The 40684-nt window shown below is 71.0% G+C and carries 36 protein-coding genes and 1 riboswitch; of the genes, 15 read left to right on the forward strand and 21 right to left on the reverse strand.

Annotated features, from left to right (window positions below):
- Positions 1 to 89 precede the first annotated feature (89 nt).
- The 3 genes from AB0A61_RS20665 to AB0A61_RS20675 form a co-directional block, all read right to left on the reverse strand.
- Positions 90 to 707: a GNAT family N-acetyltransferase gene (locus AB0A61_RS20665; protein WP_361293838.1), complete on the reverse strand. Its 618-nt coding sequence runs from the start codon at positions 705 to 707 to the stop codon at positions 90 to 92.
- Between the two features lie 214 nt (positions 708 to 921).
- Positions 922 to 2091 carry a family 2 encapsulin nanocompartment cargo protein polyprenyl transferase gene (locus AB0A61_RS20670; RefSeq protein ID WP_361293841.1) on the reverse strand — a complete coding sequence of 390 codons (1170 nt, stop codon included), beginning with the start codon at positions 2089 to 2091 and terminating at the stop codon, positions 922 to 924.
- 115 nt (positions 2092 to 2206) lie between these two features.
- Entirely contained in the window at positions 2207 to 3613 is a 1407-nt protein-coding gene (locus AB0A61_RS20675) for a family 2B encapsulin nanocompartment shell protein (RefSeq protein WP_361293844.1), read from the reverse strand.
- Positions 3614 to 3823: 210 nt separating this feature from the next.
- Between AB0A61_RS20675 and AB0A61_RS20680 the strand changes: the two genes are divergently transcribed.
- Positions 3824 to 4756 (forward strand): pyridoxal-phosphate dependent enzyme, encoded by a 933-nt coding sequence (locus AB0A61_RS20680; RefSeq protein ID WP_361294360.1) that lies wholly within the window; start codon positions 3824 to 3826, stop codon positions 4754 to 4756.
- On the opposite strand, the gene AB0A61_RS20685 is transcribed toward AB0A61_RS20680, so the two are convergent.
- Positions 4738 to 6333 (reverse strand): Na+/H+ antiporter, encoded by a 1596-nt coding sequence (locus tag AB0A61_RS20685; protein WP_361293847.1) that lies wholly within the window; start codon positions 6331 to 6333, stop codon positions 4738 to 4740. The two genes, AB0A61_RS20680 and AB0A61_RS20685, sit on opposite strands and share 19 nt — an antisense overlap.
- A gap of 62 nt (positions 6334 to 6395) precedes the next feature.
- Between AB0A61_RS20685 and AB0A61_RS20690 the strand changes: the two genes are divergently transcribed.
- The 3 genes from AB0A61_RS20690 (at position 6396) to AB0A61_RS20700 (ending at position 8510) form a co-directional block, all read left to right on the forward strand.
- The gene (locus AB0A61_RS20690) at positions 6396 to 6656 is read left to right on the forward strand and encodes a UBP-type zinc finger domain-containing protein (RefSeq protein WP_361293850.1); all 261 of its coding nucleotides are present in this window, start codon (positions 6396 to 6398) and stop codon (positions 6654 to 6656) included.
- 247 nt (positions 6657 to 6903) lie between these two features.
- Positions 6904 to 7317 (forward strand): anti-sigma regulatory factor, encoded by a 414-nt coding sequence (locus AB0A61_RS20695; RefSeq protein WP_361293853.1) that lies wholly within the window; start codon positions 6904 to 6906, stop codon positions 7315 to 7317.
- 17 nt (positions 7318 to 7334) lie between these two features.
- Complete coding sequence (locus tag AB0A61_RS20700) at positions 7335 to 8510, forward strand: SigB/SigF/SigG family RNA polymerase sigma factor (RefSeq protein WP_361293856.1); 1176 nt, start codon at positions 7335 to 7337, stop codon at positions 8508 to 8510.
- 142 nt (positions 8511 to 8652) lie between these two features.
- Here AB0A61_RS20700 and AB0A61_RS20705 read toward each other — a convergent pair whose 3' ends face one another.
- A complete protein-coding gene (locus AB0A61_RS20705; RefSeq protein ID WP_361293859.1) occupies positions 8653 to 9117 on the reverse strand; it encodes a hypothetical protein in 465 nt (154 codons plus the stop codon).
- A gap of 115 nt (positions 9118 to 9232) precedes the next feature.
- On the opposite strand from AB0A61_RS20705, the gene AB0A61_RS20710 reads away from it, so the two are divergent.
- Positions 9233 to 10201, forward strand: a complete 969-nt coding sequence (locus AB0A61_RS20710; RefSeq protein ID WP_361293862.1) for a diacylglycerol kinase family protein — start codon at positions 9233 to 9235, stop codon at positions 10199 to 10201.
- Positions 10202 to 10522: 321 nt separating this feature from the next.
- The gene (locus AB0A61_RS20715) at positions 10523 to 10780 is read left to right on the forward strand and encodes a WhiB family transcriptional regulator (protein ID WP_003992873.1); all 258 of its coding nucleotides are present in this window, start codon (positions 10523 to 10525) and stop codon (positions 10778 to 10780) included.
- Between the two features lie 300 nt (positions 10781 to 11080).
- On the opposite strand, the gene AB0A61_RS20720 is transcribed toward AB0A61_RS20715, so the two are convergent.
- Together AB0A61_RS20720 and AB0A61_RS20725 are read right to left on the reverse strand one after the other, a co-directional pair.
- Entirely contained in the window at positions 11081 to 12547 is a 1467-nt protein-coding gene (locus AB0A61_RS20720; RefSeq protein ID WP_361293865.1) for a PAS domain-containing sensor histidine kinase, read from the reverse strand.
- A 527-nt stretch (positions 12548 to 13074) separates the two neighbouring features.
- Positions 13075 to 13725 (reverse strand): TetR/AcrR family transcriptional regulator, encoded by a 651-nt coding sequence (locus AB0A61_RS20725; protein WP_361293868.1) that lies wholly within the window; start codon positions 13723 to 13725, stop codon positions 13075 to 13077.
- A 265-nt stretch (positions 13726 to 13990) separates the two neighbouring features.
- On the opposite strand from AB0A61_RS20725, the gene nagB reads away from it, so the two are divergent.
- On the forward strand, positions 13991 to 14776 hold the full coding sequence (gene nagB / locus AB0A61_RS20730; protein ID WP_361293871.1) for a glucosamine-6-phosphate deaminase: 786 nt from the start codon (positions 13991 to 13993) through the stop codon (positions 14774 to 14776).
- A gap of 400 nt (positions 14777 to 15176) precedes the next feature.
- Here the strand turns inward: nagB and AB0A61_RS20735 are convergent, their stop codons facing one another.
- The 4 genes from AB0A61_RS20735 to AB0A61_RS20750 all read right to left on the reverse strand — a co-directional run bounded on the left by AB0A61_RS20735 (position 15177) and on the right by AB0A61_RS20750 (position 19896).
- Positions 15177 to 16658 (reverse strand): glycoside hydrolase family 3 protein, encoded by a 1482-nt coding sequence (locus tag AB0A61_RS20735; RefSeq protein WP_361293874.1) that lies wholly within the window; start codon positions 16656 to 16658, stop codon positions 15177 to 15179.
- A 9-nt stretch (positions 16659 to 16667) separates the two neighbouring features.
- Entirely contained in the window at positions 16668 to 17537 is an 870-nt protein-coding gene (locus AB0A61_RS20740; protein WP_361293877.1) for a carbohydrate ABC transporter permease, read from the reverse strand.
- Complete coding sequence (locus AB0A61_RS20745) at positions 17534 to 18520, reverse strand: sugar ABC transporter permease (protein ID WP_361293880.1); 987 nt, start codon at positions 18518 to 18520, stop codon at positions 17534 to 17536. Before AB0A61_RS20745 ends, AB0A61_RS20740 begins: the two co-directional genes overlap by 4 nt.
- Before the next feature lie 92 nt (positions 18521 to 18612).
- Entirely contained in the window at positions 18613 to 19896 is a 1284-nt protein-coding gene (locus AB0A61_RS20750) for an extracellular solute-binding protein (RefSeq protein WP_361293883.1), read from the reverse strand.
- Positions 19897 to 20348: 452 nt separating this feature from the next.
- Between AB0A61_RS20750 and AB0A61_RS20755 the strand changes: the two genes are divergently transcribed.
- From AB0A61_RS20755 to AB0A61_RS20775, 5 genes are all read left to right on the forward strand, one after another.
- Complete coding sequence (locus AB0A61_RS20755) at positions 20349 to 21113, forward strand: GntR family transcriptional regulator (RefSeq protein WP_361293886.1); 765 nt, start codon at positions 20349 to 20351, stop codon at positions 21111 to 21113.
- Between the two features lie 116 nt (positions 21114 to 21229).
- Positions 21230 to 21499 carry a DUF3311 domain-containing protein gene (locus tag AB0A61_RS20760; RefSeq protein WP_361293889.1) on the forward strand — a complete coding sequence of 90 codons (270 nt, stop codon included), beginning with the start codon at positions 21230 to 21232 and terminating at the stop codon, positions 21497 to 21499.
- Complete coding sequence (mctP, locus tag AB0A61_RS20765) at positions 21496 to 23124, forward strand: monocarboxylate uptake permease MctP (RefSeq protein ID WP_361293892.1); 1629 nt, start codon at positions 21496 to 21498, stop codon at positions 23122 to 23124. Before AB0A61_RS20760 ends, mctP begins: the two co-directional genes overlap by 4 nt.
- 239 nt (positions 23125 to 23363) lie before the next feature.
- A riboswitch (cobalamin riboswitch) is annotated at positions 23364 to 23456 on the forward strand.
- Between the two features lie 145 nt (positions 23457 to 23601).
- Positions 23602 to 25977: a ribonucleoside-diphosphate reductase subunit alpha gene (locus AB0A61_RS20770; protein WP_361293895.1), complete on the forward strand. Its 2376-nt coding sequence runs from the start codon at positions 23602 to 23604 to the stop codon at positions 25975 to 25977.
- Positions 25977 to 26990 carry a ribonucleotide-diphosphate reductase subunit beta gene (locus AB0A61_RS20775; protein WP_361293898.1) on the forward strand — a complete coding sequence of 338 codons (1014 nt, stop codon included), beginning with the start codon at positions 25977 to 25979 and terminating at the stop codon, positions 26988 to 26990. The genes AB0A61_RS20770 and AB0A61_RS20775 overlap by 1 nt, the downstream gene beginning before the upstream one ends.
- A 100-nt stretch (positions 26991 to 27090) precedes the next feature.
- On the opposite strand, the gene AB0A61_RS20780 is transcribed toward AB0A61_RS20775, so the two are convergent.
- The 10 genes from AB0A61_RS20780 to AB0A61_RS20825 form a co-directional block, all read right to left on the reverse strand.
- On the reverse strand, positions 27091 to 28467 hold the full coding sequence (locus AB0A61_RS20780) for a cytochrome P450 (RefSeq protein ID WP_361293901.1): 1377 nt from the start codon (positions 28465 to 28467) through the stop codon (positions 27091 to 27093).
- The gene (gene cyc1 / locus AB0A61_RS20785; protein ID WP_361293904.1) at positions 28464 to 29549 is read right to left on the reverse strand and encodes an epi-isozizaene synthase; all 1086 of its coding nucleotides are present in this window, start codon (positions 29547 to 29549) and stop codon (positions 28464 to 28466) included. The genes AB0A61_RS20780 and cyc1 overlap by 4 nt, the downstream gene beginning before the upstream one ends.
- A 292-nt stretch (positions 29550 to 29841) precedes the next feature.
- Positions 29842 to 30492, reverse strand: a complete 651-nt coding sequence (gene def, locus AB0A61_RS20790) for a peptide deformylase (RefSeq protein ID WP_361293907.1) — start codon at positions 30490 to 30492, stop codon at positions 29842 to 29844.
- Between the two features lie 156 nt (positions 30493 to 30648).
- Positions 30649 to 31629 carry a hypothetical protein gene (locus AB0A61_RS20795; RefSeq protein ID WP_361293910.1) on the reverse strand — a complete coding sequence of 327 codons (981 nt, stop codon included), beginning with the start codon at positions 31627 to 31629 and terminating at the stop codon, positions 30649 to 30651.
- A gap of 105 nt (positions 31630 to 31734) precedes the next feature.
- Positions 31735 to 32976, reverse strand: a complete 1242-nt coding sequence (locus tag AB0A61_RS20800; RefSeq protein ID WP_361293913.1) for an HD domain-containing protein — start codon at positions 32974 to 32976, stop codon at positions 31735 to 31737.
- Positions 32973 to 34271, reverse strand: coding sequence for an HD-GYP domain-containing protein (locus AB0A61_RS20805; protein WP_361294363.1), 1299 nt, complete (start codon positions 34269 to 34271; stop codon positions 32973 to 32975). Before AB0A61_RS20805 ends, AB0A61_RS20800 begins: the two co-directional genes overlap by 4 nt.
- 197 nt (positions 34272 to 34468) lie before the next feature.
- Entirely contained in the window at positions 34469 to 34783 is a 315-nt protein-coding gene (gene rsrA / locus AB0A61_RS20810; protein ID WP_361293916.1) for a mycothiol system anti-sigma-R factor, read from the reverse strand.
- Positions 34780 to 35475, reverse strand: a complete 696-nt coding sequence (gene sigR, locus AB0A61_RS20815) for an RNA polymerase sigma factor SigR (RefSeq protein WP_361293919.1) — start codon at positions 35473 to 35475, stop codon at positions 34780 to 34782. Before sigR ends, rsrA begins: the two co-directional genes overlap by 4 nt.
- 284 nt (positions 35476 to 35759) lie before the next feature.
- Positions 35760 to 36374 carry an alpha/beta family hydrolase gene (locus AB0A61_RS20820; RefSeq protein ID WP_361294366.1) on the reverse strand — a complete coding sequence of 205 codons (615 nt, stop codon included), beginning with the start codon at positions 36372 to 36374 and terminating at the stop codon, positions 35760 to 35762.
- Positions 36375 to 36566: 192 nt separating this feature from the next.
- Positions 36567 to 37382, reverse strand: a complete 816-nt coding sequence (locus AB0A61_RS20825) for an SOS response-associated peptidase (protein WP_361293922.1) — start codon at positions 37380 to 37382, stop codon at positions 36567 to 36569.
- A gap of 51 nt (positions 37383 to 37433) precedes the next feature.
- On the opposite strand from AB0A61_RS20825, the gene AB0A61_RS20830 reads away from it, so the two are divergent.
- The 3 genes from AB0A61_RS20830 (at position 37434) to rsgA (ending at position 40626) form a co-directional block, all read left to right on the forward strand.
- On the forward strand, positions 37434 to 38156 hold the full coding sequence (locus AB0A61_RS20830; RefSeq protein ID WP_361293925.1) for a M50 family metallopeptidase: 723 nt from the start codon (positions 37434 to 37436) through the stop codon (positions 38154 to 38156).
- Positions 38157 to 38276: 120 nt separating this feature from the next.
- A complete protein-coding gene (gene aroA, locus AB0A61_RS20835) occupies positions 38277 to 39602 on the forward strand; it encodes a 3-phosphoshikimate 1-carboxyvinyltransferase (RefSeq protein ID WP_361293928.1) in 1326 nt (441 codons plus the stop codon).
- A 13-nt stretch (positions 39603 to 39615) separates the two neighbouring features.
- A complete protein-coding gene (gene rsgA / locus AB0A61_RS20840; protein WP_361293931.1) occupies positions 39616 to 40626 on the forward strand; it encodes a ribosome small subunit-dependent GTPase A in 1011 nt (336 codons plus the stop codon).
- Positions 40627 to 40684: the final 58 nt, after the last annotated feature.

A 40684-nucleotide genomic window follows, 5' to 3' on the forward strand; every position in this document is an offset into this window, starting at 1 on the left:
TCATCGGACAGCACAACTTCGATGGCACGAGGACCCCGAGACATGAAAACAGGCTACAGACTTAACCGTGCAATTTCTGGCGCATCACACTAGCGGGTGCGGGGCTCGCGCCACATCGGCCACATGTGGGGGCCGTCGGGCAGATCGAGGGTGCGGCCGGTGAACGTGAAACCGAGGCGCTCGTACAGCTTGCCGCTGCGGGCGCTGCTGGCCTCCAGATAGGCGTGCAGGCCCTCGCGGTCGCAGCGGTCCAGCACGTGCTGGACGAGCGCGGCACCCAGGCCCTCCCCCTGACGGGCCGGCCTCACGCCGATCATCCACAGGTACTCGTGCGCACGGTCCGCGGGATGCGACTGGGCCATCAGGCGGGCGATCTGCTCCACGCGCTCGTTCGCCGGGTCGACCCTCTCGCGCAGTCGCGTGGCGTCGTCGGCCTCACCGGCTCCGCCCTCGCCCCCCGCGTGACCGTCTCCGGCGGGCACGGACAGCCACAGCGCGCACGCCGCGCCGTCCTCGGTGACATCGATCCGGCCCTCGGCGAGCACGATGTCCGTGAACGCGGCCATCAGCCGGTGGTGGGTCGCACGGCGGTACTCCTCGCCCGGGAAGACCCAGCCGCTGACCGGGTCGTCCTGGAAGGCCTCGTCCAGCAGCCGCACGACCGGCTCGCGGTCGCCCTCGCCCGCCGCCCGGATCCCCACGCCCATCTTCCGCCCCTCCGCTCTCAACCAGCCCATTCCATATGGGAGTTGAGACTACTGGGTGCGGGACGCAGGGGAGGGCGGGCCCCGCACACCGTGGGGCAGTGCGGGACCCGCCGGACCGGGGCCACCAGGGCCGTACGGGGTCAGGAGCCGTACGAACGCGGTCGCCCCGGCGTCTTCTACCTCTGTGCCGTTGCCGGACTGGGCCGGGCCGGGCTCAACTGGTCCGCCTGGTCACGAACTCGGACAGGGCGAGCAGACCGCCCGCGGCCGCCGGGTCCGGGACGGCACGGGCCAGTTCGTCCAGGGCCCGGGCCATCCGGTCGGCCGCCTGGGCCTGGGCCCAGTCCCGGCCGCCGGCCCGTTCCACGGCGAGCACGGTGCGGTCCGCCTCTCCTTCCTCGTACGGCTTGGCGTACAGCTCGGCCAGTTCGGCGGCGGCCGATGTGCCGGAGGTGAGCGCGGCGACCACCGGCAGGGACTTCTTGCGGACCGCCAGATCGGCGCCGGCCGGCTTGCCGGTGCGGTCCGGGTCGCCCCATATGCCGATGACGTCGTCGATGAGCTGGAAGGCGAGCCCCGCCTGGCGGCCGAACGCGTCCAGCGCCGCCACGTCCTCCTCGGCCGCTCCCGCGTACAGCGCGCCGACGGCGCAGGCACAGCCGAGCAGCGCGCCGGTCTTGGCCTCGGCCATGGCGAGGACCTCCTCCAGCGTGACCTCGGTGGGGGCACGCCGCTCCAGCGCCGTGTCCGCCTGCTGGCCGGCGCACAGTTCGACCACGCAGGCGGCGAGCCGGGCGGCGGCCGCCCCGGAGGCCGGGTGCGGGTCCTCGGCGAGGAGCCGCAGGGCCAGTGCCTGCAGCGCGTCCCCGGCGAGGATCGCGTCGGCGTCGCCGAAGACCGTCCACGCGGTGGGCCGGTGGCGGCGGGTGGCGTCCCGGTCCATCACGTCGTCGTGCAGCAACGTGAAGTTGTGGACCAGCTCCACCGCCGCGGCGGCCCGCGCCGACGCCTGCCGTGCCCTCGTCCCGCCGAGCGCGGCGGCCGCGACGAGGACGAGCGCGGGACGTATCGCCTTGCCCGCGTGCCCGGTCGCCAAAGTGCCGTCGGCGTGCTCCCAGCCGAAGTGGTAGCGCGCGATCCGGCGCATCGAGGCGGGCAACGAGGCGACCGCCGCCCGCAGTTCGGGTTCGAACGAGGCCCGGGCGCCCTCCAGGATCACCGCCGCGTCGTGCCAGTCGGGCGTGCCCGCCGGGTACTCCGCGCGGCCGCCGACCGGCCGCCGCGGGAGCGGCTCGGCGGGCGGTGCCGCCTCGCGGCCCGGCCGCGAGGCGGCGGGCTGCGTCCCGGCCGGGCGCTGCGTCGCCTTCGTCATGAACTCGGCCATGGGGTCCCCCTCGGAGAGTCCGCGGACGCCGGCACTTCGACTGTTGGAACTACGCGCGTACCCCCGGGGTGTACCCGCCCGGGCGGGCGGGGACACCGGGCTCCGGTGGCGGGTGTCAGCGCCAACGGCCGACCTCGACGTTCTCCAGGACGCCGAGCGCGTCCGGCACCAGGACCGCCGCCGAGTAGTAGGCGGTCACCAGGTATTTGATGATCGCCTGCTCGTTGATGCCCATGAACCGCACGGACAGGCTCGGCTCGATCTCGTCCGGGATGCCCTTCGCGCGCAGCCCGATCACCCCCTGGTCCTCCTCGCCGGTCCGCAGGGCGATGATCGAGCTGGTGCGGGCCTCGGTGACCGGGATCTTGTTGCACGGGTAGATCGGCACACCGCGCCAGGTGGGGATGCGGTTGCCGCCGATGTCGATGGTCTCCGGCACCAGGCCCCGCTTGTTCAGCTCCCGGCCGAACGCGGCGATCGCGCGCGGGTGGGCGAGGAACAGCTTGGTGCTGCGCCGCCGGCTGAGCAGTTCGTCCATGTCGTCCGGGCTCGGCACGCCGTCGTGCGGTTGGAGCCGTTGTTCGTACTCGCAGTTGTGGAGCAGGCCGAACTCCCGGTTGTTGATGAGCTCGTGCTCCTGACACTCCTTCAGTGCCTCGACGGTCAGCCGGAGTTGCTGCTCCGTCTGGTTCATCGGCTGGTTGTAGAGGTCGGCCACACGCGTGTGCATGCGCAGGACGGTCTGGGCGATGCTCAGTTCGTACTCGCGGGGCCTGGGTTCGTAGTCGACGAAGGTGTGCGGGATGTCCGGCTCACCGCTGTGGCCGGCCGCGAGGTCGACCGCCTTCTCGCCGAACTTGTTGGTGCGCTGCTCGGGGATCGAGCGCTGCCGCTGGAGGTGGTCGCGCAGGGACTCGGCGCGCTCGGCGACCTGCTCGAAGTCGTGCCGGGACAGGATGAGGACCGTGCACGCGGTGTCCGCGCGGGCCGTGTACTCCCAGATGGCGTCGGGGTCGAGCAGCGCCGCCTCGCCGAAGTGGGCCCCGTCCGCGAGGACACCGAGGACCTGGTCGTCGCCGTAGGGGCCGGTGCCGATCTTCTCGATCCTGCCGTGCGCCAGCAGGTGGACCTCGTCCGCCGGGTTGCCGAACGAGGCGATCACCTGGCCGGCGCCGATCTCCCGCTGGCGGCAGCGCTGCGCGAGCTCGGAGAGAACCTCCTCGTCGTCGTACCCCCGCAGGGCGGGCAGCTCGCCCAGTTCCGCAGGAATGACCTCCACGCGGTCGCCGGTCTTCACGAAGGTGATGCGGCCGTCGCCGACGGTGTAGGTAAGCCGTCGGTTCACCCGGTACGTACCGCCCTGCACCTCGACCCAGGGCAGCGTGCGCAGCAGCCAGCGCGAGCTGATCTCCTGCATCTGGGGAACGGACTTGGTGGTGGTGGCCAGGTTCCGCGCGGCCGCGGTGCCGAGACTCTGCTGCGGCCGGTCCTGCTCCGTGCGAACCTCTTCGCCTACCGACATAGAGAATTGCCCTCCCGATCATGCCCGGCGCCATCGGCACGGGGCATCGATTTGCGTGGACCAGCCTTCCATCACGGAGCGTGTCGGTGCTATTACACGAAAGAGCGGGAATGGATCACCGTCCCGCAGGGCACACACGGGGATCCCGTCCGCGCGTCGCGCGCCCCGCCGCCGGTCGCGGCCCCGGGTGACAATGGCCGCGTGTCCAGCGTGTACGCCCACGAGCTCGCCGCACTGCGCCCGCGGCTCCCCTCGCCCCTGCAGGAGCTCACCGACGACCGGTTCACCCGGCACGGTCTGCGTCTCCTGCTCAAGCGGGACGACCTGATCCACCCGGAGCTGATCGGCAACAAGTGGCGCAAACTCGCGCCCAACCTGCAGGTCGCGGCCGGGCGGACGATCGTCACGTTCGGTGGCGCGTACTCCAACCATCTGCGCGCCACCGCAGCCGCGGGCCGGCTCCTCGGCCTGCCCACGGTCGGTGTCGTCCGCGGTCAGGAGCTGGCCGACCGCCCGCTCAACCCCTCGCTGGCCCGATGCGCCGCCGACGGGATGCGCCTGCACTTCGTCGACAGGTCCGCGTACCGGCGCAAGGGCGAGCCGGAGATCATCGCCGCGGTGCTGGACGCGGTCGGCGCGCGGGACGCCCATGTCGTCCCGGAGGGCGGCAGCAACTCCCTGGCGGTGCGCGGCTGCCGCGCCCTCGGCGCGGAACTCCGGGATCACGCGGACGTCGTGGCGCTGCCCTGCGGCACCGGCGGCACCCTGGCCGGACTGGCGGCCGGCCTCGCACCCGGCGGGCGTGCCCTGGGGATACCGGTCCTCAAGGGCGGTTTTCTGGGCGCCGAGATACGGGCCCTGCAGCAGGAGGCGTTCGGCGCGTGCCGGGGCACCTGGTCACTGGACGACCGCTTCCACTTCGGCGGCTACGCCCGCACCACCCCCGAGCTGGACGCCTTCGCCGAGGACTTCACCCACCGCCACGGCGTCCCGGTCGAGCGCCTGTATGTCGCCAAGATGCTGTACGCGCTGCTGGCCCTGGCCGACGAGGGCGCCTTCCCGCGCGGAACAACCGTCGCAGCGGTCATCACGGGCCGCCCCTTCCCCACGGGTTCACCGCTCCCTCACGCCGCCTCCCGGTAGGCCGCCGCCTCCTCCAGGTCCAGCCTGCGCAGCAGGGTGCGCAGCATCTCGTCGTCGATGTAGCGGCCGTCCCGCAACCGTACGAAGACGTCGCGCTCGGCGCTGATCATCTCCCGGGACAGGCGGCGGTACGTGTCGTCGACCGACTCGCCGGTGGTGGGGTTGACCTGGCCGAGGCGCTCCCAGACGGCGTTGCGGCGGCGTTCCAGGGCCGAGCGGAGCCGGTCGGCGAGCGGCGGTGGCAGGGCGTTGCGGTCGTCGGCGAGGAGTTCCTCCAGGCGCCGCTCGGCGGCCCGGGACGCCTGTGCCTGGGCGTTCGCCTCCGCGAGCGTCGCGGCCTGCGGGTCACGGCGGGGGAACCTGAGCAACCGGATCAGCGGCGGCAGGGTCAGCCCCTGCACGACCAGCGTCCCGATGACCGTCGTGAAGGTCAGGAAGAGGAGCAGGTTGCGCTGCGGGAAGGGCCGGCCGCCGTGCACCGTGACGGGGATCGAGAAGGCGATGGCGAGCGACACCACGCCCCGCATCCCGGCCCACGCGGTGACCATCGCACCCTTCCAGGTGGGGTTCTCCTCCCGCTCCCGGATGCGTCTGGACAGCAGGCGGGGCACGAAGGCCGCGGGATACACCCACACGAACCGGGTCGCGACCACCACCAGGAAGACGGCGACCGCGTACCAGGCGGCCGCCGACCCCTCGTACTGGCCAAGCCCTCTCAGGACGATCTGCAGTTGCAGCCCGATCAACGCGAAGACCGCCGACTCCAGGACGAAGGCGACCATCTTCCACACCGCTTCCTCCTGGAGCCGGGTGGCGAAGTCGACCTCCCAGGCGCGGTGCCCGAGGTAGAGCGCGACCGTGACGACGGCCAGGACGCCGGAGGCGTGGACCTGCTCGGCGACCCCGTAGGCGACGAACGGGATCAGCAGGGACAGCGTGTTCTGCAGCAGCGGCTCTCTGAGACGTGTGCGCAGCCAGTGGATCGGTGCCATCAGCACCAGCCCCACGCCGACGCCGCCGACCGCCGCGAACAGGAACTCCCGCACTCCCCCGGCCCAGGTCGCGGCCTCCCCGACCGCGGCGGCGAGCGCCACCTTGTAGGCGGTGATCGCGGTGGCGTCGTTGAGCAGGGACTCGCCCTGCAGGATGGTGGTGATCCGCGACGGCAGCCCGACCCGGCGCGCCACCGCCGTGGCCGCGACCGCGTCTGGCGGCGCCACCACCGCGCCCAGCACCAGCGCGGCGGTCAGCGGCAGCCCCGGCACGATGAGGTACGCGGCCCAGCCGACGGCGAACGTCGCGAAGAGCACGTACCCGACGGACAGCAGCGCCACGGGACGCAGTTGCGCCCGCAGGTCGAGGTAGGAGCTGTCGACGGCCGACGTGTACAGCAGCGGCGGCAGCACCAGCGGCAAGACCACGTCGGGGTCCAGGGTGTAGTCGGGGACGCCGGGGATGTACGAGGCCGCCAGCCCCACGGCGACCAGGAGCAGTGGTGCCGGAACCGGGGTGCGCCGGGCGGCCCCGGCCACCGCGGCACTGAACGCCACCAGCAAAAGCAGCGGCATCACGTCCATCGTCCTCGCCCACCCTCGATTTTCCGCGCGACCACCCGCGCGCCCGTCGTAATCTGGCAATCATGAAACAGTGCACGCACGCCGGCACGCTGCCGCATCCGGAGCCCGAGCCCCAGAGCGAGACGTGTCCGGAGTGCCTGGCGAACGGCACACACCCGGTGCAGCTGAGGCTGTGCCTGATCTGTGGCCACGTCGGATGCTGCGACTCCTCGCCAGGACAGCACGCGACCAAGCACCACAAGGACACCGGGCACCCTGTGATGCGGACCTTCGAGCCCGGTGAGGACTGGCGTTGGTGCTTCGTCGACCACGTGCTCGTGTGAGCGCGGCGCCGGACGGTTCGACCCTCTGACGTCTGGGTACGTCAACCCGGCGCCCGCTGTTCCCAATTGGACCCGCAGACCCCTAGCCACGGAGCGTATCCGTAGGTTTACTATGAGTGACAGCAAGGGGTTGGGGTCACGGGACAGAAATGCCGAGAGCGCGATAGCGTCACGCTGAAACACGTATCGCGTCGGCCCGGAGGACGACTCCCGGCCCTGAGAAGCTTGTACCACCTTGGAGGTGAGGGTGTCCCAGATCGCAGGCGAGCCCGCGTCCCAGGACTTCGTGGAAGTCCGGCTGCCGGCTGCGGGTGCCTACCTGTCGGTGCTGCGCACGGCCACGGCCGGTCTCGCGGCCCGTTTGGACTTCACCCTCGACGAGATCGAGGACCTGCGCATCGCGGTGGACGAGGCCTGCGCGATCCTGCTTCAGCAGGCCGTGTCCGGCTCGGTGCTCAGCTGTGTCTTCCGCCTCGTCGACGACTCGCTGGAGGTCACCGTCTCCGCCCCGACCACGGACGGTCACGCCCCGTCGCGGGACACCTTCGCCTGGACCGTGCTGTCCGCCCTCGCGGGCAAGGTCTCCTCCGCCGTGGACGAGGACAAAACCGTTTCGATCAGCCTCTACAAACAGCGCGGCGCGGGACCCGGGCCGGCGTGAGGAACGGGGACGGGCCGGTGCGGGACGAAGAGCGCGGCACACGGGAGCTGCCGACCGAGGGCGGGACTGCGCCCCGCCCGGGCGAGTCCGGGAGCCCGGCGGAGCGCGGCCCGGAAGGGCCGGTCGGGTCCCGGCGCGCGGTGGGCGGCATCGACGGCATCCCCGAGCAGGCGAGGCCGCACCCGGAGGACGACTCGCCGGAGTCCGCCTTCCCGGGCGGGCAGCGTGATCAGGAAGGTGCCGTGCAGGCCGCCCCTCCACCGGCGCGGGGTGTGGTCTCCCCCGGCCGGCGGGGTCGCCCCTCTCGCGCGAAGCCGGGAGCGGGGGAGGAGGCGCGGGCTCGGGGAAGGGCAACGGGCGGGACGATGAGCGAGCACGAGCGATACCCAGAGGACGACGCGCGGGTCGTGCCGAGCGTGCACGACGCGCGGCACGACCCTCAGGACCGCAGCGGCGCACGCGCGATGTTCGTCAGGCTGCGCGCGCTGAAGGAGGGCAGCCGGGAGTACGCGGAACTGCGCAACCAGCTGGTCCGGATGCACCTGCCGCTCGTCGAGCACCTCGCGCGCCGCTTCCGCAACCGCGGGGAGCCGCTGGACGACCTCACCCAGGTCGCCACCATCGGGCTGATCAAGTCGGTCGACCGCTTCGACCCGGACCGCGGTGTCGAGTTCTCGACGTACGCGACCCCGACGGTCGTCGGTGAGATCAAGCGGCACTTCCGCGACAAGGGCTGGGCCGTACGCGTCCCGCGCCGTCTGCAGGAGCTGCGCCTGGCACTCACCACGGCGACGGCCGAGCTGTCCCAGCTGCACGGCCGCTCCCCCACGGTGCACGAGCTCGCCGAGAAGCTCGCCATCTCCGAGGAGGAGGTCCTGGAGGGCCTGGAGTCCGCGAACGCCTACTCCACACTGTCCCTGGACGTCCCCGACACCGACGACGAGTCCCCGGCGGTCGCGGACACCCTCGGCGCGGAGGACGAGGCGCTGGAGGGCGTGGAGTACCGCGAGTCGCTGAAGCCGCTGCTGGAGGACCTCCCGCCGCGCGAGAAGCGCATCCTGCTGCTGCGCTTCTTCGGCAACATGACCCAGTCGCAGATCGCGCAGGAGGTCGGGATCTCGCAGATGCACGTGTCCCGGCTGCTGGCCCGGACGCTGGCGCAGCTGCGGGAGAAGCTGCTGGTGGAGGAGTGAGCTCAGGGGAGGAGTAGCCGCACGACTGCTCCTCCGGTGAGCTTGCCGGTCCTACGGCTGCCAGTCCTGCGTCCGTCCGTCCTGCCCCAGCCGCGGCTCCTCGGCTGCCAGTCCTGCGGCCCCGGCTTTACGGGCCGCCGCCCTACGGCTGCCGCTGCCTGGGTTCCTCGGTGCGGCCCGGCCCCTTGATGCCGAGGGCCTGGGTCGTCGCGGGGTTCACCAGCAGAACCAGCGAGGCCACCGCCACCACCGCGAGCGCGATGCCCGCCGGAATCGCCAGGCTGTCCGCCTGCAGCAGGTTGTAGGCGACGGGCAGTGCCATGACCTGGGTGATCACCGCCGGGCCACGGCTCCAGCTGCGCCGCAGCAGCAGCCCCCGGGCCGCGAGCAGCGGCAGCAGTGCGAGGACGAGCACGGTGATCCCGCCGGTGACGGCCTGCTGCCGGTCGCCGGAGCCGCCCGTGATGCCGAGGACGAGCATCCAGACCCCGCCGACGACCAGGGCGAGCCCCTCCAGCGCGGCCAGCGCCGCCGCACAGGTCAGCCGTCGCGGGCGCGGGCCGGCGGCATCCGTGGCTTCGGGGGTGGGGTTCTGCTCACTGCTCACCCCTGAAGGGTAGCCGTCGCCTCCCGCCCCACGTGTCCAGGCTCACGTCCGCATCTCTTACCGGATCCCTACCTCGGTCTGGGCCGAGTACCGCCCAGTAGGTACGCTGCACCCCATGCGTGCACTTCTCGTGGTCAATCCGGCGGCAACCACCACAAGCGCACGTACGCGCGACGTCCTCATCCACGCGCTCGCCAGCGAGATGAAGCTGGAGGCGGTCACCACCGAGTACCGCGGCCACGCACGCGACCTGGGCCGGCAGGCCGCCGACAGCGACGACATCGACCTGATCGTGGCCCTCGGCGGCGACGGCACCGTCAACGAGGTCGTGAACGGCCTGCTGCACCGGGGCCCCGATCCGGAGGCCCTGCCCCGTCTCGCTGTGGTGCCCGGTGGCTCCACGAACGTCTTCGCCCGCGCCCTCGGGGTGCCGAACGACCCGGTCGAGGCCACCGGCGCCGTTCTGGACGCCCTGCGTGACGGCAGCGAACGCACGGTCGGCCTGGGCCTGGCCTGCGGTACGCCGGGCACGAAGGACGAGTCCGCACCGGCGCGCTGGTTCACGTTCAACGCGGGGCTCGGCTTCGACGCGGGTGTGGTCGGCCGCGTCGAGCAGCAGCGGGAACTGGGCAAGAAGTCCACCCACGCCCTGTACGTGCGCCAGGTGATCCGTCAGTTCCTGGGCGAGTCGAACCGCCGGCACGGGGCGATCACGCTGGAGCAGCCCGGCGAGGACCCGGTCACCGATCTGGTGGTGGCCATAGTCTCGAACACCTCGCCCTGGACGTATCTCGGCAATCGCCCGATGTACACATCACCTAAGGCCTCGTTCGACACGGGGCTCGACGTGCTCGGTCTCAGCCGTCTGTCGACGGCCGCGGTTGCCCGGTATGGCACCCAGTTGCTCACTTCGTCCCCGGAGCGCGGACCCCACGGCAGGCACGCGGTCTCACTGCACGATCTGAGCCAGTTCACCTTGCAATCGAAGGTGCCACTCCCCCTCCAGATGGACGGTGACCACCTGGGGGTGCGTACGAGCGTGACGTTCACAGGCGTACGCCGTGCACTGCGTGTGATTGTGTGAGCGGAACGGGCCAAAGTCCTTTCACTCGAACGTTTAGGCCAGGATCCACCCCATGGAAGTACGGCTGTGACCTAGTCGACACCGAGGAATCAAAAAAAACTTTTCGGAAGGGGTTGTATCCGCCGCTGAGGTTTGCAAGTCTCTACGTGGCGATCGGGGCGGCCCCCCACCACGGGCCCCAGAGATCACCGGAACCCCTCTTCAAAACCCCAGGACCACGCCAGGGAAACCTGACGGTCGGCCCTTCCCTTGTTGAGGGATTCGTGAAAGCGTTCACATTCACAAGCAACTTGCATGTAAGACCAAGGAGAGGTAGCAGCCATGGACTGGCGTCACAACGCCGTTTGCCGCGAGGAAGACCCCGAGCTCTTCTTCCCCATCGGCAACACCGGTCCTGCGCTGCTGCAGATCGAGGAAGCCAAGGCCGTCTGCCGTCGCTGCCCGGTTATCGAGCAGTGCCTGCAGTGGGCGCTTGAGTCCGGCCAGGACTCCGGCGTCTGGGGTGGTCTCAGCGAGGACGAGCGCCGCGCCATGAAGCGCCGCGCCGCTCGCAACCGGGCCCGTCAGGCCTCGGCCTGACACAACCCACCCTGCTGACAGCCTGAGCTTGGCGGCGCGTACAGCGAGTACGCATCTCCCGCCCCCGAGCCGCAGCGCGCAGTACCCGCGCTTGAGAACAGCGAGCACTGGTCCCGGACCGATCACGGTCCGGGACTCTTTGCTGTGTACGGCCACCTCTGGCGTGGGTTGTGCGGCGATGCCGCCGATGACCGCTGCACACCAACGCGCCCCTGATGTGCGCTGCTTGTACGCCGGTGCCGGCATCGCTGCTTGAGTCCCGGGGGTGGGACCGCCACTTGAGTACCGGGGGTGGGACCGCTACTTGTGTGCCTGCACCGGGATGTCGAGGATCACGCGCGTGCCGCGTTCGGGAGCCGGGACCATGTCGAACGTACCGCCCAACTCGCCCTCGACCAGGGTGCGTACGATCTGCAGGCCGAGGTTGCCCGAGCGGTGCGGATCGAAGCCCGCGGGGAGACCGACGCCGTCGTCCTGGACGGTGACGAGCAGGCGGGCCTCGCGCGTGGTGCCGCCGCGGACCGCGGAGACCTCGACCGTGCCCGTGTCGCCCTCGCGGAAGCCGTGTTCCAGGGCGTTCTGCAGGATCTCGGTCAGCACCATCGACAGCGGGGTCGCGACCTCCGCGTCCAGGATGCCGAACCGGCCGCTGCGCCGGCCGGTGACCTTGCCGGGCGAAATCTCGGCGACCATCGCCAGCACCCGGTCGGCGATCTCGTCGAACTCCACACGCTCGTCCAGGTTCTGGGACAGCGTCTCGTGCACGATCGCGATCGACCCGACCCGCCGCACCGCCTCCTCCAGCGCCTCCCGCCCGCGCTGGGATTCGATGCGCCGGGCCTGGAGCCGGAGCAGCGCCGCGACCGTCTGCAGGTTGTTCTTGACCCGGTGGTGGATCTCCCGGATCGTCGCGTCCTTGGTGATCAACTCCCGTTCGCGGCGGCGCAGTTCGGTGACGTCGCGGAGCAGCACCAGCGAACCGATGCGCGTGCCCTTGGGTTTGAGCGGGATCGCCCGGAACTGGATCACCCCGTCGTTGGCCTCGATCTCGAACTCCCGGGGTGCCCAGCCGCTGGCCACCTTGACCAGTGCCTCGTCCACCGGCGCCCGGGAGGGCGCCAGTTCGGCGGTGGTCCGGCCGAGGTGATGGCCGACGAGGTCGGAGGCGAGGCCGAGCCGGTGATAGGCGGACAGCGCGTTCGGGGAGGCGTACTGGACGGTGCCGTCGGCGTCGAGCCGGATCAGGCCGTCGCCCACGCGCGGGGAGGCGTCCATGTCGACCTGCTGGTCCGGGAAGGGAAAGGATCCGGCGGCGATCATCTGCGCGAGGTCCGAGGCGCTCTGAAGGTACGTCAGCTCCAGCCGGCTCGGGGTGCGCACGGTGAGGAGGTTGGTGTTGCGGGCGATGACACCGAGGACCCGGCCGTCCCGCCGTACGGGAATCGACTCGACGCGGACGGGAACCTCCTCGCGCCACTCCGGGTCGCCCTCACGCACGATCCGGCCCTCGTCGAGTGCGGCATCCAGCATGGGCCGGCGGCCCCGCGGGACGAGGTGGCCGACCATGTCGTCCTGGTAGGAGGTCGGGCCGGTGTTCGGCCGCATCTGGGCGACGGAGACGTAGCGGGTGCCGTCGCGGGTGGGGACCCACAGCACCAGGTCGGCGAAGGAGAGGTCGGAGAGCAGCTGCCACTCCGAGACCAGCAGGTGGAGCCACTCGAGGTCGGAGTCGTCGAGGGCGGTGTGCTGGCGTACGAGTTCGTTCATGGAGGGCACGTTGCGAGCGTACCCGGGCGTTCGGCCGGCGTTCGAAACCGGCCACCAGCAACCGGACCGCACGGGTCGCCGGAGCCGCACGGGCCGGGGCGCCACCGGGCGACGGGGCCGGTACGGCCCCGGAAACACCCGCGGGCCGCGGCGCCTGGGAGGGACCCTCAACCCTCTCGGCACCGCAGCCCGGAGCAGTATCGGCCGTGGGGTGTGCGGTCCCGGTCGGCCGAAGGATGAGGACCCGGGGCAGTCAGGGCAGAGAGCTCCGGTTCCTCGGTCCGTCCTCCTGTGCGGGGAGGGCGGAGGCTCTTACGTTCACATGTTGTGCGCGGAACGTGTCGCGCGCGTTCACTCTTCGAGATTTCTGACTTCTCCCCGCATTCTGGACTAGACCACTCGGGCCTGTCCATGTGCGGGAAGTGGTTCGTTGTGGTTTCTTCACCAATCGGCTGCGCCCCGCAGGGGCTGATGTGGCCAACTGGTCGGACATCGCGGCGTCCATCACGCAGCCTAGCCCGCCCGGCTCAACTACGGGGCCAGACGGCCATGGCAATTTCCGCGAGAGCCTCCAGTTCCTCGCGACTCGCGCCGTCGCGCGCCTGCTGGGACATTCCCTGGATGATCGCGCCTACGTAGCGGGCGAGTGCGCCGGCGTCGGTGTCCGGCGGCAACTCCCCCATGGCGATGGCGTCTTTCATACGACTCTCGAAGGCGGCGATGCCGGCGATGCGCCGCTCGCGCAGGGACTGTTCGACCTCCGGGGTCGTGCAGTTGGTCGCCGCGTGGACGACCAGGCAACCGTGCGGGTGACCGGGTGCCGTGTAGGCGACGGCGGCCTCCCGCAGCGTCCGCTCGACGGCGGCCCGGGCGGTGGGCTCCTCGGCCAGGGCGCGGTCGCCGAAGCAGCCGTACCGGTCGTCGTACTCGCGCACGACCTCCGCGAAGAGCGCCTGCTTGTCGCCGAAGGCCGCGTACAGGCTGGGGGTGCCGATGCCCATGGCGCGCGTGAGGTCGGAGACGGAGGTGGCCTCGTATCCGTGCTCCCAGAAGGCGAGGAGCGCCTTCTCCAGAGCGGTGGCGCGGTCGAAGGACCGGGGGCGACCTCGGGGCCTGCCCCCCGATTCGGCCTGCTCACCCACCCTGACCTGTGCCTTTGTCTCCCGGGTGCTCGCCATGGAGGGCACTTTATAGCGGGCGCCGGAGAAACGTCAGAGGTCTGCCGCCGGCGGAGGCGCCCGCGCGGGGCATGGAAAGGGCGGCTCGCACCGGCCCCGGAACGGCGGCCCGCACTTGACCCCGGAATCCGCCTCCCACCCCCCTCCCCTGCGGTCAATTCTGTTAGATTGGTCTAAACCACAAGGCCCCTCTCTACCGGGTCCAGTCCCCTCTCCCCAGATCTCCGCAGATCTCCGCAGATCTCCTCAGATCGGCAGGCCCAGCGTGGAAGTTGTCATCGTTCCGGACGCCAAGGCGGGCGGCGAGCTCATCGCCGAGGCCGTGGCACAGCTCCTTCGGCGCAAGCCCGACGCCCTGCTCGGCGTGGCCACGGGTTCCACGCCGCTGCCCGTCTACGAGGCACTGGCGGCCCAGGTGCGCTCCGGCGCCGTGGACCCCTCCCGGGCCCGGATCGCCCAGCTCGACGAGTACGTGGGACTGCCCGCCGACCACCCCGAGTCCTACCGCTCCGTGCTGCGCCGGGAGGTGCTGGAGCCCCTCGGCATCGGGACGAACGCGTTCCTGGGGCCCGACGGCGCCGCCGCGGACGTGCAGGCGGCGTGCGAGGCCTACGACAGGGCGCTGGCCGCGGCGGGCGGTGTGGACCTCCAGTTGCTCGGGATCGGGACCGACGGGCACATCGGCTTCAACGAGCCGTGTTCGTCGCTCGCCTCGCGGACGCGGATCAAGACCCTGACCGAGCAGACCCGTATCGACAACGCGCGCTTCTTCGACGGCGACGTGGACCAGGTGCCGCACCACGTCATCACGCAGGGCATCGGAACGATCCTGGAGGCCCGGCACCTGGTACTGCTGGCCACCGGGGAGGGCAAGGCGGACGCGGTCGCCGCGACCGTCGAGGGGCCGGTCGCCGCGGTCTGCCCGGCCTCCGCGCTGCAGCTCCACCCGCACGCCACGGTCGTGGTCGACGAGGCCGCCGCCGCCAAGCTCAAGCTCGCCGACTACTTCCGGCACACCTACGCCAACAAGCCGCAGTGGCAGGGGATCTAGCCTCCGTCTTCCCTCACGCACGGCGAAGGTGCCGGACCCCTTCAGAGGGACCGGCACCTTCGCCGTCTGGACGTACGGACGTACGGACGATCTGGCGCACGGGCGTACGGGCGCGCGATACGGCGCCGGCGGGCTGCGGGGCGGGCGCGGTGCCGTGTCGGCGGGTGCTGTGCAGTGGCGGGCGCCGTTCGGAGGCGGGCGCGCGGTGCCGGAGCCGGCAGCGGTGCCCGGAGCGAGCCGACGGAGTCGGTCCGCTCGGCGTGGGCCGCGCCCCTTGCCGCGTCTTCCGCGCTCTGCGTGCCCGCGATGACCTCTGACGCCGCCCGGCCCGCATCCGGCTCCCTCCCCCCGCCTCTCGCGCCCTCCCCCCCCCCGCCCGCTTCCCCGCCTCCCGTGCGCTCTACGCGCCCGCGATGAGCTCCGCTGCTGCGCGGCCGCAGGCGTGGGAGGCGCCGTGGGTGGCTATGTGGAGGGCGCCTCGGGGCGTGGCCTGGGGTACGCCCATCTCCACCACGACGGTGTCGGGGCGGGCCGCGAGCAGGGTGTCGAGGGCGGTCGCCATCCAGGGGTGGCGGTGCTCGTCGCGGACGACGGCCACCACGCGTCGGCCGCCCGCCGCCGCCAGGGCCGCGCGTCCCGCGTCCTCGCCGGTGAAGCTGCCCGTCTGCGTGCCGGGCAGGAGACGGAGGAGCTCCGCGGCCACGCCCCACGGGGTCTCGTCGCCGACCGCGATGTTGGCGACGGGAGTGAGGGCGGCGACGTACGGCGGTTCGGTGAGCGGGGTGAAGGTCTCCGCGCCGGTGACCTCCAGGGCGCGCCGGGCCGCCGTCAGGCCGATCTCCGGATCGGGGACGCCCTTGGCGCGGTCGGCGGTGGCCGTCCAGGCGGCGAGCCCGCGCACCCGGCGTGCGGCGTCCGCCAGCCGCTCCTCGGGCAGTTCACCGGAGCGGACCGCCGCGACCAGGGCGTCCCGCAGACGCCGTACCGTCTCGTCGTCGGCCAGGCCGCCGCCCACGCAGATGGCGTCGGCCCCGGCGGCGATGGCGAGGACGCTGCCTCGCTCGATGCCGTAGGTACCGGCGATGGCCTGCATCTCCATGCCGTCGGTGACGATGAGGCCGTCGTAGCCGAGCTGCCCGCGCAGCAGGCCGGTCAGCACCCCGTGCGACAGGGTCGCCGGGCGGTCCGGGTCCAGGGCGGGGACCAGGATGTGGGCGCTCATCACCGCCTTGGTGCCCGCGGTGATCGCCGCGCGGAACGGGGCCAGTTCGCGCGCCCGGAGCACCGAGGCCTCCACGCCGATGCGGGGCAGCGCGTGGTGGGAGTCGACGGCCGTGTCGCCGTGCCCGGGGAAGTGCTTGGTGCAGGCGGCGACGCCGGCCGCCTGCAGGCCGCCGACATAGGCGGCGGTGTGCCGGGCGACCAGCTCGGTGTCGGCGCCGAAGGAGCGGACACCGATGACCGGGTTGGCCGGATCGGAGTTGATGTCGGCGGACGGCGCCCAGTTGAGGTTGACGCCGCACTCGGCGAGCCGTCGGCCGAGCTCGAAGGCCACGCGCCTGGTCAGCTCCACGTCGTCCACCGCACCCAGCGCGTGGTTGCCGGGGAAGCTGGAGCCGGTCCGCACCTCCAGGCGCGTGACGTCACCGCCCTCCTCGTCGATGGCGACCAGTACGTCGTCGCGTTCGGCGCGCAACTGGGAGGTGAGCTCGGCCAGTTGTCCGGGCGAGGCGATGTTGCGGCCGAACAGGCCCACCGAGGCCAGGCCCTCGCCCAGGCGGCGCAGCAGCCAGTCGGGGGCCGTGGTGCCGGTGAAGCCGGGCTGGAGGACGGTCAGCGCGTCACGGGTGAGGGTGTCGGTACCGCTGGCGAATGTCGTCATCGGGTGGCGTTATCCCTTCACGGCGCCCGCGGTCAGGCCCGCGGCCATCTTGCGCTGGACGAGGAGGAAGAGGACGACGATCGGCACGGCCATCATCGTGGCGCCGGCCATCATCGGGGCGTACTCGGTGCCGTGCTTGGTGGTGAAGTTGCCGAGCCAGACGGTCGCGGTCTGGTGTTCCTGGCTGAGCAGCATCAGGGCGTAGAGGTATTCGTTCCACGCCTGGATGAAGCCGTAGACCGAGGTGGCGACCATGCCCGGGGCCAGCAGGGGGAAGACGACCCGGAGGAAGGCGCCGGTGCGGGAGCAGCCGTCGACCATGGCGGCCTCCTCCAGCTCCCGGGGGATGTTGACGATGAAACCGCGCAGTGTCCACACCGTGAAGGGGAGGATGAAGGTCAGGTAGGTGATGATGAGGCCGGTCAGCTTGTCGTACTGCTCCAGGTCGTTCAGCAGCAGGAACACCGGGATGATCATGGCGACGAGCGGAACCATCTGCACCGCCAGGATGCCCACGATCACGATCTTGCGGCCGCGGAAGGCGAACCGCGAGATGGCGAGCGCGGCCAGCATGCCGACGACCATGCCGATCACCACGACCGACAGCGACACCACGAGGCTGCGGCCGACCGGGCCCCAGAAGTCGGCGATGTCCAGCGCCCGGCGGAAGTTGGCGAGCGTGATGCCGGTCGGCAGCAGGCTCGGATCGGGGTCGATGGCGTCCTTGGCCGGTTTGAAGGCCGTGTTGAGCATCCAGTAGAGGGGGAAGCCCGCGGTGACGAAGACGAGCAGGCCGAGCAGGTTCCAGCCGAGCCTGGACTTGCGGCGGCCAGGAGACGCGGGCGTCCTCGTGCTGGTCGTACTGGTCACGCCGGTCATTCCACGTCCCCGATCTTCAGCATCTGGCGCATGTACACGGCGACCACGCCGAGCAGGAGCAGCACGGTGATCAGGGCGATCGCCGAGCCCTGCGCGTAGTCGTTGACCACGAAGGCCCGGTCGTATGAGTAGGTGTTGAGCACCTGGAACTCCGCCTCGGGGTGTCCGCCCCGCATCACGAACACCTGCGGGAAGACACCCATGTCCCAGATCACCGACAGGGTCGTGAGCATCACGAGGATCGGCTTGAGGACGGGCAGGGTGACGTAGCGGAAGACGCCCCACGACCCGGCGCCGTCCAGCCGCGCGGCCTCCTCCAGCTCTCCGGGCACCTGGGTGAGTCCCGCGCCGAGTGTGATGGCCACGAAGGGCACCGCGCCCCACACCACCAGCAGCATGATCACGGCCAGGCCCTCGGGCCCGCTCGCGAACCAGTTGTGGCCGGTCATCCGCACCCCGGGCAACTTGCTGAGCAGGGCGTTGAAGACGCCGTAGTCCGAGTCGAAGAGCCACTTGAAGACGGTGGTGGCCACGATGACGGGCATGCCCCAACTGGCCACCAGGACAATGTTGATCAGGGTCTTCACCCAGCCCGAGACCCGCTGCAGCAGCAGCGCGACCGCCATTCCGGCGACCATGGTGAGCACCACGGAGCCGGCGGCGAAGACGATCGTGCGCAGCACGACCGCCCAGAACTCGCTGTCGCCGAGCACACCCGCGAAGTTGGTGAACCCGACCCACTCGGCCGACTGGAAACCCCACAGCTGCGGCTGGCCGAACTTCTGGAAGGACAGGGTGACCAGACGGGCCAGTGGATAGGCCATGACCAGGGCCAGGATGAGCAGGCAGGGCGCGAGCAGCAGCCAGGGGGTCGCGGCCCCGGTCGACGTGCGCTGTCCGCGCGGCCTGTCCGGGACGGCCGGTGGCGGCGCCTGCCGCGGTGGCGGCACCTTGGCGGGGGTGGTCGTGTCTGCGGCACTCATCGCGCGCTCCTCAGCGGTCCCTCGGGTGGTACGAGAAACAGGGCCCCGCCCCCGGACGTCCCCCCGGGGTCCAACGGGGCCCTGCGCTCAGGTCACTTGGTGTTGATGACCTTGTCGATCGCGGTGTCCGCCTCCTTGGCGGCGTCCTCGACCGACTTCTTGCCGGTGCCGATGTCCTGCAGCATGGTCTGCAGCACCTGGGCCTTCTCGACCTGGCCCCAGCCCGGGGCCATGGGGACGAACCAGTTGGACTCGGCCGCGGTGGCCGGGACGGCGGTGGCGGGGTCGTTCTTCAGGGTCGCGAGGTCGGTCTTGTTGTTGGGCAGGTTGCCCTTGCCGATCAGGCCCTTCTGGCCGGACGGGCCGGTGAAGGCGTTGATCCACTCGGCGGCGAGGGCCTGCGCCCTGGACTTCACCGGGACGGCGAGGTCGGAGCCGCCGAGGAAGACCGGCATGTTCTTGCCGGACGGGCCGGGCATCACGAAGTTCTCGAGGCTGTCCTTGAGCTTGCCGGTCTTGTCGTTCTTCGGGTCGGCCGCGGTCGCGCCCTCCCAGGCGGCGCCGAAGATCATGCCGGACCTGCCCTGGCCGTAGACGATGTAGCGGTCGGACTCGTCCTTGGTCTTGTCGCCGTGCATGTACTTGTCGACGACGGCCTTGAACTCGTTGAGCCCCTTGAGGGACTCCGGCGAGGAGAGGTTGGCCTTCCACTGGCCGCCGTCCTGCTTGGCGATGGAACCGCCGGCGTCGTAGACGAAGGACATGGCCGCGTACCAGTCGCGCGTGGGCTGGTACCAGGCGCTGAACTTGTCGCCCTGCTTCTTCTGCACCTTGTCGAGGTCGGCGGTGAGCTCCTGGTAGGTCTTCGGCACGGACTTCACGCCGGCCGCGGCGAAGACGTCCTTGCGCCAGTTGGCGACCCGGCCGCCCGCGTAGTAGGGGACGCCGTAGGTCTTGCCGTCATAGGTGACCGAGGCCTTGAGGCCGTCCAGCCAGGCGGCGGAGCCCGCGAACTTCGCCGGGTCGACGGGGGCGAAGGCCCCCTTGACCATGTAGCCGAGCATCTCGGTGTTGCCCATCTCGACCACGTCGGGGGCCTTGTCGGTGGCGAGGACCGCGTCCAGCTTGGCGTTCTTGTCCGGCCAGCCGTAGTACTCGTGCTTGATCTTCAGACCGGGGTGCTTGTGCTGCACCGCCGCGTCGGCGGCCTTCACCAGCTCGGGCCAGTTGTTCTGCGCGTCCACGGTGAGCCAGACGGTCAGCTCCTTGGCGTCCGCCCCGCCCTTGCCGCTGCCCCCGTCCTTGTCGCTCCCGCACGCCGCGATGGAGACCATCATGCCCGCGATACCGATCGCGGCTGCCAGCTTGCGCCTCACGCCACCCTCCTCAGGGATGCCCTCGAACCCCCCAGGCACCCTGCGGCGACCGTTGCGGTACTACCGCCCATGGGGCCGGGACCTGGACCAATGGTGTAGACCAGTACGGGGAGCTTGGCCCAGACCAATAGGGCTGTCAAGGGTGTGCAGTCGCACGCCAGACGTCCGTTATGGGACCGCGATATGCAGGGACCTTTCATTGCTCATCCGACAGAACGGACGGCTCCGCTCCGCTCAACCACTCGCCCGCGCTCCGGGCGTGCCACTCGCGCGCACCTGTGGACCACTGCTCCGGGCCGCGCGATGGACTAGACCAACGAGGGGCGCGAAGGTATACAGGGAGATCACGGAGCGTGCGGGTGGCCACCCGACACACAAAGCCGTGCCACGATGTGGGCCGTGGCCGATGGGCAAGGTCGGTCGCTTCGGCACAGGAGCCGGGAAGGCGGAGCATGAGCACCGACGTCAGCAGTGCGGAGAACGAGGGTGGAACGAGTGTCCGTACCGCGCGCGTGCCCAAGTACTACCGCCTGAAGAAGCACCTCCTCGACATGACCGATACGCTGCCGCCCGGCACGCCGGTCCCGCCCGAGCGCACCCTGGCGGCCGAGTTCGACACCTCGCGCACGACCGTGCGGCAGGCCCTGCAGGAACTGGTCGTCGAGGGCCGGCTGGAGCGGATCCAGGGCAAGGGCACCTTCGTCGCCAAGCCGAAGGTCTCGCAGGCGCTGCAACTCACCTCCTACACCGAGGACATGCGCGCGCAGGGCCTGGAACCCACCTCGCAGCTGCTGGACATCGGCTACATCACCGCCGACGACCGGCTCGCCGAGCTGCTCGACATCACGGCCGGCGGCCGGGTGCTGCGCATCGAGCGGCTGCGGATGGCCAACGGCGAGCCGATGGCGATCGAGACCACGCACCTGTCCGCCAAGCGCTTCCCCGCGCTGAGGCGCTCCCTGGTGAAGTACACGTCCCTCTACACCGCCCTCGCCGAGGTCTACGACGTGCACCTCGCCGAGGCCGAGGAGACCATCGAGACCTCGCTGGCCACGCCGCGCGAGGCGAGCCTGCTCGGCACCGACGTGGGCCTGCCGATGCTGCTGCTGTCCCGGCACTCCCTGGACCGGGAGGGCCGGCCGGTGGAGTGGGTGCGGTCCGTCTACCGCGGGGACCGCTACAAGTTCGTGGCCCGGCTCAAGCGGCCCGCGGACTGACCCGGCCGTTCCCCCGCGACCCAACCGTTATACGGACGAGGGGTTCCGCTGCGATGACGCCGTGACCTAGATTGCCTGCGCATTACACGGTGATCAGCGAGGGGACGGAGCCGCACATGTCAGATGCCCCGCAAGTCGGCAGAGGGGCGGTGACACCCGTGCGGGTGGTCATCGGCCTCTGCCTCGTCGCGCCGTTCGTGGCCATGCTGTGGGTCGGTTCGTACGCCAAGGCCGACCCCGCGTTCATCGGCATCCCATTCTTCTACTGGTACCAGATGCTGTGGGTGCTAGCGTCCACCGCCCTGACGATGGCCGCCCACCAACTGTGGCGGCGTGACCAGCGCGGCCGCGCCACCCGGTCCCAGGACGGGGGCGAGGCGAAGTGAAGAACGGCGTCAACGGCGTCGCGCTCGGCGTCTGCATCTTCTTCTTCCTGCTCGTCACGGTCCTGGGCTTCCTGGCCGCGCGCTGGCGGCGGGCCGAGAACGAGCACAGCCTGGACGAATGGGGCCTGGGCGGGCGGTCGTTCGGCACCTGGATCACCTGGTTCCTGCTCGGCGGCGACCTGTACACCGCGTACACCTTCGTGGCCGTACCGGCGGCGATCTACGCGACCGGCGCGGCCGGCTTCTTCGCGGTGCCGTACACGATCCTCGTCTACCCGCTGATCTTCACGTTCCTGCCGCGCCTGTGGTCGGTCTCCCACCGGCACGGGTACGTGACCACCTCGGACTTCGTGCGCGGCCGGTTCGGCTCCAAGGGCCTGTCGCTGGCCGTGGCGCTCACCGGCATCCTCGCGACCATGCCGTACATCGCGCTCCAACTCGTCGGCATCCAGGCCGTGCTGGACGTCATGGGCGTCGGCGGCGGTGACACCACCAACTGGTTCGTGAAGGACCTGCCGCTGCTGATCGCCTTCGGCGTGCTGGCCGCGTACACCTACTCGTCGGGACTGCGCGCGCCCGCGCTGATCGCGTTCGTCAAGGACGCGCTGATCTACATCGTGATCGCGGTGGCGATCATCTACATCCCGGTCAAGCTGGGCGGGTTCGACGTGGTCTTCTCCAAGGCGACCGCGGCGCTGAGCCAGACCAACCCCGTCACCGGGAAGCCGCGCGGCGCCGTCGTGCCGCCCGAGGCGGGCCAGTGGGCGTACGCCACCCTGGCGCTGGGCTCCGCGCTCGCGCTCTTCATGTACCCGCACTCGATCACCGCGACGCTGTCCTCGCGCAGCCGCGAGGTGATCCGCCGCAACACCACGATCCTGCCGCTGTACTCGCTGATGCTCGGCCTGCTCGCGCTGCTGGGCTTCATGGCGGTCGCGGCGGGCGTGAAGGTGCAGAACGGCCAACTGGCCATCCCGCAGCTGTTCGAGAACATGTTCCCGGACTGGTTCGCGGGCGTCGCGTTCGCGGCCATCGGCATCGGCGCGCTGGTGCCGGCGGCGATCATGTCGATCGCGGCGGCGAACCTCTTCACCCGCAACATCTACAAGGACTTCATCAGGCCGGACGCCACGCCGAAGGAGGAGACCCGGGTCTCCAAGATCGTCTCGCTGCTGGTGAAGGTGGGAGCGCTGGTCTTCGTCCTGACGATGGACAAGACGGTCGCCATCAACTTCCAGTTGCTCGGCGGCATCTGGATCCTGCAGACCTTCCCGGCCCTGGTCGGCGGTCTGTTCACCCGCTGGTTCCACCGCTGGGCGCTGCTCGCCGGCTGGGCGGTCGGCATGGTCTACGGCACCCTCGCGGCGTACGGGGTCGCCTCCCCCACGCAGAAGCACTTCGGCGGCTCGGCCAAGGAGATCCCCGGCATCGGCGAGATCGGCTACATCGGCCTGACGGCGTTCGTGTTCAACGTGGTGGTCGCGGTCGTCCTCACCTTCGTACTGCGGGCGCTGAAGGCCCCGGAGGGCACCGACGAGACCAAGCCGGAGGACTACACGGCGGACGCGGGCGATCCGGGCGTGGAGGTGGAGCTGCCGCCTGCAACGGCGGGGGCAAGTCACTGAATCCGGGAACAGTGCCATCCGCAGCGGGCCGCCGGCAGCGTCTAAGTCGGCGGCCCGCTGTCGTGTCTTCGTGCGCGCCCGCGCCCGCGACGGGAAGTCGCTCCCGGGCCCCGGCGACATCGCCCTGCTGACCCAAGAGTTGACGCTGTGACACCACACGAACACGACACAGGCACAACATGTGGGGGTGGCACAGCAGCCCGACACAAGATGTATGCTCATGCTCGCTGTCGCCGCAGGGGAATCCGGTGCGAATCCGGAACTGTCCCGCAACGGTGTACTTGTCGTGTCCGCGCTTGTGACGGACACGTACTCGCGTCAGTCCGAGGACCTGCCGACAGTGCGCCCGGCCGTCCGGTCCGGGTGCCCTGAACGTCCGGGCCTCGCGGAATGGGCCGGTGGACGCGACGCCGCGTGCGCTCGTGAGCTGCCCCCTGCCCTCGGCGAGGCCCCGTGCCGAGCGAGGGAGAGCCCCACGTGACCATCGCGCCAGCCGCCCCGGCTTCAGCCGCGGGTCTGGAGAACGACGGTCCCGGTGCCGCACTTCTGCGGACCCTGACCGAGCTGACCGCCGACCTCCCCGACGCCGACCCCGGCCGGGTCGCCGCCGCCGCGCTGCGCGGCCGGTCGGCGCGTGCGGACGAGACGGAACTGCGCGAACTGGCCACGGAGGCGGCCGCCGGGCTCATCTCCGAGGACCCCGCGTACTCCAGGCTGGCCGCCCGCCTGCTGACCATCTCCATCCGCGCCGAGGCCGCCTCGCAGGGCGTCACGTCCTTCACCGGCTCCGTCGCCGTCGGCCACCGGGAAGGGCTGATCGCCGACCGGACCGCCGCGTTCGTGCGTCTGCACGCCGAACGGCTCGACGCCCTGATCGATCCGGCCGCCGACGACCGCTTCGGCTACTTCGGCCTGCGCACCCTGCACAGCCGCTATCTGCTCCGGCACCCCATCACCCGCAAGGTCGTCGAGACCCCGCAGCACTTCATGCTGCGGGTGGCCGCCGGGCTCGCCGAGGACGACGGCCTGCGTTCGGTCGGTGAAGTGGCGGCCCTGTACCGGCTGATGAGCCGCCTCGACTACCTCCCCTCCTCGCCCACCCTGTTCAACTCCGGCACCCGGCACCCGCAGATGTCGTCCTGCTACCTCCTGGACTCCCCGAAGGACGAGCTGGACTCCATCTACGACCGCTACCACCAGGTCGCCCGCCTCTCCAAGCACGCCGGCGGCATCGGCATCTCCTACTCCCGCGTCCGCTCCCGCGGCTCCCTGATCCGCGGCACCAACGGGCACTCCAACGGCATCGTCCCGTTCCTGAAGACGCTCGACGCCTCGGTCGCCGCCGTGAACCAGGGCGGCCGCCGCAAGGGCGCGGCAGCGGTCTACCTGGAGACCTGGCACTCGGACATCGAGGAGTTCCTGGAGCTGCGCGACAACACCGGCGAGGACGCCCGCCGCACGCACAACCTCAACCTCGCGCACTGGATCCCGGACGAGTTCATGCGACGGGTGGACGCGGACGGGCAGTGGTCGCTGTTCTCCCCGTCGGACGTGCCCGAGCTGGTCGACCTGTGGGGCGAGGAGTTCGACGCCGTGTACCGCCGGGCGGAGGCGGCGGGGCTGGCGAAGAAGACGATCCCCGCCCGCGAGCTGTACGGCCGCATGATGCGCACCCTGGCTCAGACCGGCAACGGCTGGATGACCTTCAAGGACGCCGCCAACCGCACCGCCAACCAGACGGCCGAGCCCGGCCATGTCATCCACTCCTCCAACCTCTGCACGGAGATCCTGGAGGTCACCGACGACGGGGAGACGGCGGTCTGCAACCTGGGGTCGGTCAATCTGGGCGCCTTCGTCGACACGGCGACCGGCGACCTCGACTGGGAGCGGCTCGACGCCACGGTCCGCACCGCGGTCACCTTCCTGGACCGCGTGGTCGACATCAACTTCTACCCCACGGACCAGGCGGGCCGGTCGAACGCCAAGTGGCGGCCGGTCGGCCTGGGCGCCATGGGTCTGCAGGACGTCTTCTTCAAGCTGCGCCTGCCCTTCGACTCCCCGCAGGCCAGGGCCCTGTCCACCCGTATCGCCGAGCGCATCATGCTCGCCGCCTACGAGGCCTCCGCCGACCTCGCCGAGCGCAACGGCCCGCTGCCGGCCTGGGAGAAGACCCGTGCCGCACACGGCGTGCTGCACCCGGACCACTACGACGTCGAGCCGGCCTGGCCAGAGCGCTGGGCTGCTCTGCGGGAGCGGATCGCCGCCGTCGGCATGCGCAACTCCCTGCTGCTCGCCATCGCGCCGACCGCCACCATCGCCTCGATCGCGGGTGCGTACGAATGCATCGAGCCGCAGGTCTCGAACCTCTTCAAGCGCGAGACGCTGTCCGGTGAGTTCCTCCAGGTCAACTCGTACCTGGTGAGGGACCTGAAGGAGCTGGGCGTCTGGGACGCCCGCACCCGCGAGGCGCTGCGCGACTCCAGCGGCTCGGTCCAGGACTTCGGCTGGATCCCGGCGGACGTACGGGCCCTGTACCGCACGGCGTGGGAGATCCCGCAGCGCAGCCTGATCGACATGGCCGCCGCCCGCACCCCGTTCCTGGACCAGGCCCAGTCCCTGAACCTGTTCATGGAGACGCCGACGATCGGCAAGCTCTCCTCGATGTACGCGTACGCCTGGAAGCAGGGCCTGAAGACGACGTACTACCTGCGCTCGCGCCCGGCGACCCGCATCGCCCGCGCCGCCCAGGGCCAGGCGCAGGCCACGAAGCCCCTCCCCGTCCAGCAGGTCGCCGACCCCGACGCCGTCGCCTGCTCCCTTGAGAACCCCGAGTCCTGCGAGGCCTGCCAGTAATGTCCACCCGCCCCCAGAACCTTCTCGACCCCGGCTTCGAGCTGACTCTGCGTCCGATGCGCTACCCCGACTTCTACGAGCGCTACCGGGACGCCATCAAGAACACCTGGACCGTGGAGGAGGTCGACCTCCACTCGGACGTGGCCGACCTCGCCAAGCTCACGCCTGCCGAGCAGCACCTGATCGGCCGGCTGGTGGCCTTCTTCGCGACGGGCGACTCGATCGTCGCGAACAACCTGGTGCTGACGCTGTACAAGCACATCAACTCCCCGGAGGCGCGCCTGTACCTGTCGCGCCAGCTGTTCGAGGAGGCCGTGCACGTCCAGTTCTATCTGACGCTGCTCGACACCTACCTTCCCGACCCGGACGACCGCGCCGCCGCGTTCGCGGCCGTGGAGAACATCCCGTCCATCCGGGAGAAGGCCGGGTTCTGCTTCAAGTGGATGGACTCGGTGGAGAAGCTGGACCGCCTGGAGTCCAGGGCGGACCGCCGCCGCTTCCTGCTCAACCTCATCTGCTTCGCCGCGTGCATCGAGGGCCTGTTCTTCTACGGCGCCTTCGCATACGTCTACTGGTTCCGCAGCCGCGGTCTGCTGCACGGGCTGGCCACCGGCACCAACTGGGTGTTCCGTGACGAGACGATGCACATGTCCTTCGCCTTCGACGTGGTGGACACCGTCCGCAAGGAGGAGCCGGACCTCTTCGACGACGAGCTCCAGCAGCAGGTCACCGACATGCTGCGGGAGGCCGTCGAGGCCGAGCTGCAGTTCGCGCGCGACCTGTGCGGTGACGGCCTCCCGGGCATGAACACCGACTCGATGAGGCAGTACCTGGAGTGCGTCGCCGACCAGCGCCTGACGCGCCTCGGCTTCGCCCCGGTGCACGGCTCCGAGAACCCCTTCTCCTTCATGGAGCTGCAGGGTGTCCAGGAGCTGACCAACTTCTTCGAGCGGCGTCCGTCCGCGTACCAGGTGGCGGTGGAGGGCACCGTCGACCTGGACGAGGACTTCTGACCTCCGTCGGACTTCGCCGGCGCGCGTTCCGGGGCCCTGAGGCCGCCTGACCGCGCGCCGGGGGCTTGGCGTCGCGTTCAGCCCCGCCGGGTGGCAGGCGTCACCGCGGCACCGGCTTCAGCAGCAGCCGGTGCGGACGGAGGGTGATGCCCACCCGGGTGCCGTCGTTCGACCCCGGGGCCGGCTCCAGACGGAACGACGTGGCCACCACCGCGGTGACGAGCGTGAGTTGCGCCATCGAGAAGTGGTCGCTCGGGCACTTGCGGTTACCCACGCCGAACGGGCTCATGGCATATTTGGGCACGTTCTTGGCGCGTTCCGGAAGCCAGCGGTCGGGGTCGAACTCCAGGTTGCCGGTGTACGATCGCGCATCGCGCTGGATCGCGTACGGACTGTAGACAATGTCCGCCCCGGCCGGAATGCGACAGCCACCGAGTTCCGTGTCGGTGACCGCCCGCCGCGTCAATATCCATACGGCGGGTCGCAAACGCATCGCCTCGACGACGACATTGTTGGTGTGGGTGAGCCTGCGGACGTCGTCGAATCCGACGGGCCGGCCACCGGTCACGGATTCGACCTCGGCGCGGACCCGCTCGGCGTGTTCCGGGTGTTCCGCGAGCACCTGGAGCAGCCACATGATCGTGGAAGCCACGGTTTCACTCCCGGGCGTGAGTATCGCGACGACCTGGTCGTGGATCTCCTGCTCCCCGATGGGCTCGCCATTGTCGTCCTTCGCCTCCAGCAATGCCGTCAGCAAATCGTCCGGCTTTTGACCGGATGCGCGGCGCTCTGCGACGATCTCGTCCACGAGGAGATGCAAATCGGCCAGCGCGCGGTTGAATTCGCGGTTGGCCGGCAGCGGCAGCCGGTACAGCGGCCCCAGCGGTAGCACCATCCGCCGGTACATGCCACGGAAGACGGTGGCGAGCGCGACGCACAGCCGCTCGGCCCGCTCGTCCATGTACTGGCCGCGCAGCAGGCAGCGGGCCGCGATGCGCACGGCGACGCGGAACGACTCGGAGGTGCAGTCGACGGTCTCGGCGGCCCGCCAGCGCTCGGTCAGGCCGTGCGCCTCCTCCTCCATGATCGGCCCGTACGCGGGGATCGCGTCGAGCCGGAAGGCGGGCTGGATGGTGCGGCGCTGGCGCCGGTGCTGCGGGCCGTTGGCCGTGGCCACGCCCTTCTTGCCGAGCAGCCCCTCCAGGGACTCCCACAGCGGGCCGGCGATGATGTAGTCGGGGCTCAGCGCCAGCGCCCCGGTGAGCGCGGGGGCGGTGACCGCGTACACGGTCTTGGGGCCGAGCCTGAGCCGGACGACGTCGCCGTGGTCGCGCAGCTCGGCCATGAAGGCGAGCGGGTCGCGGGCCAGCTTCGGCCCGTGGCCGAGGAGGGGGAGGGCGCCGCCGGCGAGGGGCGGCTCACGCAGCTGCGAGGCCGCGGTCCGCCGGGCTTCGGGTTTCACTGACTCGACGGTCATTTCTCACCTGCCGCTTCGTTGTTGACGTACGGGGGCGTGGACCGGTCGTCCCAGCTGTCGACCATGTAACGGCCGGACTCGTGGTGGAACCAGTAGACGGAACTGAACCAGTTCCGCATATTGCCGAGGCAGTCCCGTACGGCGGCACTGAGTTCTTTTCCCCGCACCGTGCCGTCCGCGAGGTCGTCGGCGAAACGTAACCCCTCGCGTTCCGCGTCGAGGAATTCCGAGATGCATTCCTCTACGCGTCGCCGTATTTCCGTCACTGCCTCTTCCAGGGTCATGTCCTCGTGTTTGACGAGACTTATCCCGAGATTGTGCACCTCGTCGCCCGCGATTTCCTTGGGCAGCGAGCACAGGTCGTTGTACCAGGCGGCGAATTCCTGGCTGAGCAGCGCCGGGCGCCGATACGCCGGATGTTTCCGTACGGCGTCCGGGAGTTCGCACCCGGCGCTGGGCTCCAGCAGATCGGTCCAGATCCAGTGCGCGAAGGTGAGCCGGCGCAACGCCAGGTATTCCCGGACCGTGGGCACCACGCCCTGGGTGCGGTTGTGGAATTCGCGGTCGTAGGCCTCGATCACCGCGTGGAAGTGCCGGGCGAAGCGGGCGTTCCACGTCACCGGCAGGAACGAGTACAGCCGCAGCACACTGTCCGCGAACCCCGCGACCAGGGAGTCCCGGTGGTGCAGGTGGTCACGGGGGGAGTCGAGTGCCGTGTGCAGCGCACGCCGGAGCCGTCGCCAGGCAGCCGGCCGGCGGTGGACGATGTCACGGTCGTGGCGGTCGTCCCAGACGAAGAACCAGGCGCTGTAGTCCGCTATGGCCTGCAGCACGTCGTCGGGGGCACCGAGGTAGTACCCCGCCATGAGGTCGGTGTAGCACAGGCCGTCGGCATATTCCTCCACCTTGTCCGTCGGCATGAGCCGCTTTTCGAGCAGCCAACCGCGGGTCTTCTCCTGGAGTTCGGGCCAATACGGATGCAGTTGCCTGGGGAACGCGGCTTCTATCGCCGGAAGAGCGAGCGATGGTGGGACGGCGACCGCCGTCGAAGTCGATGTGGTGCTGTGTGGGAAAGCTGGCACGAACAAACCCCTCTCAGCCGCCGGTGACGCACGCCCCTCTCGCCGTGCCGGGCGTGCGCCGTCGCTTATCCCCGCTCTTCCATTCAGCACCACAACTGACCGGTCTGGGAACGCATTTGCTTCACCCATCACCTCGAGATGCCGCGATTCTCCCCTTGTGTGACTGAATATGAATCGGCAGAAGCGCACAAGGGATCGAATGTACGGCGGACATACGTACGGCGCCTGCCCGGGACCTCCGGCCAGGCGCCGTACGCATCGGGCACACGCGCCCCAACCGGCGGGTCGTGCCTCAGTCGTTGGCGACCACGGGGTAGCGCGGCTCGTTCTCGGCCATCTGCCGCAGCGCGTCCTTGCGCTCGCGCTTGGAGAGGCGGTCGATGTACAGGTAGCCGTACAGGTGGTCGGTCTCGTGCTGCAAACACCGTGCGAAGTAGCCGGTGCCGCGGACCTTGACCGGGTTGCCCTTCTCGTCCTGCCCGGTCACCTCGGCGTAGTCGGGGCGGGCGAGCGGCGCGTACGCGGTGGGCACGGACAGGCAGCCCTCGTTGCTGTCGTCCAGGCGGCGCCGGTCGGCGGGCAGCTCGACGAGCCTGGGGTTGCAGACCACGCCGACGTGCCGGACGCCCTCGTCGTCCGGGCAGTCGTAGACGAACACCTTCAGGTCGACGCCGATCTGGTTGGCGGCCAGGCCCACGCCCTCGGCGGTGCGCTGGCTGGCGAACATGTCCGCGACCAGTTGCTGGAGCTCGTCGCCGAACTCGGTGACGTCCTGGCACTCCTTGTGCAGCACCGGGTTCCCGACGACGGTGATCGGCCGCGAGGTGCCCCGCTCGCGCCAGGCGCTCTCGCGCTCCTCCGTGCCCTCGGTGTCGATGACGAAGCCCTCGTCGTCCACGGGGAGCACGCCCGCGTGCTGCTGATCGGTGTCCTGCTGCGCCATGACCGACGATGCCTTCCTCAATATCAGGGGGTGATACTGCTGATACAGGGTACGTGTGCATGGTGCCGGGCCCTCGCGGGGCGCGGGGCGGTATCGATACGCGGCTCCCCCGCGTGGCTCGACCAGCCGCGACCGGTCAGCACCCGGACGACGGCTTCAGCAGACCTCTTCCAGATCCCGCCAGTCCCGGGAATCGGGGCTGTCCGCCACCCACCCGTCGAGCAACCCCCTCACCAGCGCAGCCGGCGCGGCCACCCCGCACTCCCGCTCCGGCACCCACAGCTGCCCGTCGGTGCGGTGGCCGAGCGGCCCGGGGTGCCCCGGCTCGCTGTGGTCGTGCGGGTCGAGGTGCACACCGTCGCCCTCGTCGGAGGGCATCCGCGACTCCGAGCACATCCGGCACAGCAGCCGCACGGACGAGGACCAGTCCTCGGCGGCGAAGCCGGCGTCGGCGGCGAGCTGCTCCAGGGCGTCCCGGTCGGCCTCGGTGGCGGCCTCGAGGAGCACCACCCAGGTGGGCACCGGCGAGGGCGCCCACAGCTCGATCTCGTCGAAGACGGGGTAGGTGTGCCCGGCGGCGGTGGTCCGTTCCCCGTGGGGCACGCCGTCGTGCAGGACCACCTCGCCCCAGCGCCGCCCCGAGGACGGCAGCGGAATGGACAGCACCTCGATGCGGGCCGGGTCCAGCCGGCGCCCCCACACGACCTCGGCCTCGCCCTCCGGCGACAGCCGGACGGCCGCGCTGCCCAGCTCCATGCCCACCGGCTCCCCGGCCGCGGCCACGCCCCCCGGCACCCGCAGCCCGTAGGCCTGCCAGGCGCGCCGGGCCAGCGGCCAGTCCTGCAGGGCGGTGGCGGCGATGCCCACGTTCCACCAGTCCGGCGCCCCCGTCTCCCGGTCCAGCAGGGCCACGGCCCGCAGGCCCGCCGCCCTGGCCTGTTCCCAGTCGTGCCGGAACTTGTGCAGCAGGGCGAGGTTGAACCAGGACTCGGACAACCAGGGCTCCAGATCCGCGGCGCGTGTCAGCAGCGCGCCCGCGTCCTCGTACCGGCCGTCGCCGATCAGCGTGAACGCGCGGTCGGTGGCCTGCCGCCAGGAGGCGGAGGGCCGGTGCCGTCCCTTGCCGAAGATCCTCACGATTCCCGCCTGCCAGTTCCGTTCAGTGGGCTGGCTTCTGCCCCCGGACACCCTCTCATTCGCATCCAACCACGTGCGGCTGGAAGGGCGCTCATTACCCATGGGTTACCCCGTCGCGGGCAGGGTCAGACAGTCCCGCGAGAGCACCCGGGCCAGTGATTCCACCACGTCCGGGGCGTAGTCACCCGCGGTGGCCAGCCGCAGTTCCTCAAGCGCCTTCAGCTGTCCGCCGGGGCCCGCGTCCCGCGCCTTCTCCTCGTAGGCGTTCACGGCCCGTACGATCCGCGCGGGCACCGGCTGCTCCCGGTAGGGGTCGGCCTGCCGCTCCACCACCACCGCGACCTCCGCGTCCACCCCGGTCTGCCGTACCACGGCCCCGCCGAGCAGCGCGATGCGCCGCTGTTCCTCGCCGGGCAGCTCCGCGGTGGCCCCCGCGGGCACCGGGTCGACCAGGCTGAGCTGGCCGATGTCGTGCATCAGGGCCGCGTACTCCAGCACGGTCAGCTCGGGCTCGGACAGTCCCAGGTCCCGGCCCACCGCGCGGCTGAGGGCGGCGACGCGCCGGGCGTGCCCGGCCGGGGTGTACCCGGCGACCTCGGTGGCGCGGGCCAGGGAGGCGATGGTCTGCCGGTAGGTGGCCCGCACGGCCGCGTACCGCCGGTAGGACGACTGGGTGAGCAGCAGCGGCAGTGCGAAGACGGGCAGCGCCCACAGTCCGGCGACGGCGACCGCCAGGGCCATGACCGCGCCCGTCGCGCACACCGCGGAGCCGATCCCGATCAGGCCCCGCAGTTCCTCCCGCAGCAGCGGCCCGAACGGCCAGCGGGTGCGGCAGTGCGCCAGCGCGGCGGCGAGCAGGGCGTCGCACAGGACGGTGAGCCCCAGCAGCGCCAGCAGCAGCACGGCGTACGCGGGTCCGCCCCAGGTGCCGAACACGCCCCGGTCGTAGAGCGGTTGGAAGCACAAGGCGGCGAAGGAGACGGTGAGCGTGCGCCGCGCCAGGTGGTCCGGCGTCGGCCCCCGGCCGCGCGCGATGTGCGGCACGCTGCCGAGGAGGGAGGCGGCGAGCACGACGGCGACGACCTGGCAGGCGCCGTGGTGGGTGGCGGGCCGCCCGGCCTGCTCGCCCAGGAGGGCGTACGACAGCGCGGCGGCGGCGCCGAGCGGTGCGGCCTCCCTGACGCCGGCCCCGGTCCACCGCGTGAGCTCGCCGACCAGCACCAGCACGCCGAAGGCGAGAGCGGCGGCACGCCCTTGGAGACCGGTCCACAGGGTGACGGTGAGCGACAGCAGGGCGAGCAGCAGGGCGGTGGCGTGGATGAGGACGTGCAGGGCGCGCCGGTTCACCGGTGGGCTTCCTGGACGGACAGGGGCGGCGGTGGAGCGGCGGGCGCCGGGTCCTCGGCCGTGACGGCCGGACGCCAGCCGTACCGGTCGAGCGCGCGCGCCAGCGCCGTCACCATCCGCGGATCGAACTGCGCCCCCGCGCACCGCTGCAGTTCCTCCAGCGCCGCCTCGACGGGCCGGGCCCTGCGGTAGGAGCGCGTGGACGTCATCGCGTCGAAGGCGTCGGCCACGGCCACCACCCGGGCGCACTCGGGGATCTGACTGCCCATCAGCCCGTACGGGTACCCGCTGCCGTCCAGTCGCTCGTGGTGGTGCAGGATCGCGGCCCTGGCCTCTCCCAGGAAGGAGATCCCCCGCACCATCTCGTGCCCGTACTCGGGATGCAGCTCGATCACCCGCCGCTCCTCGGGGGTCAGCGGCCCGTCCTTGCGCAGCAGCCGGGTGGGAACACCCAGCTTGCCCACGTCGTGCAGGATCCCGGCGAAGCGCAGCACCTCGACCCGGTCGTCGCCCATGCCGAGCTCGCGCGCGATCATCATGGAGGCCTGGCCGACCCGCTCGCTGTGGCCGCGCGTGTACCCGTCCTTGATGTCGACGGCCTGCACCAGCGCACGGATCGTCGCCCGGTGGGCGGCCCGCTCGCGGTGGTACTGCGCGTACGCCCACCACGACACGCACATCGGCAGCAGCACGAGCAACGCGGCGACCGGCCCGTACGGGCTGCACCACAACACCGCCATCATCAGCCCCGCGAGGCCCTGCACCCCGATCGGCGCCAGTGACCGCAGGAACAGCCCTCGCCACGCCCGCCGCAGCGGCACCCGCTCGGCGCAGGCGAGGATCCCGCCGTCGAGCACGGACAGCGCGACGCAGAACGCGAGCACGGCGGCCCCGGCGGGGACGAGGGCGTACGGGAAGTCGGACCCCACGACGGCGTCCCGGCCGCCCAGCGCCCAGTGCACCCGCGCGGCCGCCCATACGGCGACGGTGAGCTGGGCCGCCCGCCAGATGCGGCGCAGCCCCTCGGGCCGCTGCCCGACCCGGACCAGCGCGGCACCGGCCGCCGGCACGAGCGCGGCGGCCGGCGGCGGCAGCAGGAAGGCGGCGGCCAGCAGTACCGGGTAGAAGGTGCCGCCGAACGTCCGCCGGGCGAGCTCCTCGCAGCCGGCGTACACCAGGGCGAGCAGGGCGACGGCCCACCAGGTGTGCCGGACCGGCAGCGGCAGCAGACACGCCAGGGCGCCGAGGACGGCGCAGGCGACGTACACACGTGCCCGTGGCGGAACCGCCTCCATGCCGCTCCTCCCGGTCATGTCCCCGGTCGTGCCTGTCCAGGGCACCGCAGCCTAGGGCGGGCAGGGGGCAGTCCGTGGGCCGATAACCCGCGGATTAGCACGTTCGGGTGAAGGGCGGGCAGTCCGGACACGGCCGGAACAGCCCGAAGGCGCGGTCAGGCACGGTCGGTCAAAGGGGCGGTCATCCCAGGGCGCGGTCAGGACTCCTGCGGCGTCACCGGAGACGCGGTCATGTCACGCTCGGGCGGCACGGGCTGGCCGGAGCGGATGAGGTCGATCCGGCCCATGACCTTGGCCCGCAGGTCGGCCGGCACGTCGTCATGCCCGCAGCACCGCTTGACCAGCTTCTTCACGGCCTGCTCCAGGCCGTACTTCTCCAGGCACGGCGAGCACTCCTCGAAGTGGTGCTCGAACTTGGTGCGATCGACTTCCGGCATCTCACTGTCGAGGAACTCGTACAGATGATCGAGTACCTCACTGCAGTCCGTCTCGTGCGGCTCTCCGCAGCTCATGAGCCCGAGCCTTTCGCTTCGTTCGACTCTCCGGCGCCGGCCGGGACCAGCCCGCGCTCGCGGGCGTAGTCCTCGAGCATGCCGCGCAGTTGACGGCGGCCCCGGTGCAGCCGGGACATCACCGTACCGATGGGGGTCCCCATGATGTCCGCGATCTCCTTGTACGCAAAGCCCTCTACGTCCGCGAGATACACGGCGATGCGGAATTCCTCGGGGATCGCCTGGAGCGCTTCCTTCACGTCCGAGTCGGGCAGGTGGTCGAGCGCCTGCGACTCCGCGGAGCGCAGACCCGTCGACATGTGCGACTCGGCACGGGCGAGCTGCCAGTCCTCGATCTCCTCGGCCGCGCTGCGCTGCGGTTCGCGCTGCTTCTTGCGGTAGGAGTTGATGAAGGTGTTGGTGAGGATCCGGTACAGCCAGGCCTTGAGGTTGGTGCCTTCACGGAACTGGTGGAAGGACGCGTACGCCTTCGCGTACGTCTCCTGCACCAGGTCCTCGGCGTCGGCGGGGTTGCGCGTCATGCGCAGCGCGGCCGAGTACATCTGGTCGAGGAATTCGAGCGCGTCCCGCTCGAAGCGCGCACTGCGCTCGGCGGCCGACCCCGCGCCCGTGTCCGCGCTCATGCCCCGGCCCTCGGGCTGCTCCGCCTGGCCGTTGTCGGTCCCTGCGTCGGTACCGGGAACCGGACCCACCTCCTCAAGCGATGTCGGGAAACCGAAAGCGGTCCCACTCGAATCGGAGGATAGACGACCTGTGGTCGGGGGCGCTTGCCGATTCTTTCCGCCCGCCGCCCGGCCAGAGGCCGTCTTGGCCGCGTGCAGCACCGTCCAGTCCAGGTCAGTGCGGCTGCTGCGGCTCGGGCAGATGATCGAACCCATGCGGCGGACTTCCTCTCCTACGACGACGGTGCCGGCGACCAGCACTTCTGTCCGCCTCAACAGTGGCCGTGCGCCCGGCATTCCCGCGCTCCCACACGTCACCCGAGTGACACGGCCCACTGGACGACACCCTCGGTGATGACCTCCAGCGCCTCCTCCTGCGTGAGGTCCGCCCGCTTCGGCACGGCGAACCCGTGATCGCCGTGGGGCACCTCGATCAGCTCGTAGTCGCCCTCGGGGAACTCCTCCGGCCGCCCGAAGGGGTCGTTGCCCCCCTGGACGACCAGGGTGGACACCCTGGTTCCGAGCAGTTCGTCGGCCCGCGACTTCTCCGGGCGGCCCGGCGGGTGCAGCGGGAAGCTGAGAGCGAGGACGGCGTGCGCGCCGAGCTCGGTCGCCGTGCGGCAGGCCACCCGCGCGCCCGCGCTGCGTCCGCCCGAGATCACCGGGAGCCCGGAGGCGGCGAGCGCCGGCCAGACGCCCCGCCAGCCGGTGTCGAGGGTCCTGGGCGCCGGGGCGACCTTCCTGCCGGCCACGCGCCAGGGCTGCTCGACGAGCGCGACGGTCACCCCGTGCCCGGGCAGCGTCTGTGCCAGGGCACGGAGGTCGCGGGCCTCGATACCGCCGCCTGCGCCGTGGCTCACGGCCAGGACCAGGCGGGCCCGGTCGGCCCGGTGCCAGGTGACGCGGGCAGTTCCGGCGTCGGTCTCGATCGTCTCGGTCGTCTCGGTCGTCTCGGTCGTCTCGGTCGTCTCGGTCGTCTCGGTCGTCTCGGTCGTCTCGGTCGTCTCGGTCGTCTCGGTTGTCTCGTTGGTTGCGCTTGTCACGTCCGCCGCGCCCACACCCTCACGCCGGTCACATCCGTCACTTTCGAGGCATCCGTCACCTTCATTGCATCCGTCACATCAGAAGAGTGTGCCTTCCTCGGGCGCCGCGAGCTCCTTCAGCAGCTCCGGCCCGTTGTTGCGGACGCTGCTGACGGCCGTGGACACCGGGTAGGCGCGCATCCGGCCGGGAGCGGGCGGGGCGAGCAGTTCGCGCAGGTCGTCGGCGTCCGTACGCGCCGGGTCCAGCCAGGCGTCCCAGCGGTCCGGCGTCAGCATCAGGGGCATCCGGGGATGGATGTCGGCCAGCGAGCGCGGGCCCTCGGCCGGGGCCACGGCCAGCGGGGTCTTCTCCGCCTCCGTGGTGATCACCGAGCAGGTGACCCACCAGGCCCGCGGGTGGTCTTCGGGCAGCGTCCGGTCCCGCCAGAACTCGTAGAGCCCCGCCATCGCGAACACGGACCCGTCCGCCGGGGTCACGAAGTAAGGCTGCTTGCGCGGCCGCTTCCGCCTGCCCTCGACCTCCAGCTCCCGCTCCTCGGTGCCGGTGACCCACTCGTAGTAGCCGTCGGCGGGCAGGATGCAGCGCCGGGAGGTGAAGGCGCGGCGGTACGACGGCTTCTCGTGCACCGTCTCCGCGCGCGCGTTGATCATCCGGGCACCGCCCTCGGGGCTCTTCGCCCAGGACGGGACCAGTCCCCACTTCAGCTTCCGCAGCTGCCGAACCGGGCGCGGGTCGGCGGCGTCCTTCAGGGGACGGTCCAGTACGGCGTGGACCTCCTTGGTGGGAGCCACGTTGTAGTCGGGCTCCAAGATCTCCTCGGGCTCCCACTTCTCGACCTCAAAGATTCCTGCGAGATCCTCGGGCCTGCGACTCGCTGCATACCGTCCGCACATGCGTGCAACACTGCCATGCCCCGTACCAGGAGAGGGAGCCACTCGGAAAACATGGACAGGACCGCATCCATCGCGCTGCCCGACCTCTGGGACCGTCTGGTCGGCACCCAGCCCGACCCCAACCTGTGGGTGGTGGTGGCCACCATGGTCGCCGCGCTCGCCGTGGTCGTACCGCACACCGTGTGGCGTGTGTCCCGCAATGCGATCACCATTGCCCACGAGGGCGGCCACGGGCTGGTGGCGCTGCTCACCGGCCGCACCCTGACCGGCATACGCCTGCACTCCGACACCAGCGGCCTGACCGTCAGCCGCGGCAAGCCGTACGGCATCGGCATGATCCTCACCGCGGCCGCCGGCTACACCGCTCCCCCGCTGCTGGGCCTCGGCGGCGCCGCCCTGCTCGCCGCCGGTCACATCACGCTGCTGCTGTGGCTGGCCACGGCGCTGCTGGTGGCGATGCTCGTCATGATCCGCAACGCCTACGGGGCACTGACCGTGATCCTCACGGGTGGCGCGTTCCTGCTGGTGTCGTGGCTGACCGGGCCGCAGGTGCAGGCGGCGTTCGCGTACGCGGTGGTGTGGTTCCTGCTGCTCGGCGGGGTGCGCCCGGCCTTCGAACTGCAGGCCAAACGGGTCCGCGGGGGCGCCGGGGACTCGGACGCGGACCAGTTGTCGCGCCTGACGCACGTACCGGCGGGACTGTGGCTGTTCCTGTTCCACGCCGTGTCGCTGTGCTCCCTGATGGGCGGCGGCCGCTGGCTGCTGGAGGGGTGACGCACCCCGCGGGGCGGCGACCGACGCGCGGGGGGGGCCGATCGGTGGCTCCGCCCCGCGGGCGCGACCAGCCACAACGGCGACGCACCCGGACCACGGCCGACCACTAAAGTGGGGGCCATGGCCCCGAACGACGCACCCACCGCCCTCTGGCCCGCCCCGCACGCGAGCGGAGCCGTCGACGCGACGGTCCACGTGCCCGGGTCCAAGTCGGTCACCAACCGCGCACTCGTGCTCGCCGCCCTGGCCTCCGAGCCGGGCTGGCTGCGCCGCCCGCTGCGCTCCCGCGACACGCTGCTGATGGCCGGCGCGCTGCGCGCCATGGGCGTCGGCATCGACGAGGGAGTCGGCCCGGACGGCACCGGCGAGGCCTGGCGGGTGATCCCCGCGGGCCTGCGCGGCCCGGCCACGATCGACGTGGGCAACGCCGGCACGGTGATGCGCTTCCTGCCGCCGGTCGCCGCGCTGGCCAACGGCCCCATCCGCTTCGACGGCGACCCGCGGTCCTACGAGCGTCCCCTGGACGGGGTCATCGACGCGCTGCGCGTCCTCGGCGCCCGGATCGACGACGACGGCCGCGGCGCGCTGCCGATGACCGTGCACGGCGGGGGTGCGCTGGACGGTGGGCCGGTGGAGATCGACGCCTCCTCCTCGTCCCAGTTCGTCAGCGCCCTGCTGCTGTCCGGCCCGCGTTTCAACCAGGGCGTCGAGGTGCGTCACATCGGCTCGACCCTGCCGTCCATGCCGCACATCCGGATGACCGTCGACATGCTGCGCGCGGTCGGCGCCCAGGTGGACACCCCCGAGTCGGGCGGCGAGCCGAACGTCTGGCGGGTCACGCCCGGCGCCGTGCTCGGCCGGGACCTGACCGTCGAGCCCGACCTGTCCAACGCGCAGCCGTTCCTGGCGGCCGCGCTGGTGACCGGCGGCAAGGTGATCGTGCCGGACTGGCCGGCCCGGACGACCCAGCCGGGTGACCGGCTGCGGCAGATCTTCACCGAGATGGGTGGTTCCTGCGAACTGACCGACTACGGCCTGGAGTTCACCGGCTCGGGGGCCGTACACGGCATCGACGTGGACCTGAGCGAGGTCGGCGAGCTGACGCCGGGCATCGCGGCCGTCGCCGCCCTCGCGGACTCCCCCTCGACCCTGCGCGGCGTCGCGCACCTGCGGATGCACGAGACGGACCGCCTGGCCGCGCTGACCAAGGAGATCAACGAACTCGGCGGTGACGTGACGGAGACGGCCGACGGCCTGCACATCCGCCCCCGCCCGCTGCACGGCGGGGTCTTCCACACCTACGAGGACCACCGCATGGCGACGGCCGGCGCGATCATCGGCCTGGTCGTCCCGGGGGTGCGGATCGAGAACGTGGCGACGACCGCCAAGACCCTGCCGGACTTCCCCGAACTGTGGACCGGGATGCTCGGGAGCGACAGGACGTAGGGGACTCATCGCCATGCGCCGCTACGGCAAGCACACCGACGAGGACGACATCCGCACCCGGCCCAACCGCCGCGGCAACCGGCCCCGCACCCACATCCGTCCCAAGCACGAGGACGCGGCCGAGGGCATGGTCCTCACCGTCGACCGGGGCCGGCTGACGTGTCTGGTGAACGGCCGCACGATCATGGCGATGAAGGCCCGTGAACTGGGCCGCAAGGCCGCGGTGGTGGGCGATCGGGTCGCCCTGGTGGGCGACCTGTCCGGCGCGAAGGACACCCTCGCGCGCATCGTCCGCATCGAGGAACGCACGTCCCTCCTGCGCCGCACGGCGGACGACGACGACCCCTACGAGCGCGTGGTGGTCGCCAACGCCGACCAGTTGGCCATCGTCACGGCCCTCGCCGACCCCGAGCCGCGCCCGCGCCTCATCGACCGCTGCCTGGTGGCCGCGTACGACGGCGGCCTGGAGCCGCTGCTGGTGATGACCAAGTCGGACCTGGCCCCGCCGGACGAACTCCTCGATCTGTACGGTGCGTTGGACATCCCGTACGTCGTCACCAGCCGCGAGGAGCTGGAGAGCGGTGACGCGGCGGACCGCGTTCGTGAGCATCTCGACGGAAAGATCACGGCCTTCGTGGGCCACTCCGGCGTCGGCAAGACGACCCTGGTGAACGCGCTGGTGCCGAAGGAACGGCGGCGCACGACCGGGCACGTCAACGCGGTGACCGGCCGCGGGCGGCACACGACCACGTCGGCGCTCGCGCTGCCGCTGACGGCCACGGAGGGCTGGGCCATCGACACCCCGGGCGTGCGGTCCTTCGGACTGGCCCACATCGATCCCTCCCGGGTCATCCACGCCTTCCCGGACCTGGAGCCGGGCACGGAGGGCTGCCCACGCGCGTGCAGTCACGACGAGCCGGACTGCGCGCTGGACGAGTGGGTCGCCGAGGGGCACGCGGACCCGGCGCGCCTGTACTCCCTGCGCCGGCTGCTGGCCACCAGGGAGCGGAAGGAAGGCGACTGACCTCCGCCTTGTCCGCGGAGGCCGACCTCCACGTTGTCCGCGGGGGCCTGACCTCCGC

Source organism: Streptomyces sp. NPDC046197 (assembly GCF_040646295.1).
In the GTDB taxonomy this organism is placed as follows: Bacteria; Actinomycetota; Actinomycetes; order Streptomycetales; family Streptomycetaceae; genus Streptomyces.

Bases quoted from the DNA above. Each gene is read 5' to 3' on its own strand.
- AB0A61_RS20665 (WP_361293838.1), bottom strand. From the start codon at position 707: ATGGGCGTGGGGATCCGGGCGGCGGGCGAGGGCGACCGCGAGCCGGTC.
- AB0A61_RS20670 (WP_361293841.1), bottom strand. From the start codon at position 2,091: ATGGCCGAGTTCATGACGAAGGCGACGCAGCGCCCGGCCGGGACGCAG.
- AB0A61_RS20675 (WP_361293844.1), bottom strand. From the start codon at position 3,613: ATGTCGGTAGGCGAAGAGGTTCGCACGGAGCAGGACCGGCCGCAGCAG.
- AB0A61_RS20685 (WP_361293847.1), bottom strand. From the start codon at position 6,333: ATGGACGTGATGCCGCTGCTTTTGCTGGTGGCGTTCAGTGCCGCGGTG.
- AB0A61_RS20690 (WP_361293850.1), top strand. From the start codon at position 6,396: ATGAAACAGTGCACGCACGCCGGCACGCTGCCGCATCCGGAGCCCGAG.
- AB0A61_RS20710 (WP_361293862.1), top strand. From the start codon at position 9,233: ATGCGTGCACTTCTCGTGGTCAATCCGGCGGCAACCACCACAAGCGCA.
- AB0A61_RS20715 (WP_003992873.1), top strand. From the start codon at position 10,523: ATGGACTGGCGTCACAACGCCGTTTGCCGCGAGGAAGACCCCGAGCTC.
- AB0A61_RS20720 (WP_361293865.1), bottom strand. From the start codon at position 12,547: ATGAACGAACTCGTACGCCAGCACACCGCCCTCGACGACTCCGACCTC.
- AB0A61_RS20725 (WP_361293868.1), bottom strand. From the start codon at position 13,725: ATGGCGAGCACCCGGGAGACAAAGGCACAGGTCAGGGTGGGTGAGCAG.
- AB0A61_RS20735 (WP_361293874.1), bottom strand. From the start codon at position 16,658: ATGACGACATTCGCCAGCGGTACCGACACCCTCACCCGTGACGCGCTG.
- AB0A61_RS20740 (WP_361293877.1), bottom strand. From the start codon at position 17,537: ATGACCGGCGTGACCAGTACGACCAGCACGAGGACGCCCGCGTCTCCT.
- AB0A61_RS20745 (WP_361293880.1), bottom strand. From the start codon at position 18,520: ATGAGTGCCGCAGACACGACCACCCCCGCCAAGGTGCCGCCACCGCGG.
- AB0A61_RS20755 (WP_361293886.1), top strand. From the start codon at position 20,349: ATGAGCACCGACGTCAGCAGTGCGGAGAACGAGGGTGGAACGAGTGTC.
- AB0A61_RS20760 (WP_361293889.1), top strand. From the start codon at position 21,230: ATGTCAGATGCCCCGCAAGTCGGCAGAGGGGCGGTGACACCCGTGCGG.
- AB0A61_RS20775 (WP_361293898.1), top strand. From the start codon at position 25,977: ATGTCCACCCGCCCCCAGAACCTTCTCGACCCCGGCTTCGAGCTGACT.
- AB0A61_RS20780 (WP_361293901.1), bottom strand. From the start codon at position 28,467: ATGACCGTCGAGTCAGTGAAACCCGAAGCCCGGCGGACCGCGGCCTCG.
- def (WP_361293907.1), bottom strand. From the start codon at position 30,492: ATGGCGCAGCAGGACACCGATCAGCAGCACGCGGGCGTGCTCCCCGTG.
- AB0A61_RS20805 (WP_361294363.1), bottom strand. From the start codon at position 34,271: ATGGAGGCGGTTCCGCCACGGGCACGTGTGTACGTCGCCTGCGCCGTC.
- rsrA (WP_361293916.1), bottom strand. From the start codon at position 34,783: ATGAGCTGCGGAGAGCCGCACGAGACGGACTGCAGTGAGGTACTCGAT.
- AB0A61_RS20825 (WP_361293922.1), bottom strand. From the start codon at position 37,382: ATGTGCGGACGGTATGCAGCGAGTCGCAGGCCCGAGGATCTCGCAGGA.
- AB0A61_RS20830 (WP_361293925.1), top strand. From the start codon at position 37,434: ATGGACAGGACCGCATCCATCGCGCTGCCCGACCTCTGGGACCGTCTG.
- aroA (WP_361293928.1), top strand. From the start codon at position 38,277: ATGGCCCCGAACGACGCACCCACCGCCCTCTGGCCCGCCCCGCACGCG.
- rsgA (WP_361293931.1), top strand. From the start codon at position 39,616: ATGCGCCGCTACGGCAAGCACACCGACGAGGACGACATCCGCACCCGG.